Origin of the sequence: Leucobacter sp. Ag1, assembly GCF_000980875.1 — a bacterium.
Classification (GTDB): domain Bacteria; phylum Actinomycetota; class Actinomycetes; order Actinomycetales; family Microbacteriaceae; genus Leucobacter; species Leucobacter iarius.
The window spans coordinates 1-57,229 of record NZ_LAYO01000097.1 but is presented as its reverse complement, the minus strand read 5'-3'; the positions used below and the strand labels follow the sequence as shown (position 1 = coordinate 57,229).

The following is a 57,229-nucleotide window of genomic DNA, read 5'->3' as shown; positions in this document are numbered from 1 at the left end:
TGGGTGCCGGGGTCGGCGTCGGGTTGGAGGTGGTGATGGGGCGGAGCACGCCGAGCACGCCGCGCCGGGTCAGGTGCTCTCGGTGGACAGCGCCGGGGTTCTGCGTGAGGCAGTACACCGAGTACTGTCCGGCGTCGCGGAGCGCGACGGCGACGTGGGGCAGGCCGGACCCGTCGTAGGCAGCCCAGAACACCACGTCCCCGCGACGGATGGTCTTGCCGTCGTGTCGGGTGAACAGGCTGCCGACGTGCTCGGTCACGGGGAACTGCCGCCACACCTGATCGGTGAAGCCGGTGCCGGGCGCGTACCCGTCACCGGGTCGCCCCTCGAGCGCGTAGAGGTAGGACAGCCACACGTCGTGGCACTGGTAGGGCTGCTGCCGTGGCGCGGCGTCGAGGTCGAGTAGCCGCCCGTCGATCGACGCCGCCCACCGGTCAAGGTCAACCATGGGTCAGCCCGCCATGTAGGTGATCGAGCCGGAGCAGCCGGTGCGCGCGGCTCCGGTGTCCTGGACGACGCCGAGCACGCCCGCGGAGCTGAGGTACGCGCCCCCGGTGTAGCCGCCCGACATGTAGGTCACGCCTCGTGCGTTCGGGCCCGCTGACGGACGCCACTCGGCAGGCAGAGCGGTGCCCACGTCGGTCGGCGTCGTGTTCGGGATCGAGGCCGACGCCAGGAGCTGGAACCGGAGCATCGTGGTTCCCGCCCGGCGCTGTCCGAGCAACTGCCCCCGGTAGGCGGTGGGCAGGTAGGTGCTGAGGTCAACCCAGCCGGTTCCCGCGAGTGCGGCGCGGACGCTCTCCATGCCCAGGTTGAGCATGTCGGACGCTTTGCCCGATACGTCGTCCTCGCCGTAGAGCCTGATTCCAGTGATCGGGTCGGTGTAGCCTGCGCTCATTGTGGGTGCCTCCTAGGCGGTAGTGACGGATTCGAGTTCGACGGACATCAGCCCGTCTGGATAGTTCCAAGTGATGGACGAGACGGTGCCGCGCACCGGTTCGGGGCTGGTGACGCGCACGAGGTCATCCGGGCGGAGCCTCGGCCGAGCGGGCGTGGTGAACTTCGCGCCGCGGAGCTTCGCGCCCTGCCGATCCCGGCTCGTCACCAGCCACGAGTAGTAGGTGCCGGGCGCGCCGGTGAGGGTGCGCTGGTACTCGCGGAAGTCGGCGCGGTCGTAGTCGCTCGTGTTCCCCGGCGTGCCGCCCGATCCGTCGATCTGGGTGCGGCCCAGCTTGGTGTCCACCGTCTTGATGATCGTGGCCGTGCGGTAGCCGTCTGCGAGGTTCGCGGCGTCGGTGTACTCGGTGAGCTGATCAGTGCCGATGGTGAGCGCCGGGATCGTGCCACGCCTGCGCCGCACAAGGTGATACTCGCGGCGAGTGTCGGCGTAGAGCAGCATCTCGGCGGCGTCGAGGCCGGGCTCGATCACGTCCCAGGCAGACATGCCCGCCTCGATGATGGTCGGCGTGGTCGGCAGCGCCTTGTCGGTGGGGGTCTCGACCAGGGCCGCGCCGGGGACGGCTCGCGCGAGCACGTCGGCCACGAGCGGGACCACGGTCGTGTAGTTCACCGTGCGAGACGGGAGCACGATGCTCAGTAGGTCTTGCAGCTCCATCTCGCAGGACGTGAGCGAGAGCGTCGCGGTGCCGTCCAGCAGGTCGCGGTCGATGGTGCGCACCATCAGCTCCAGCTCTGTGACCTCGGGCGTGCCCGCGGTCGAGTCGCCGCCGACAGCGGACGTGACCGCTCGGGGCGAGAGCAGGCCGAGCCCGGTCCATGCCGAGAGCGCGGCACCGCCGAGCAGGGCCGTCCACTCCGAGAGCGGGACCGCTGCTCCCTCGTGGCGGGTCCAGCGCAGACCGACGAACCGGGGCGGCGTCGCGCCTCCGAGCACCGGGGTATCGACCACGGTGGCCGTCGCGGACCAGCGCGGCGCCCATCCGGTGTCAGCGGAGAGTTGGAGCTGGAGCACTTCGGTCAGGCGCTTGCCGGTGGTCAGGTCGAGCAGCTCGACAACATGCGTGGTTCCCCGGGCCATTAGGCCACCTCCTGGATTTCGGCGGTCACGTTCCACACGCCGAACTCGGTATCGAGCTGACGGCGAATCGCACCGGTGACGACATAGGTCATGGACACGGTGGGACGGGTGGGCTCGGTGAGGGTCAGCAGGCCGCCCTTGGCGTGCAGCGTCTCGCACGCGGCGGCGTCGGCCTCGTCCGCGCCGTAGAACATGACGAGGGTGAGGGCGCGGAGCCCGGTCGGACGATGTACGACGGCGACGCCGCCGTTCATGAGGTCGTGCGTGAGGGTGCGCCCCGCCCGGCTGGTCTCGTACTCGGTGACCAGCTCCGGCGTTGTCGTGCCGTGCGGCGATGTGATGGTGGTCATCTGACGGGCTTCCCTTCTCGGTCCCGTGCATCGACGGTGACGACGATGGTGCGTTGCCGGTTGATAAAGCTGTTCAGGGCGGCCTCGGCCGCGCCTGTGTAGGCGCGCGCGGTGACGGGTGCGACGCGCGCCCGTGCGACGTTCCCGAGCGCCCGGCTCGCGTCGCCGGTCTTGGCTTGCGCGTTGATGACCGCTGTCCGCTTCGCCGACGCGACCTTGTTCAGATCGGCGTCCGCCTTCCCGGTGTCGCCCTTGGCCCCGATCGTCGCCGTGCGCTCCTGTCCGGTGGTCGATGCAAGCTTGCCTTCGGCAGGGGCGGTGTCGGCGTCGGCCTTCACCGTCGCGGACAATGGCGTGCCGTTCACGATGTCCTGTCCGCCCCCTACGGCGGCCTTGACCTGCGTAGCGAACTTCTCCTGCAGCTCGGGGCCGCCGTTCATGATCGCCTGCAACATCGGCGCGAAGTCCACGCCCTGGTCGAGGACGGCTTGCGCCTCCTCGAAGCTCAGGCCGGTGGCTTCGGCGAGGGCCGCGACGTTGGTCGAGAAATTGCTGGTGGCGTTGATCCGCTCCTGCATTGCCGCGATGTACTTTTCGGGGTTGGTAGCCCCGGTTTCTGCGTTGTAGTAGTCAGACCACGATCCGATCGCCCCGTCGAGCTCGCCCTGGAGCGCGTCGATCTGCTCGGCCCGTGCTTCGAGCGCGGGGCCTCCTGCCTCGTTCCAGGCTCGCTCCGCGTCGGCGGCCTCCTGCACCGCGTCGCGGGTGTCTTTGAGCTTGTCGACGATGCGCTGGTGGGCGTCGGCTTCGTCGTTTGCGGACGCGATGCGGGTGCGTCCGCCGACAGCGCGGTTCAGGTCGCGTTCGCCCTTGACCTGCTTTTCCTGCGCCTCAATGATCTTGTCGATTCCCTCGACGTTTCCGGCCATGGCCTGAGCCAGATCCTTGTAGCTGGTGACCGCACCGCGGGCGTCCTTGCGGAGCGTGGTCAGCGACATGGCCCCCTCTTCGGTTTCGGTCGCCAGCTCGCGGAGGCGACTGGCGATCTGGTCGATGCCGAGCGCACCGCCCTTACCTGCCTCGATCAGGGCATCGGCTAGCTCGCCGACTTGCGCCCGAAACTCGGCTTCCTTCTCCTTGGCTTGCTCGATCGCGCCCATGATGAGACCGATCCCGGCTGCGCCCGCGGTGCCCGCGAGCATGCCCATGGGGCCGAGATTGCCGATGACGCCGCCCAGAGTGTCCTGCGCGATCTGCGCAATATCCTCGGCATCGCCCCGGAAGCTCGATACCGTCTCGGACAGGTTGGCCATCGCTTCGTCTTTGAACTCGGCGGTGGCCTCGCCTGCGCCCGACATACCCTCCTTGAACCCGCTGTCCATGCGGCGTGCTCGATCGCTCGCCTGCTCGGTCTCGCGCGCCAGGTCCTCAATCTGATCTTTGGTGCGCTCGGTCGCGCGCTGCGCATTGCGCATTGCGTCATCCAGCTCGTCGCCTGCTTTGTCGCCTGCGCGACCGAGCTTGGTCAGCTCCTTGTCGGCGTCTTTGAGAGGGTTTATCACGCCGGAGTCGATACCCTTGGCGAACGCTTTGGTTTCGGACGCGATGCCAATTTCGATGGGGGCAGCCACGGGGTCAGCTCACTTTCTCGACGGTCTCGTGGATGGTGCGCACTGCGGTCTGGACCCAGAGCGACGCGATGCGGGGGATGGACTCGGAAGCGGCCGGGTAGGCCACGTATCCGCGCGAGCGTGGGAGCCGGAACCCGCCGCCCATGCGGCGGGTATAGGCGGTGCCCTTGCGGGACCGGGAGGCCACTCGTGTGTCCGGGTGTGCGCCGAACTCGATCGCGGTCGCCAGGCTGCTGAGCGGGGTCGAGCCGATGCGGCCGACGCCGCCCGCGCGGAGGAACACGTTTCGCGTGGTCACTCCGGCGCGGGCGGAGTCGGCGAGCCGGGTTTGCATCCTGGTGGTGACGTTCGCGCGCGTGGTCTCGGCCCAGATCGGCTGAGCGGCTGCCTTGGTGTGGCGGCCGATCTGCGTACGCACGTCCCGATCGAGACCCCGCATGGCGTGCATGAGCGTCGTCAGCGGGGAGTCGATCAGGAGGGAAATGGACCCGGCAGCCATGGTTACGGGGTGATCGGTTCCAGGACGGGAGTGGTCGAACCGAGCGAGACGCTTGCAGTTGCCACGGCATCGACCGCGCCACCGATCGCGCCAGGCTGAATGGAGAGCGTGGCGGTGATCGAGCGTCCACCCTTGACGGGTTCGAAGATCACCTCGATCTGCTCGCCTGCGTGCTGCATCAGGTAGTTGCTTAGGCTCTTGGGGTTGCTCCAGTCCTGGGCGTAGTCGATGTTGGCGGCCCAGGTCGGTGCGCCGGAGAACGTGAACGAGGCGGAGGGATCGAGCCCCTTGAACGTCGCGCTAGTCGAGGTCGGAACGAATTCGACTTTGGCGACGTGCGCCTCGTAGTCGTCAGCGCCGACGGTGAACAGGCAGTTCACCATCATGAACGGATTGACGGCGATCTTGGGCATGGGTTATTCCTTCGGTTCGGGGGTGGATATGACGGACAGGGACAGCTCCCAGCCGGGGTAGAGGCCGTTCGGAGTGACGACCTTTTGCGCCTCGCTCCAGTTGATGGCTTCGTGGCCGTCGAGCGCGGTCAGCAGCTCGGCCATGGCATCGTCCATGGCCGCTTCTGCCTTCGCGAGATCCTGATTCGGAATGAACACCGCGAGGACGACGACGTTGCGCAGGGCACCGATCGGGGCCTCGGGCAGCTTCTCGAACCGGTCGTGCTTCACGATCACGGTGGGACGCTCGATGATCTGCGGGATGCGCTGTTCGTCGACACGCTTCCAGTCGTCCGGGAGCGCGAGATTGTTCAGCAGGTAGTCGCGGACGTTACCGGGCACGAGGCTTCCCTCCCTTCGGGCGGATGAGTTGCTTTACGTGCCAGTCGAGCGGATGCGGGCGGAGCACGAAATCCGCTCCGTCACCGATGCCACCTGTGGGATCGACAGTCGAGGCGGCCCAGATGTTCTGGGCCTGCCTGAGCTGCGCGACGCGGTACGCGGCGGGCACATCGTCGGATTCCTCCGCGATCGTCGGGTCTGCAGCCTTCTGGGGCGCGTAGCGGACGACCTGGCCGCGGGCGACGGCGAGCAGCTCGTCAAGCTGCTCGTCGTCGTCCGGCGCATCGGCCCACGCGTTGCTGGCCGAGTCGGCGTCGTGCCAACGGCTCATCAGGCACCGGCCGCGACGGTCACGAGGGACAGGGCCTTGGCGTTGTGCGTCACGTCCCCGATGTAGCCGTAGAGCGCGGGGTCGATCGCGCCGTTGGACGGCACGAGGCCCTCGACGCGGATCGGGGAGCCGGGCAGCTCGTACATCGTCCTGGCCTCCTTCGCGCCGGTGAGAACCTTGCCGGGGCCCACCGGGCCAGGCAGGATGCGGAATCCGGCCGTCGTGCCCTCCTCCAGGCCGAAGCCAGCGGAGAGGTAGCCGAGCACCTCGTCCTTGCCGGTGAGCACGATGTCGCGCCACAGCTCGGGCGAGACGACCGAGAACGTGGGCGTGTTCTCGGTCGCGATCACGCCGAGCGCGCCGTCCACGATCGCGGCGAGGCCCGCGGCGACGCCTGCGGGGACCGTGCCCGGCGTGACAGCGGTGGCGGCGGCGACCATGGTCGAGAGCGCGTCGAGGTCGGATACTCGGGCGTAGCTCTCGGTCATGGCGTCGAAGTAGGCCTGCCAGAATCCCTGGTCGCTGAAGTCGGTGTAGCGGCGGTCGATCCGGTGGCCGCCCGCGATGCGGCGCGCGTCCTGGCTCACGGGCTCGGTATCGACGGTGTTCGACGGGATCTCGGCGTTGTTGCCCGAGTACGCGGCGACGGTGGGCTCCTTGCCCTCCACGAAGCGCCACCCGTTGATCGTGTAGCTGGTCAGCGGGGCGGTGTTGCAGAGGTCCCAGAACCGGCGCACGTAGGCGCGGCGGGCCCAGAGCTGGCCGATGTACGCGGGCTCCGCGATATCCTTCGCGATTGTCGCGCCGCTCGGGCCGGAGGCCTGGATCGAGGCGAGGGCGAACATCGCGTCCTCGCCGCCCAGGTAGGCGTCGAGCGCGGAGCGGTCGCCGGATCGGCGGGTGTTCGCGATCGCGGCGAACAGGCCGGTGGCGGTCGTGCCGTCGGTCGAGGCGGCGGGGGCCTGGAGGCCGGTGGGAACCTTGGCGGATGCGGTCATAGTCTGGTCCTTCTGATCGGGGGTCGGTGCGGGGTCGGTGGGCTCGGCGGCTTTGAGCGCGTCGAGCACGGCTGCGGTGACGGTGGCCGCGAGGGCGGCGGCGTCGGCGGGGTCGGGCTCCACCTCATCGAGCACCTCCACGGCGTCGTCCACGGAGGAGAACACCGCGGCCGACTGGAACGCTCCGCGGACGGTTGCGGCAGCTCCGGTGAGGGTGGCGCGCACCGCGTTCGCACCGCGGCGGGCCAGCCCCTTCACCTCGGCCGAGAGCTTCGGCTTGGCCTCGTCCTTCGCGTCGAGTGCACGGGTGAGGAAGTCGTCGCCCTCGGGGGTCTGAAAGATCGAGAACTCCGCCTCGATCCCGGCCGCCGTCTCGACTACCTCGGTCGCTCGGCCGAGCGGTGCGAACTGGCTGTGCTCGTTGTTCAGCGTGATCGCGGCGGGATCGGTCGGGAGCGTGACCGTACCGGCGCTGAACATGATGGGATCGGTGTTCGACTTCGACGGGCTCGACAGCTCCCCGAACGGGAGCAGGAGACCGCGCACGGTGCGCTTCTCCTGGTCGGCAAACAGGGCGGTGGTCATGGATCAGTCCTCCACGGGGTCGGTGATTGCGGGTGAGGTGGTGTCGGTGAGGCGGGAGCGGTCGAAGCGGATGCGGCGGCCAGGCGCGCACACGTCGTCCATGGACAGGCGCGCTTCGATTGGGTCGAGCCACATCGGGAGGGTGTAGTCGAGGAACTCGTTCCGATGGCCCTCCTGCGTCGAGTAGGTGAGCGAGGCCGACGACATGGACCCGTCGAGCAGCGCGGCCGGGAGGCCGAGCAGGCGGGCCACGTCCAGCACGATCGCGTTGCGGCCCTGCTCGTACAGGTCCGTCGCAACGCTTCCGTGCACGCGGACCTCGACGCGCTGATCAGTGAAGCCCACCGAGCCGGTCGGGGAAGTGCGAGCGGCGGCCCAGCTGTCCACCATGTCGTCAATCTCGTCGTCGTCCAGCTCGTCGTCGGTGAGCTGGTGCAGCTCAACAAGCGGGATCGGGGATTGCGCACGGCCCACCCAAGCGTTCTGGACGGCGTGAGCGCCGCGGATCGTATCGGCCCCGGCCTCCAGAATCCCCTCGAAGCTGCCGGGGATCAGGATGACTTCGGACGCGGCAGCCTCCCGGCCGTTCACGGTCACGGTGCCGGTGGTCTGATTGACCTCCCAGGCCTGGAACGGGATGCGGGCGGCGTCGGTGATCTGACCGCTGGCGTCGCGTTCGACCGCCCAGCAAGCCCAGCCGTAGTGGATCAGGTCATCGATCGTCCACGCCATGCGGTGCCACGGGGACACGTCCCCGGCGGTGCGGTAGAGCCACGGCTGATCTACGCGGTTCTCGCCCTCCAGCTCGACAAGCTGGAGGCCCGCGCCGACGCCAACGAGCACGTTGCGACCCTTGGCGATCGCGGGAATGCGCATCGCACCGTTGCGGTTCACCTCGCCGGTCGCGCCCTCGAAGTGCTCGGCCCATGCGATCCGCGCCATGATCGCGGACTCGTATGGAGTCACGAGGCCGACAGCGGCCGGTGCGACGTGCGTAGCCAGCTCGTGCGAGCGGCGGAAGAAAGTGAAAAGTCCCACCCCCTCACGATCGGTGAGGGGGTGGGACATTCCGCGAATCAGGGGCGGCCCGTGCGCTGTCGGCGTCGCCAACGGCGGGCGGCCTCCCAGGCTTGCTCTTCGCCAGGGTGCGCGGCCTTCTCGTGACCGACTGCGCAGGTGTGGGCCTCGTCCATGGACAGCCGGATTGCGGACCACCAGGGGCATTCGGTGCAGGTAATCACGACGGAAATCGTGCGGTCGTTGTCGAGCTTGACGGTCATGATGCGACCTTTCCGCGGAGGCGCTGGGCCTTCGGCTTGGCTTCGTCGTAGGCGAGCAGCGCGAGCGCGGCCGCCTCAATGGCTGTGATGTCGTCTTCGGGCTTCTTGGGATCGCGGCCGAGAGCCCAGCCGTTCACACCGGCTTTGCGCTTCACGACCTTCTTGGCGGCGGTGTCCAGCTCGGGCTGGCGGTAGTGCCGGACGTTGGTGGGCTTGTCCTTCGGCTGCACCTCGTCCACGAGCAGACCCGCCGCCTTCTTGACGTCCATGAAGCCGTACGGTCGGAGGCGCGGGCGGGGGCGCAGGCGTTCCCACTCGACGGCGAATCGGGCCATGGTGGGCGAGCCGCTATCGAAGGTGATCGAGCGGCTGAACTTCTTGGCGTAGACAGGGCCAACCTTCTTGACCCAGGCGACACCGCGGCGGTGCTCCAGTAGCAGAATCACCGCGTGGGCGTCCTCGTCGCGCCAGGCCGCGACCAGCGCCCCGCAGGTGAGGTCCGGGTGTACCGCGATCGCCAGCTCGAAGTCCTCTGGCGGCGTCGGGAGGTCAGCACCGGTGCCGCCGTCGGCCCACTTGATCGGGTCGAGCAGTCCCGCTGCCTCGCCGATGGTGCCGAAGATGTTGCCGTACTCGCGGGCGAACTTCTCACGCGGGAACTCGTCAAAGTTCTCCTTGATCGACGCGAGCGTGGTCAGCGTGCCGACGCCGGGGTGGTGCAGCTCGATCAGCTCACGAGCGCGGCCCTCGGGGTTGTCCTCGGTCGGCTCCCAGTCGGACAGCTCGGCTTCGGTCACTTCCTCGGGGAAGTTCCACGCTGCGATCCCACCGACGCCCGAGCGGCAGGTCTCCAGTGCGTCCCAGAGCATGTTCCCGCTGCGGAATCGGCCGGCTGTTCCGATGGACACGACCTGAGCGCCGGGCCTGGTATCGAGGGTGGGGAGCACGGCCGCGCGTACCTCGGCGATGTACTCCGGGTCGTTGGGCTCGCCGGACTCGTCCAGGATGAACAGGTCGAACGCCTCGCCGCGCACGTCATCCAGGGAGCTCAGCCAGTCCACCGAGCCGCCGCCGTCCGGGAAGCTCACACCCTCCATGCCCGCGATGCGTGAGACCTTGACGGGGCGCGTGCGCTTGTCGCGGTAGAGCGCTTCGATCGGTGTCGCCACGTCCTTCAGGAAGCGCTTGCGTCCGGCCTTGCCGGAGGTCAGCGTCAGGATGCCCACACGGTAGTCCTCGCGGTAGGCGGCGCGACCGGTCGCGATCGCGTTGACGGAGGTGGACTTCGAAGAGCGTCGAGGGATGAGCAGCACGTTCCGTTGATGCCCAGCGGTCAGCACGTCCGATATCAGGAGCTGCTGCGGCTGCGGTCGGCGGCCGCCGATCGCTCGCTCGCCGTCGAAGCGTAGGAGCCGCGCGCCCTCCAGGAACTCGCGCCTCGACTGCTCGGTGGTCGCGAGGTTCGACAGCTTCGTGGCGGGGAGCACCTTGTCACGGTGCGTGATCCATTCGGCTTCGCCCATCAGAAATTCCCCGGCGTGATCGGGGGGAAAAGCGCCTTGGTGAGCCTTGGCGGGGGATGCGGTCGCGCGATTCAAAGAACTCGGTTTCTCGACTCGATCGACCTCGATCAGCGGTTCGATCGTGGTCGGCGCGAGCAACGACGCGAGGTGTGCGAGGCGGTCGAGGTCCACACCCGCGGCGAGGATGCGGGCCAGCGCCTCGGTGTTCGGGTCCGGGGTCACTTGATCCATGTCGGCAGCCTCCGTGCCCGGGGCGATGCGCGGTTGGTCTTGGCCGCGCCGAGTCGCCCGCCGTCCTTGCGGTTGCACGAGCGGTGCGCGCCGCCGAGATTGGACAGCTCGACGCCGCCGCCCGCGCTGGCGTCCACGATGTGTCCCACGTCCCACCGCTGGCCGAGCACGACCGGGCGGCCACAGTTCACGCACGGCACCGAGCCGCCCGACGCCAGCGTGGCGGTGATGATGCGGGCCACGGTGCGCCTGGCTCGGTGCCACTCGGGCGTGTGGTGTGCGCCGCTCATCGTCGCCGTCCGTCGAGGTAGATGCCGAGCAGCAGGCCGACGATACCGAGCACGAGCGGGATCGTGGTGGTGAGGCCGGTCATCCGATGCACCCTTCGCTCTTCTCGATCAGGCGCACGCGCCTCAGTCGCCGCTCACGGACTCGGGCCGTGGGTTGCGTGCTACGGGCGAGGACCGCGAGCATGTCGCCGGAGACGGGCGTCTCGTCGCCGAAGCGATCCTGGATCTCGGTGAGCATCGCGGCGTCGGTGCGGCGGCGCGTCGCGGTGTCGAACTCGGTGCGGGCGCTGTAGGTCGTGAACGCGCTCATCGGGTGACCTCCACCGCGGTGCGCCAGCCGGGGCAGTTGGCGAGGACGTGGCCGAGCTGGAAGCACCAGGCGCACATGACGGTGGGCACGGGCTGCTGTTCGGTTTCGAGCTGGGCGGTGCGCTCGGTGCGGCGGGATGCGCGCGAGGCGTGAACCTCGTCCATCAGCCGGTCGTGCAGTTCGGTGCGGAGCACCTGGGCCTGCTGCATCGCTTCGGGCCATGAGGCCCCGTAGGCGATGCGGGTGAGCGAGGTCCGGTCGGGCTCTTCGGGGTCTTCGATCCACGCGAGCGCGTACCAGCGCTGCGAGTGCAGGCGGGCGAGCGCGCGAGGGTTCCCGTTGCGGCGGACGAGGGCGCGGATGGTGGCGGTCATGAGATTCCTCCGATGGTGGCGAGCAGCACGGCTGCGATGGAGAGTCCGAGTGCGACGCCTGCGAGCACGAGCAGGATGCGTTCGGGGGTGACGTTGGGTTGCTGGTCGTTCATGCGCTGGCCTCTCGGACGAGGGCGGCGAGCTGCGGGATCGTGAGTCCGCATCCGGGGTTGCAGCACTCGACCATGACGCCTGGGAGCCAGTGCGTCGGATGGAGCCGGTTGCCGCGTGGGCACGGGAGCTGCGCGGCTTGCGCTGCGATCCGGGCTTCGGCTTCGGTGCGGGCTCGGGGCGGCTGCTCGTTCGGGAGGTCGGCGAGGCGGGGCAGCTTCGGTGCCGGGGCGGGCCAGCTCGATCCGGGGCGCATCGCGGCGGCGGTCCTCGCTACGGCTTTCCGGGGGTTGAATCCCTCGCGTGCGCTCGCGCTTACTGCCGCGACCTGAGATACACCTTGGTTAGGTAGATAGTTATCTTGAGGTTCGCCCGACGCTAGCGAGGGGCCGGGGGCATCGCTAGCGTCGGTCCGACGATTGCGAGGGGCAGACGATTGCGAGGGGCCGGATTTGGCCTGTCGGGTGTCCCGGTGCTGCGAGCTGCGGTCGCACCAGTCGGGGCAGGTGATCGTGACCCGGTACATGTTCGTACGGGTGTGCTCGGGCTTACCGAGCTGGAGCCCGCCGTTCCTGATGGTCTCCAGCTCGCCGAGTTCTTCGAGCTTGCGGATCGCCTTGCGGGCGTTGTCGGGGGCGACGTTGGCGTAGCGCGCCAGGCGCTCGACGGCGGGGAACGCGCCTAGCTCGCCCTCGTGCGAGGCGATCCCGAGCAGCACGATCTTGGCCGTGCCCGTGGCTGCTGAGTGGTTGAGCGCGAGCGCCATAGCCTCGATGCTCACAGGGAACCGACCTCATGTCGGATATTCGGAACTGTCATGCACGCAAGGCAACCTCCACACGTGTCGGATATCCGACATTGAACGCGGCGTGTCGTAAATCCGACACTGAGCCGGTAGTCTGACCCCATGACGATGACTCAGACAGCGCTAGGGCGGCGCCTCCGGGCGGCACGCACTCTCGCAGGGCTCGATCAAGTTGGCATTGCGCGAATGCTCGGCGTCGGGCGCTCGACCGTCTCGAACTGGGAGACCGGACTCAGCGAGCCCCAGGTAACCCAGTTCGTCCGCTGGGCGCATGTCACCGGCCAGACGCTCGAATGGCTGACCGATGGCATCAACGACGAAGCCCCGGCAGCTGAGACTGCCGGGGCCGATGAGAGCCGCCTGTCGGATTTGAACCGACGACCTGTTCTTTACGAGGGAACTGCTCTACCCCTGAGCTAAGGCGGCGTGGGCCGAGACTGGCTCAGCACACAGTCGAAGATCTTATCACGGGGCGGGGCGCCGATACCAACTGCACGGGAGAGGCGAGCCCGACGAATGCGGTGGGGAGAGCCCGCAGGGCACGGCGAGCGAGCGGGGCGCCGTCGCGCCTTTTCGACCCTGCGTGCTCATCGAGAGGTCCCAAATCATCCTTTTCCGGGCTAGGAAAGGGTGATTTGGGACCTCTCGATGGAGCCATCAGGCGGGTTCGCCTCGCCTTCGCGCGGGTTCAGGCGGAGGCGCAGGTTCGGGCCCGGTCGCGGAGTGAGGCAGGGCGGGCAGGCCCGACTTCCCGAGGTCGAGGAGCCTTCGCGGACTCCTCAGGGTCCGGTCCCGCACAGCGCGGACCTCCGAAGCGCGCGTTTGCGCACACGCAGGTCATCGAGTGGCGCCAAAGCGAGCCTATCCGGCATGGATAACCGTGGTTTGGTGCCACTCGAAGGAGGTGCAGGCGCGAACGCAGCACCAGAGAAAGAAGGAAGGAGAAGAAACGAGGGAGGGATCGGGTGCAGCCCAGCGTCGGGCGAAGCCCCCGGCTCCGACGCTCAGCGCCGAACGCACTCAGACTCGCACGCGACCCACGGACAGGAGCGTAGAGCTCAGCACCGAACGGCGGCACCCAACACCCAGCCCCGAGAGCTCAGCACCGAACGGCGGCACCCAACACCCAGCCCCGAGAGCTCAGCGCCGCGCGAACCCGCAGCCCGGAGTCCACCGCCCAGCCCTCAACACCGCACGGCAGCACTCAACGCAGCCCCGCTCAGCGCCACTCAGCGGCGCCCAGCCGCACCCAGCGCCGCAAGGAACCCAGCACTCACCACCGCACGGCAACACTCAGCATCCACCACCCAGCCCTCAGCGCCCTCAGCGCCCAGCATCACCCAGCGCTCTCAGGAGCACTGCGGGTCTGCGGACGGCACCCTGCCGCGCAGCAGGTAGTCGTCGACCGTGCGCGTGACGCACGCGTTGCCCGTGCCGTAGGCCGTGTGCCCCTCGCCCGTGAACGTGACGAGCGTGCCGCTCTCAAGCTGTTTCGCGAGCGACTGCGCCCAGCGATAGGGCGTCGCCGGATCGCCCGTGGTGCCGACGACCATGATGGGCGCGGCCCCCGCGGCGCGCACCGCGCTGCGATCGCCGACGGGTTCGATCGGCCAGCCGCCGCACGAGACCCCGCTGTAGCCCTGGTACTTGCCCATGGTGGGCGCGGCGGCGGCGAGCTCCGCCGCCTCGCGACGCATGGTCGCCGCGTCCTGATCGCGCGGGTAGTCGAGGCAGTTGATCGCCGAGAACGCGTCGGACGAGTTGCTCTGGTACTTGCCGTCGACGCGGTCGTTGTAGAAGTCGGCGAGCTGCAGCGCGACCGTCGCGTCACCCTTCGGCACCTGCGTGAACAGGTCGGTCAGGTAGGGCCAGGAGTCCTGCGAGTACAGCGGCGTGATGATCGCCGTGATGAGCGTGCCGACCGTGACCCAGCGCCCGTCGGCCCCCTTGAGCGGTTTCTGGTCGACCTGCTGCAGCACCCGTCCGATCTGGCGCATGCCCGCGTCGACGCTGCCGGTGAACGGGCAGCCGCTCGTGCCGATGCAGTCGGCGACGTAGGCGCGCAGCGCCGACTCGAAGCCGAGGGTCTGCGCGTACACCACCTCGGAGAGGCTCGCGGTCGGGTCCATGGCGCCGTCGAGCACCAGGCGACCCACCTTCGCGGGGTAGCGGTCGGCGTAGCGGGCGCCGATGTAGGTGCCGTACGAGTAGCCGAGGTAGTTGAGCTTCGGGTCGCCGACGATGGCGCGCAGCATGTCGAGGTCTTGAACGGTGGATCCCGTGTCGACGTGGCCGAGCAGGGCGCCGGTGCGCTTCTGGCAGGCCTCGCCGTACTTGCGCACCTCGGCGTTCGCGGCCGCGATCCACTCGTCGCTGCCCTCGGGCAGGTCGGCCTCGGGATCGAGGCCGTACAGCCGCTCGTCGGTCTCGCGGTCGGTGAGGCAGCGCACGGGCGAGGAGGCGCTGACGCCCCGCGGGTCCCAGCTCACGATGTCGTACTGCGACCGCAGCGCCGCGGAAGTGGATCCCTGCAGGTTGCCCGTGACCTGACCGACACCCGATGCGCCCGGGCCGCCCGGGTTCATGAAAAGGGTGCCGAGGCGGTCGGAGCCCGTGGCCCGGTGTTTGATGAGCCGCAGCGTGATGCGTTCGCCCTCGGGCTGCGCCCAGTCGAGCGGAGCGTACACGTCGGCGCACTCGAGCGCCTTGCCGCAGCTCTGCCACTTCGGCTGCTGCGACCCGAAACCCTCGACGGTGCCGGCCGGCTTCGCGGGCAGCGGCAGGCTGCCCGAACTCTGCTCGGGCTGCGCCTGCGCACCCAGACCGGGCAGCAGCGAGCAGCCCGCGAGCGCGATCGCGCACGCGGCGGCGAGCAGGCCGGTCAGCGCGCGCCGCGCGCCCCCGCCCCTCATCGCAGCCCCTCGATGTCGACGGCGATGCGCGCGAACAGCGCCTCGAGCACGAGGCCGGGCGTGACGCCGCGGGCCAGGCGGTCGCGTGCCTGCTCGATGCCGGCGACGACGCCGAGCGTGCGGGCGACGGACCAGCGCTCGGCGAGCTCGGCGATGGCGGGCGCGTGCTCGGCGTTGATGAGGTCGCTGCCCGACCCCATGCCGGCGAGCAGCACGTCGCGGTAGAGCGAGAGCAGATCGGTGAGGATGCGGTCGATCCCGTCGCGGAGACCGCGCGTGGCCCGGCGCTTCTGGTCTTCTTCGAGGGCGCGCACCTGCGCGCGCAGCTGCGGCGGCACCGCGGCGCCGGGCGCCACACCGAGGTTGCGCAGCGCCTCCTCGCGCTCGCGCTCGTCGAGCGACTCGGTGAGCGCCTTGGCGTCGGCGTCGGCGACCTTGAGCAGCGCGCCGGCCGCGCCCATGCCCTCGCCGAGCGTGGACACGCCGAGCGCGAGTTCGATGGTGCTGGTGCGTCGCGCGAGCGCCTCGGCGTCGGTGGCCAGGCGCCGTGCCATGCCGATGTGGCTCTGCGCGAGCCGCGCCGCGCGCTCCGCCGCCTCGAACGGGATCCCGTCGCGGGCCTGCAGCATGTGCGCCACCTGCTCGGGCTGCGGGGTGACGAGGCGCAGCGAACGCGCCCGGGACCGGATGGTGGGCAGCAGGTCGGCCTCGCTGGGGGCGCAGAGCACCCACACGGTGCGCTCCGGCGGTTCCTCCAGCGCCTTGAGCAGCACGTTGGAGGCGTGCTCGCTCATGCGATCGGCGTCCTCGATGACGATGACCCGGAACCGGCCCTCGCTGGGCGAGTAGTAGGCGGTGGGGATCAGCTTGCGCACGTCTTCGATGGGGATGATGACCCGCTCGGTCGACAGCACCGCCACGTCGGGGTGGGTGCGAGCCGCGACCTGCGCGTAGACGTGATCGCGGTCGGCCGGGTCGCGCGCGATGAGCGCCGCGGCGAAGCGCAGCGCGAGGTTGGATCGGCCCGAACCGGGCGGGCCCGTGATCAGCCAAGCGTGCGCCGGGACGACCTCGGGAGCCGCGGCGCGCTCGAGCACGCCCACGGCGGCCGGCTGACCCACGATCTCGTCCCAGAACTCCATGCCCATCAGGCTATCGCGGGGCACCGACATCGTCGCCGGGAGAACCCCCTGCGACCGGGCCGACGCGCGGCCCAGCGACTCAGACGCCGAGATCCTTCGCGAGGATCACCGCGTGCACCCGGTCGCGCAGTTCGAGCTTCGCGAGGATCCGCCCGACGTGGGTCTTGACCGTCGACTCCGACAGGAACAGCGCCCTGCCGATCTCGGCGTTGTTGCGTCCCTCGGCGATCAGCGCGAACACCTCGCGCTCGCGCTCGGTGAGCACGTCGAGCGCATCGGTGCGCACCGCTGGCGCGCCCGGAGCGCCCGCCGCGGCACCGACGCCCGAGGACCCGCCCCAGGGATCCGCCGCAGCGTCGTTCGACATGCGCTCGAGCAGCCGCTTGGTCACGCCCGGAGCCATCACGGCGTCGCCCGAGTGCACCCGGCGGATCGCGTCGGCGAGCTCGGTCGGGCGCGCGTCCTTGAGGAGGAACCCGCTCGCCCCCGCGCGTATCGCCGCCGCGGCATATTCGTCGAGGTCGAAGGTCGTGAGCACCAGCACGCGCACGCTCGGGAACTCCCGCACGATCGCGGCGGTCGCCTCGATGCCGTCCATGCCCGCCATGCGCACGTCCATGAGCACGACATCGCAGGCGCCGCCCGAGGCTCGCAGCTCGGCGAGCGCCGCCCGCCCGTCGCCGGCCTCGCCGACCACCGTCATCTCGGGCTCGGCGAGCAGCACCAGCCGGAAGCCCGTGCGGATCAGCTCCTGGTCGTCGACCAGCAGGATCCGGATCTCATCGCTCACGGAGCGCTCCCTTCGTTCCCCTCAACCGTATCCCGGTCGAGCGGCTGCGTCGTCCCCGGCTGCTGGATCACGAGCGGAGCGGTGTGCTGGCCGAGTCCCGCGGGCACCACGGCGCACACGACCCAGCCCCCGCCCTCGGCGGGGCCCGCCGAGAACTCCCCGCCGAACACCCGGACGCGCTCGGCGATCCCGCGCAGACCGCGCCCGCTGCCGACGCCGCCGAGGCCCGGATCCGGGGCTGCGTTGCCCGACAGCCGCGGACCGTTGCGCACTTCGGCCGTCGTCGCGACCCGGTCGTGCACGAGGGTCACGTCGACTGACGCGCCCCCGGCGTGCCGCAATGCGTTCGTGAGGCTCTCCTGCACCACGCGGTAGACCGCGACCTCCTGGCCGCGATCCCCCGACGGCGTGCCCTTCTCGGATAGCCGCACGGTGAGCCCGGCATCCCGGAAGCTCTGCACGAGCTCGGGGATCTCGGCGACGCCCGGCTGCGGCGCGCGCGCCGCGGGCCCGTCGTCGCCCTCCTGCAGCGCGCCGAGCAGTCGGCGCATCTCGCCGAGCGCCGTGCGCCCGGTCTCCGCGCTGCGGCGCATGGCGTCGCTCGCCGCCTCCGGAGCGACCTCGGCCGCGCGGGCCGCGCCCTCCGAGAGCGCGATCATCACCGAAACGGAATGCGCCACGATGTCGTGCATGTCCCGGGCGATCCGCGAGCGCTCCTCGGCCACCGCGAGCCGCGCGAGCTGATCACGCTCCCGCGCGAGCTGGTGCGCCCGATCGATGATGGCGCGCAGGTAGCGGCGCCGGTTGCCCAGATTGATGCCGAGCATGAGCACGGCGAGGATCCCGAGCGAGACGATCAGGAACCCGGCGACGGTATCGGACTCGCGGTTGATCGTGCCCGAGATGAGCATCGGCAGCGCGGTCGGCAGCAGCGCGATCCCGTACGCGACCCAGCCGGCGCGCACGCTGCGGTAGACCGGCACCGCGTACAGCAGGAACATGAGCGCGACCACATTCCCCGCGAGCAATACGGTATTGTCGCCGAAGCAGCAGAGGGCGACCGCGATGGTGCCGAGCAGCGGGTAGCGGCGCCGCAGGATCAGCGCCGCGCACACGACCACGGTACGCACGAGCGACAGCAGCACCACGAGTGCGACGAGCGGCGGCTCGTGCGGCAGCACGGGCGTCCCGGCGAGCGACGAGATCCAGCCGAGCAGCGCCAGGCTGCCGTTGCCGAACAGGTAGCTGCCCGCGATGAAGATGTCGACCGCGAGCGGGTGCGCCGCGAGCCAGCGGCGGATCACGCCCGGTTCGCGCGGCAGCTTCAGCTCGGAAGCGGCGGCCCGCGGATCCGCAGCCGGCCGCGCGGGCGGCGGGTCCTGCGGGACGGGCTGGGGTGGGAAGGTCATGCGGCTCCGGGTCGATCGGTGTTCGTACTCAGCCTATGCAGCGTCGCTGTGCGGCGCATCGCACCGCGGTACCGTGCGCATGGTCCCCCGGAGGTGCGGCGAGCCCGGGCACGGCGGCCGGAACAGCGCGCGATCACCGCGGCAGATCGACGACGAGCGGCTCGCCGAGCACCGGCTCGAGCGCGCCCGAACTCAGCTCGGCGACCGCCGCGCGCAGTGCCGGCAGCTGATCCTCCGCGGGCAGCAGGCGCAGCAGCACCCGTTCACCGTAGCCCGCCTCGCCGAGCGCGATCCCCAGGCGCCGTGCCTCCGCCTCGAGCTGCGGCGCGAGATCGTAGCCCGCCTCCACCTCGACCGGGAGGCGCACCGCGCGGGGCAGCCGCTCGGCCGCGGCCACGGCCTCGGCGACCGCCGCCCGGTAGGCGCGGGTCAGGCCTCCCGCGCCGAGCAGCACGCCCCCGAAATAGCGGGTGACCACCGCGACCACGTCGCTCAGCCCGGCCGAGACCAGCGCGTCGAGCATGGGTGCTCCGGCGGTGCCGCTCGGTTCGCCGTCGTCGTTCGAACGCCGCGTGCGGCCGTCGTAGCCGAGCACGAACGCGCTGCAGTGGTGCCGCGCCTTCGGATGGGCGGCGCGCGCCGCAGCGATGACCTCGCGCGCCGAATCCTCGTCGGCGACGCGCTCCAGACGGGTGAGGAAGCGGGACCGGGAGATCTCGATCTCGACGTCGACGGGACGCCGCACCGTATCTCGGACCTCGCTCATCCCCCTATTCTCCCGCGCGGGAGGGGGTTCGGGATCCTGCGACTCGTTCCTCGCGCAGGATGACCGGGCCGATTCGCGCAGGATGACCGGGCCGATTCGCGCAGGATGACCGGGGAATCACTCCGCGTCGTGCGCGTCGCCGCGGCCGCGCAGGCGGTCGATCTCGCGGCGGTCCCGCTTGGTCGGCCGGCCGGCGCCCCGATCCCGGATCACGGCCGCCGGACGCTCGACCCGGGGCGGCGCCGGCGGCGTCAGATCCTCGAACAGCAGAGCGGCCTCCGCGGCGCTGCCACGACGCAGGGCGAGACCGACGACCCGGTAGATCTTCTCGAAACCGTGCAGGCGCACCCGCACCACGTCGCCGACCGAGACCTTCTGCGCGGCCTTCGCCGGTTCGTCGTTGACCCGCACGTGCCCGGCCCGGCACGCCGTCGTCGCCTGGCTGCGCGTCTTCGCGAGGCGCACGGCCCAGATCCAGCTGTCGATGCGCACGGACTCCATGCTGCGAGCGTACCGGTGCCGCAGCCGGGTACCGGCGGAGACACCGGCTGAGACGACGCGGGAAACGACCGAGGGCGCGGCCGACGGATGGGGGTCCGTCGGCCGCGCCCTCGGGCGGCTGCCGCTGGGGGGGGGGGGGTTACTCGGCAGCGGTCTCATTCGCGATCGGCGTGCCGTCGCGACGGCGTCGGATCGCGGTCACGGCCCCGCCCACGAGGAGCAGGAGCGCCGCGATCAGCGCCGCGTAGCCCGTCGCCGCGCCACCGGTCACCGCGAGCGGGTCGATCGGCTTCACCTTCGTCTCGACCGTGCTCGTCAGTTCCGAGTCGGGCGTCAGATCGGTCGGCGTCGAGACCACCGCGGTGTTCTCGACCTTGGGGTAGGCCGCCTGGCCGACCCGCACGACGAGATCGATGGTGACCTGCTCGCCCTTCGCGAGACCCTTCGGCAGGGTCCACTCGACGCGGCTGCCCTGCACCGAGGCCGCCGACACCGGGCGGGATCCGCCGGTCTGGGCCGCGACCGCGCTCGACACGTAGGTCAGCCCGTTCGGCAGGCGATCGGTCACCGTGATGGGGCCGGGATCCTCGGTCGGACCGTCGTTGCGCACCGTGATCCGGTAGTGCGCGTTGTCGCCCACCTGGAACTCGCCCTGCGCGGACTTCGTCACCGTGAGCTTCGCGAGCGCGGGCACCTTCACCGGATCGTCCGAGCGGTTGTTGTCGCGGTTCACGTCCTCCTCGGTCGAGGTGACGGTCGCCGTGTTCGTGACCTCGGCGTAGGCGCTCGCCTGCACCTCGGTGCCGACGGTCAGCTTCGGAGCGCGTTCGCCCGGAGCCAGCTCGCCGCTCAGCATCGCCACCACGAGGGTGCCGCCGTCGGGCAGCGCCGTCACCTCGGTGATGGTCCAGCGATCGCCCGAGAGGTCGCCCACGGCGCTCGTCACCTTCAGCCCGGCCGGAACCCGGTCGGTCACGCTGACGCCGGTCGCGATCGACGGGCCGTGGTTCACGACGTCGATCCCGAACTCGAGCGGCGAACCGATGCGCACCTGACCCGCGTCGTGCGACTTCGTCACCGCGACGTCGACCCGGCGATCCACCGTCACCTCGGCGGTGTCGGTGTTGTTCGACTCGTCGGGATCGGGCGTGCCGGACTTCGCCGTCGCCGTGTTCGTCAGCTTCGCCCCGTCGGCGATGCCGGCGTCGAGCTGCACGGTGAACAGGATCGCGGGCGCGGCCGCGCCGTTCGCGAGGCCCGTGCCGTCGGGGATCCGGGCGAAGGTCACGCGCTGCGTACCGTCGGCCGCGGGATCCTCCGCGGTCGCGGTCCAGTCGGTCGCCGAGGCGCCGTCGAGCGAGACGAAGCGGCTTCCCGCGGGGAGCGTGTCGGTCACCGTGATCGGGGCGATCGCGTCGCTCGGGCCGTGGTTCGTGACGACCATGCGGTAGCGCGCGGTCGATCCGGCCACGGCACGGTCGGTCGCTTTGCCGTCCGCGTCGATCGCGGTCTTCTCGAGGCTCAGATCGGCGCTCGTGGTGACGGTGATCGTCGCGTCGTCCTTCACCTGGTGCGGGGCCGTGCTGCGGCTGTCGGTCCACGAGAGGAAGGCCGTGTTGGTCAGCTCGGTGCCCGTCGGGACGTTCGCCCCGATGTGAGCGACCACCGTGAGGGTGCTCGTGCCGACCGGGTGGGCGGCGCGCTTGCACGACTCCGCCGCGTCGTCGCAGGTCCAGCCCGCGCCCGAGATCGACACCGGGGTGAGCCCCTCGGGCAGCACGTCCTCGACGAACGCGTCGGCGACCGACGGCCCGCGGTTCTCGACCGTCAGCGTGTAGGTCACGTCGGTGCCCGCGACCCAGGGTCCGGCCTCGACGTCCTTGGCGATCGTCATGTCGGCCTCGGTCACGACCTCGACGGTCGCCTCGGCGTGGTTGTTCGTCGGATCGGTGTCGTCCGGGCCGCCCACGTCGGCGCCGTTGACCAGCCGCTGGGCGGGCACGTCGGACGCGATCGCCGCGACGACGTCGAACGTCATCTCGCCGTCCCGCTGCAGGGTCTCGGAACCGCTGAGCATGGTCCACACGACCGAGCGCTTCGACCCGGAGACCTGCGGCGCGCTGTTCACCGTGATCCCGTCCACCTTGCTCGTCGAGGAGACGTAGGTCATGCCCGCGGGCATGTCGTCGGTCACCTTGATCGGCGCACCCGAGACGCTCGGGCCGTTGTTCTTCACCGTGATCCGGTAGCGGAGCTCGGTGCCGGCGGTGACCTTGGTGGTCGGGTTCCCGTCGAGATCGAGCGCCTGCTTGGTGATGGAGAGATCGGCCTGGCGGTCCGAGTTGCCGTTCTGGTCGTCGTCCTTCGGCTCGTTGCCCGAGTTCTCGGCGAACGCCTGCGCCCAGTTCCGCACGGTCGATCCGGGCACGAGGCTCGGGTCGATGTCGTACGTGGCGACGAAGGTGCGCGAGGCGCCCTTCGCGATGGTGCCGGCGAGCGCGAACTGGTCGGTCGACGTGTTCGCCCCGGCCGTCCGGGTCCAGGTGCCCGAGACGTTCGCGTGCTCCCGGTAGCTCAGCACGCTCGGCGCGGTGTCGACCACGCGCACCGCGCGGGCGTCGGCCGGGCCGAGGTTCGCGACCGTGATCCGGTAGCTGACCGTGCCGCCCGCCGTGATGTCGGGCAGGGGTCCGCCGTTCTCGGCCGCGTCCTTCCAGACGCCGCCGACGTTCACGACACGGGTCTTGCTGATCCCGAGGTTCGTTCCGTCACCGGGCGTCGTCGAGACGTCGTCCGTGTTGTTGTCGGTCACGGGATCGGTCGTGGCGCCCGGGTGCACGACGGCCGTGTTCACGATCTTGCCGCCCGTCCAGGACGAGTCGATCATGCCGTCGAGCGTCAGCTCCTGCGCGGGGCCGACCGGCAGCTGAGGTCCGGTGAACGTCCACGTGATCGTGTCGCCCGCCTTCGCCGGCCAGCCGTTCGAGGCCGTGACGGTCCACGAGGTGAGCGCGGCCGAGGGGTCGCGCACGTCGCTGATCCCGGCGGGGATCGTGTCGGTCACGGTGATCCGCTTGTCGGCGGTCGAGGCCGACACCGAGGGGCCGCGGTTGCTCACCTTGATGCCCCAGCTGATCGGACGGCCGGCCGAGGGCTCGGCGGTGTTCAGCACCTTGTCGATCGCGAGATCGGCCTCGGTGGTGATGGGGCGCTGCGCGGTCGACGAGTTGTCCTTGTCGATGTCGCCCTGGCGCTCGAAGCTGCGCCCCGTGACGCTCGCATCGTTCTTCACCGTTCCGGTCGACGCGGCGTCGATCGTGACGTCGGCCAGCAGCACGATCCGGTCGCTCCCGTTCGCCGCGAGGCGAGTGCTGCGGTCGCCCACCACGAAGGGGTCCTTCGCCGTGCCCGCGCCCGAGAGGGTGAGCGGGGTGCCGGTCGTGTCGGCGGCGTTCGCGTAGTAGCGCGCGGTGAACGCGCCCGTGGTCACGCCGCTCGGCAGGGTCGTCGTGTCGACCACCGAGAACTGGCCGGAGGCCGCGTCGGGACCCTGGTTCGTCACGGTGATGCGCCACTGCGGCTGGGTGTAGCCCGATCCTGCGACCGCGCCGGCGGTCCACTGGTTGCGCTTGTCGCCGCCGATGGCCTCCTTGACGAGCTTCAGGTCGACGCGGGCGATGTGCGCGTCGGCCGTCGCGTCGGGGCCGGTGTAGCCGCCGTCGGCGTTCGCCGTCTTGCCGGTCGCGTCGGTGGTCTGACCCGACAGCGTATTGGTGTGGGCGATCGAGAGCCCGGCACCGGCGTCGGTGGTCGCACCGCTCTGCGGCTTCGCCGAGAAGGTGATGCGCACCGTGCGCTGCGGATCCGTCGCGCCCGATCCGACGCCCGGGAGGAGCGCCTGCGCGGGTGCTGCGGAACCGAGGTTCCAGGTCAGCGTCTGCTTGCCGTCCTTCGTGCCGATGGTCGGTGCGTCGAGGTCGGCGAACGCGCCGCCGCCGATGCTGATCTGCGGGCGCACCGAGGCGTCGAACTCCCAGTTCTTGGGCAGGGTGTCGGTCAGTCGCACGGTCTGCGCCGCGCCCTGGCCGGTGTTCTTCGCCTGCAGGGTCCAGCCGAAGCCGTCGCCCACGAACGCCTCGGAGCCGTTCGACGTGCTCTTCTGCAGCGTCACGTTCGGGAACCGCGGCGTGACCGTCGCGTTCGCCTTCACGTTCGTCGGATCGTACGAGCGGCCGCCGTTCGCGAACGACTCGTAGTGCTTGACGGCCGCCTCGTTGACGAGGTTCGCCTGCTTCAGCGCGTCCGAGCTCGTGAGCTTCGCCGTGTAGGTGAACGTCCGCACGTTGTTCGGCGCGACGTTGCTCAGCGGGCCCGCGACAGTCCACTCGATCGTGCCGCCGCCGTTCGCGCCGGCACCGGTGAGGACGCCGCCGCTCGCCGTGAGGCTCGACGGGTCGACCACCACGCCCGACGGCACGGTGTCGGTCACCTTCGCGTTGTACGCGGGGCTCGTGCCCGTGTTGCGCACGTCGACCGTGTAGGTGAAGGTATCGCCCGGATCCACCGATGCGGCGCTCGCGCCGTTCACGCGCTTGGTGATCCCGAGCTGCGGGTTCAGCACGTTCACCGTCGCGTTGTCGGTGAGCTCGATGCGCTGCGACACGTCGTCGTGCGCCGTGGTCCAGCTGAAGCCGGCCGTGTTGGGCAGCGAGTTCACGCCGGCGGCCACGGTGTTCTTCAGGAGCACGCGGTAGGTCACCGTGAGGGTGCGGGGCTCGGACGAGGAGTCGATGTCGCCGTCCGTACCGGTGTAGATGCCGGTCAGACGGTTCGAACCGTTCACCGTCCAGTTCCAGCCGCCGTCGGCACCCGAACCCGCCGGGTCCACCGACACCGTCGGGGTGCCGATCAGCTCGACGCCTGCCGGCAGCTGGTCGCGGATCTGCGCGTTGTAGTAGTTGATGTTCGGGTGCAGGGTGACCTTCACCTGGTACGACGCGGTCTCGCCGATCGGCGCCTGCGCGGTCTTCGCGTAGGCATCCGAATCACCGATGCGCACGCCCTTCGCGATCGCGGCGGTGGTCGCCGTGATCTTCGCCGTGCTGCTGGTCGTCCGGTCGCCGCGGCGGTCCGAGGTGTCGGCGCCGTCGATGGTCTTCGGCAGGGTGTAGCCCGTCGCCGTCGCGGTGTTGGTGTAGCTCTGCCCGCCGCCCGTGCTCGGGTCGATCATCGCCGTGTAGCCGAGCGCCACGGTGGCGGGGACCGTCTGCAGCGCCGGCACGTCGGCGGGCTTCCAGGTGATCTTGCCGCCCGCGCCGGTGGAGACGCCGGCCTCGGCGTCGACGGCGCTGCGCGCCAGCGGGGCACCGTTCAGCGTCAACGAGTCCAGGTCGACGATCAGGCCCGCGGGGACCTGGTCGACCACGGTGTTCTCGTAGCTCTTCGCACGACCGGCCGGGTTCGACACGGTGATCGTGTACTGCACCGGCTTGCCGATCTGCACATCGGTGTTCGGGTTCGCGGTCTTGACGACCTGCAGACCCGGCTCGATGTAGGTCGCGTTCGCGTTCGCGCTGGTGCTCACCCGCTTCGCGGGGTCGGCCGGGTTCGCGTAGCTGAACGCGGCGGTGTTCTGCAGCACCGCACCGTTCGCGAGGTCGGGCGAGTAGCCCGTGTGCGACGCGTCGCGATCCTTCACCCACACGGTGATCCGCGCGGTGAATTCCTGGTCCTGGTCGGTCGAGTTGGTGTAGCTCGCGGGGAACTGCAGCGTGCCCGCGGCATCGCTCCCCGACGCGCTGCGCAGCAGGGTGAACCCGGCGCTCTCGAGGTCTCCCTCGGTCATGCCGTTCGGGCCCGAGAACGCGGCCGATCCGGCGACGAACTCGTAGGGCACTCGGGTGCCGCCCTGCGCGAAGAAGCCGTTGTCGGCGAGCTTCGCATCGCGCACGGTGGTGTGAGCGGGCACCTTGACCCGGTACTCGAAGGTCGCGTGCTCGCCCTGCACGATCTGCGTCTGGCTGTTGGCCGAGTCGATGTCGTTCAGGCCGACGGTGTTCCCGGTGCCCGCGGGGGCGCTCGGTCCGACCTCGGTCGAGACCAGGCGCTTCGCCGGGGCGGTGCCGGGCAGGTGCACCTCGGAGGTGTCGTGCGTCTTGCTGTCGTCGACGCCGAACTCGCCGTCCGCGACCGTGCGGTCCGCGAGCAGCTGACCGCCGGTGGGCTCGCCGTTCGCATCGAGCTTCTGCGGCACCACCGTGGCGGAATCGCCGCTGTTGGTCGAGAAGCTGTAGTTCGAGATCGCAGCCGTGTTCTCGTAGGACTGCGTCAGCTGCGCGGCGGGTCCGCCGCCGGGCACGCCGCTCGGCACCACGAGGGTGTAGCCGAGGGTCAGCCCGCTCTTCGCCGGAGGCGTCGCGCCGGGCACGGTCCCCGCGAACGTGAACACGATGACCGTGCGGCCCGCGTAGGCCGAGGTCAGGTGCAGGTCGGCGTACCCGGGATCGCCCGGATCGAGCGCCTTCGCCGTGACCGAGCCGTTCGCCGCGGCCTCGGTGCTGCCGTTCCACAGCGCGGCCGTGGCCGAGCCGACGGCGCCCGTGCCCGGGTCGATCCCCTTGAGGTCGGCCTTGCGCACGCCGACGGGCAGCGCATCGAGCACGCGGTAGTCGGCGGTGTCGTTCCGCGGCGCGGCGAGGTCGATGCGGTACGTCGCCTCGACGCCCTGCGCCACGACGAGCCCGTCGACGTTCGAGCCGAAGGCCGCACCGGGCTGGGTGGTGCCCGCGGTCGTCTTGAGCGAGCGGACGCCCTTCACGAGCGAGGTTCCGCCGTCGACCGTGATGTCGGCGCCGTCGCGCAGGAAGAAGATCTCGCCGTCGACGTTCTCCTGCTGGTACTTCGCGAGGTTCTGCGGCAGGTCGACGTCACCGAAGTTCGAGAGGCCCGAGACGGTCACCTTGACGTAGACATCGAGCTTCACGCCGCGAGGGAAGAACCGGTCGCTCGAGCGATCGAGGCAGCCGGTCTTGCCGAGGGTCCACGTGAGCGCGCGCCCGTCGGCACCGACGGTCGGCTGGCCCACGAACTGCTGCAGCAGGTCGTCGCGGCTGGTCGCCGTGCAGATGCCGAGCGTCGCCGAATCCGTCGACGGCACCACGACGATGTCGCGGTATGCGTTGCCGTTCTTCGTCTCGTCGAAGGTCACGCCCTCCGGCAGGAAGTCGGTGAGCTTCGCATTGCGCACGTCGGCGCCGGCCGGCGGGGTGACACTGATCTTGTACCAGACCTGGTCGCCGGCCGAGAAGGGCTCCTTCGCCTAGTCGACCCAGCCGGTGGCGCTCGCGACGTTCGCGGCGGTCGTCTGACCCGCGGCGTCGCGCGGCAGCACCCGCTTCTGCATGCCGCTCAGCGCGGCCTCCAGGGTCGCCGAGGAGTCGTCGGCGGCGTGCTCGCGGCCGTCGGCCTTCGCGCCCTCCTTCGACACGATGCCGTCGAGCTCGGGGCGCGCGTCGGTGGTCAGGGTGACCTTCGCGTTGTTGGTCACGCGGTCGCCGGAGCTCGTCGCACCCGACTGGCCGTCGTCCTCGGTGTAGCTCGCGCTCTGCATCACCGTGTAGACCACGTTGTGCTCGCGGTTCGGCGCGGCCAGCGCATCGGCCGGCGCGAGGGCCAGCTCGATCGAGAAGTGCCCGTTGCTCGGGTTGTACGAGAGCGAGGTGAGGGTCGCACCGGCGAGCTTCAGGTCGGACGCAGGGGTGTGCGTCGACGGCCAGGAGCAGTCGGACGAGACGCCGCGATCCGCGAGCATGGCGTTCCAGTCGCTCGCGCTCATGGGCGCACCGGGATTGTCGATGCCGCCCTGGGTGAGCTTCGGCGTGGATCCGCCGCCCGTGATCGCGGTGCCCGCGGGGAACGCCGGGCAGACGCCGTCGGCCATGTCGTCGACGAGGCGGTCGGGGGCGCCGCCCTGCGTCGCTCCGACGTACTCGCTCGTCGCGATGTTCAGCCGGTAGCTCGCGATCTGCCCCTGCGTGAAGGACGCGTTGCGCGACCAGTCGGAGGCGTTCGCGGGATCGGGGTTCGGCTTGGTGCTGACGCTCTTCAGCAGGCGCACGTCGACCGCGTCGACGGAGTGCGCGGCGCTGCTCTCGGTCTTCTTGCCCGCGTAGCTGCCCGAGACCGCGGCGACGTTGCGCTGGGTCTGAGCCGAGTAGGGATCGCCCGAGATGCCGTGGCGCGTCGACGCGCCGCGGTTGTTGTCGAGGTTCGCGGCCTGATCGCCGCTCGTCGCCGACGGGGTGGTGGCGCCGAAGTCGAGGGTGTTCTCGAACAGCGGGATCCCCGCGCGGTAGCGGATCTCGAAGACGCCGGAGGTACCGGGTGCCGACGCGTAGTTCTGCTTGACGCCCGCGGTCGTGTCGCGCGGGTCGCCGAGGCCGAGCAGCGTGCCCAGGTTCCAGGTCACCTTGGTGTAGACCTTGCCGACCTCGAGGCCGTACTGGTCGGCGAGCGCCTGGTCGGCCTTGATGGTCTCGACCGACGAAGCGGCCCCCGCCGCGCCCGTGCCGCCCGCGGGGGCCGGGGTCGCGGTGAGCCGGGCTGCGCCGGGATACTCGACGGCGCCCTGGGCGCCGTTCGCGTTCGTGGTGTGGTCGATGCCGCCCGTGCCGAGGAACTCGAGGCCCGCGGGCAGGAAGTCGGTCACCTGCGTGTTCGACAGGTCGCCCTCGGCGGTGTGCGAGATGCGCAAGGTGTAGGTCGTGGTGTGGTCGTGGATCCCGCGCAGCAGCTCGCCCTCGGGGCTGGGCTCGCTCTTCGCGACGCGGAACGCCTTGACGGGCACGTTCGTCTTCGAGATGCCGGGGGCGGAGGTGGTGCCGGATCCCTTGGCCGTCGAGCCGGGGAACTGCGGCAGGCGGCTCGGGTCGTTGCTCGTGTAGGCGGAGCCGACGATGTCGAGTGCGGTGGTGCCGACGGGGAACGTCTGCGCGTTGGGGCGGAGCGTCACGGTCGCCTGCTGCTTCGCACCGACGGGGAGGTCGGTGATGTTCTCGAACACCAGGTACTGCTTGCCCGCGGGCACGCGGCACTTGCCGGCGCTGCCCGCTTCGAGTCCGATCGCCGCGCAGTCCTGCGCGGTGGTGAACTCCTTGCCAGCGGCGTAGATCTTCGGCGCGGTCATGCCCGCCGAGGCGCCGACGTACGTGACGCCCGCCGGGATCACGAGCCCGGCGCTGACGTTGTACTGGTCACCGGCAGCGGCGCCGGCGCTCGTGAACGTCAGTTCGAGGCTCAGGTCCTCGCCCGCGACCAGATCCTTCTGCGGAGCGACGGTGAAACCGGGTGCCGGCGACGCGGCCTCGGCGTTCTGCGCGCCGACGCCGGCGGCGACCAGCACACCGGCGATCAGTGCGGCCGAGACTCCCCCGGCGATCCATGCGCGCATGCGGGTCCACCCGCGCGCGGCTTCGTGCGTCCCTGCAGTCCGCTTCGCGCCGTGTTTCCGGGCGCGACGAGGCGTGCTCGTCCAATTCGACACAGTGTCCCCCACCGTCGATGCACTGCGAGCGGCGAGCGCACGGCAAAGCTGCGGTGCTGTGCACAACTCACCGCAGCGACCGACGTTCCCCCCTGGATCGTCGGCCCGATCGTGGCCCGGTGACGCGAGTCCCCTCACTCAGCTCGAAGGTGCAGATTCCTTGGGAATCGCGCCGCCGATACGTCATCCGCTTGAACCTTCACAGACATAGTGAAGGATTCAACTATCGACCCTAGCCGGGATCCGCGCCCCGTGCCAACCGTTTGATGATCCTTCATTTGCAGCCGAGCATTCGCCCTGAACTTCCCGTGAGCCGCCCCGACATGCCCTGGATGCTCCCTGAACGCGCGCGAACTCCTCAGAGGATCAGATGATCCCGCCCCTCGCGCCCGGCGATCCGAGCAGCTCGGCGCCCGGCAGATCCGCCCAGGAATCGGCCAGGATCCCGACCGCGGCGCGCAACTCGTCGGGATCGCCGCAGAGCGGCAGACGCAGCCGTCCCTCGTATGCGCCGTCGATCCCGAACCGGGGTCCGGCCGGGACCACGAGCCCGCGCGACCGCGCGGCGAGAGCCAGCCGCGAGCTCAGCGGAGCGCCGAGATCCACCCAGGTGGCGATCCCTCCGGGCGTCGGCGGAACCCGCCACCCCGGCAGCCGCTCGGCCAGCAGGCTCGTCAGCAGCTCGCGCCCCGCACGCAGCTGTTCGCGACGCAGCTCCAGCGCGTCCGCGGTGCGCGGCAGCAACCGCGCGAGCAGCAGCTGCTCCAGGATCGGCGTCCCCAGATCGCCCACCACGCGCGCCTGCGCCAGCCGCGCGATGAGCTCTCGGTCGGCGCGGATCCACCCGATGCGCAGGCCGCCCCAGAGCGTCTTGCCCGCGCTGCCGATCAGCACCGCGTCGCCCTGAGCGGCGAGCGGCGGGGCGGCGAAGCCCCGGTCGATGTCGAGCTCCGCCGTGGTCTCGTCGGCGACCACGACGGTCCCCTCGCGGCGCGCGGCGGCGAGGATCCGATCGCGGGCCTCCGGCGAGAGCGACCGGCCCGTGGGATTCTGGAAGTCGGGCATGAGGAACGCGGCCGCGGGGCTCGCGCGGCGGAACGCCTGCTCGAAGGCCTCGACCTCGGCGATCTCGGCGGCGGCTCCGGCTGTGGCTCCGGCAGTCTCGGAAACGGGCACGGGCACCAGTCGGGCTCCGGCGAGCCGCAGCGCCTCGAACGCGTGCGGGTAGCTCGGCGACTCGATCACCGCGCGGTCGCCACGCCCCAGCAGCGTGCGCGCCACGAGCGCGATCGCGTGCTGCGCACCGAGCGTCACGAGGATCTGCTCCGGCTCGGTCGGCAGCCCGCGCTCCTCGTAGCGGTGGGCGAGCGCCGCGCGCACCTCCGGCAGCCCGATCGGGTCGTAGCCGTCGGTGTGCAGCCAGGACGGAAGATCCTCCGCGGCCTCCCGAGCTGCCTCGGCCAGCCATGGCAGCGCCGGCAGCGTGGCCCGGGAGAGATCGATCTCGTGCCCGCTCGGAGCCGACTCGGGCAACCGCGGCACCGGCAGCCGGACCTGCGTGCCCGATCCGCGCAGGCTCCGTGCGAAGCCGAGGTCGCGGAGCCGCGCGTACGCCGCGGCCACCGTCGTACGGCTCAGGTCGAGGCGGTCGCAGAGCTCCCGCTCCGAGGGCAGACGGGTGCCCGCCGGGATCCGCCCGTCGAGCGCGAGCAGCCGGATCCGCTCGGCGAGCGAGCGCGCGAGGCCGCCCGGATCCGCACCCCGCCAGTCGCCCAGCAACGCGACGAGCGCGGTCGCCCCGATCGACCCCTGGCCAGATTCGTTCCGCAGCACCATCGGTCCAGACTATGCGAATTGGCCTCTGGCAAACAGGCCAATCCGCTGTTTGGATATCTGCATGCTCACTCGACGCCTGCTCCAGCTCTTCATCGGCCTCTTCCTCTACGGATTCGCCGACGCGCTGATGATCCGCGCAGCCGTCGGCGTCGACCCGTGGACCGTGTTCGCGCAGGGGCTCTCGCACCTCACCGGCATCGAGATCGGCTGGCTCACCAACCTCATCGGCCTCGCCGTGCTGCTGCTCTGGATCCCGCTCCGGCAGAAGCCCGGCATGGGCACCGTGTTCAACATCCTCCTCGTCGGCACCAGCATCCAGGCCGGCCTCGCGCTCGTCGGCACCCCGCCCGAGCTCTGGCAGCGGATCCTCATGTTCACCGCGGGCCTGCTGCTGCTCGCCGTCGCGAGCGGCCTCTACATCGGCAGCCGTTTCGGCGCGGGCCCCCGCGACGGCCTCATGACGGGGATCAACGCCCGCACCGGGCTGCCGATCTGGATCGCGCGCACCATCGTCGAAGTGACCGTGCTGGCGGTGGGCTGGCTGCTCGGCGGCGACGTCGGATTCGGGACGCTCGCGTTCGCGATCCTGATCGGGCCGTTGTGCGGCATCACCATCCCGCGGCTCCGCGTGCCCGAGGCCGGCGAGCGGGGTCGGGGTGGGACTCAGGCTGGGGCCGGGGCTGGCGCTGGGGCCGAGGCCGGGGCCGGGGGTGGCGCTGGCGGGCGAGTGGACGAGCCCGCACCCGCGCAGGCGTGACCCCCGCCCTGAATCTCGTCGAGCGGCGGCAAACCGTTCCTACGGCCACCCATTTGAGTGTTTTGCCGCCACTCGACGGAATCTCCGGGCGCCGAGAGGTGGAGAGGTGGGGAAGTGGGGCGAAGGTGGGGCTTGAGCACGACCCGAGTGCCCGACCCGGTGGGCGCGCCTAAGCTGGGCGGGTGATTCCCGCCTCCGCCGACCTCGCGCCGACCGATCCCTCGCTCGCGCCCGCACCCGCGAACGAGCACGCCCCGGCGACCGAGCACGAGCTCGAACCCCGCGAGTGGGCGCCCCGCGAGGCCGCGCACCGGGAGCGCGCGGACGCACTGACCGCAGGACGTCGGGATCGCACGCTGCGCCACGAGAAGCACCCGATCGAGGATTTCCTCTTCACCTACTACTCGGTGACGCCCGGCCAGTTGCGCCGTTGGCATCCGGGCGCGGGCGTCGTGCTCGTCGGAGCCGGCATCCCTGAATCCGACGGCGCGCTGCCGGAGCGCGCCGGCTGGCGCGAGTACCGCGCCGTCGCCTCCCATCGTCCCGACGATCTGGTGTTCGATGCGGCGGCGTTCCTCGAGCGGCGCGGATCCACCGTCGACTTCGTCGACCGGCTGCTCCGCTCGACGCTCGAACGGCCGGCCACGCTCGGCTGCTTCGGGCTGCACGAGTGGGCGATGGTTTACCGGCAGACGCCCGACGAGCTGCGCCACTCCTCGCTGCCGCTGCGGCTCGGCCACGCGGGTACCGACGCGGTCGTCGAGGCGAATCCGATCCGGTGCAGCCACTTCGACGCGTTCCGGTTCTTCACCCCAGAGGCTGTGCCGCGCAACGAGCTGCGGCCGACGCGGGCGACGCAGCCCGACATGGAGCAGCCGGGCTGCCTGCACGCCGGCATGGACGTCTACAAGTGGGCCTCGAAGCTCGGGCCGGCCGTGCCCGGCGAGCTGCTGCTCGACTGCTTCGTGCTGGCGCGCGACATCCGCGAGCTCGACATGCGGGCCTCGCCCTACGACGTGACCGGCTGGGCGGGCGCCGACGGGCGGCCGCTCGAACCCGTCGCCATCGAGACGCCGGACGGCAAGCGCGAGTACGCGCGCCTGCAGGCCAGCTTCGCCGAGCGCGGCAACGCGCTGCGCGAGCGGGTGCTCGACGCGATCGGCGACCTGCGCCGCGCAGGTGCGGGCGGCGCGGGCTCCTGAGGACCCCTCAGTCTCCGGCGAGGCGGCGCACCTCGGCGAGCAGCGTGCCCGCCGTGCGCTCCCACGAGTACTCGCCCGAGTGGGCGACGCCCGCGGCGATGATCCGCTCGCGCACCGCGTCGTCGTCGAGCTCGCGCACCGCGGCCGCGAACGCCTCGGGATCCTTCGCCGGGACGAACAGCGCGCCGTCGCCCGCGACCTCTCGGAAGATCTCGAGATCGCTCACCACGGCGGGCACGCCGAAGGCGAGCGCCTCGGCGATGGGCAGGCCGTAGCCCTCGTCGAGGCTGAGCGTCGCGAGGATCGCGCGGTCGTCGAGCAGCGCGGCGTACTCGGTGTCGGAGACGCCTCCGTGGAACACGATGTCGGCGCCGTTCGGCGCGATCGCTTCGAGCTCGGCCCGGCGCTGCGGGCTGATCCGGCTGAGCAGGTGCAGCGTGCGACCGGGGAGCCCGGCCATGCCGCGCACCAGCGTCTCGACGTTCTTGTAGGGCATGAACGAGCCCATGTAGACGATCCGCTTGGGCACCTCGGCGCCGCGTTCGAGGCCCGGGTTCGCGCCGGCGGGCAGCTCGGGCAGGAGCTCTTCGAGCCGCTGCGGCGCGTTGCCGAGCACGATCACGGGGCGCCGGGTCAGGCGCACGTCGGCGAACTGCCGCTTGCTCGTCTCGCTCACCGTCGCCACGACGTCGGCGCGGTTCAGCACGAAGCGCTGCGGCACGTAGCTCAGGTGGAACAGTCGCCAGCCGAATCGCACGGGCGCCGGCAGGTCGCGCGGGGGTGTGCGGTGGCGGTAATAGATGGTGTCGTGGAGCGTGAGGATCAGCTTGAACCGGCGCCCGAGCGAGCCGATGGTCTGCATCGGCGAGAACACCGCGTCGGGGCGGTGCCGGTTGAGGATCAGCGCCGTGAACGGTTCCTTCGCCGACGTCGGCGCGTGGATCTTCAGCGTGCGGGCGCCCTCGGGCAGCAGCGGGATCTGCGCGTCGTCGTGGATCAGGAAGATGACCTGGACGTCGCGCTCGCCCGTCGATCCACCGGTCGCGGCGAGCTCGGCGACGGCGCGCGCGAGCTCCGCCGAGAACCGGCTGATCCCGTCGTGGAAGTCGGTGCGGATGTACCGGGCGTCGAAGAAGAGGCGGACGGGTCTCACTCGGGGATCGGCTCTCCGCGGTACAGCGCCTCGAAGGTGTCGAGCGTGCGCGTGATGTCGTGCACGAGCACCCCGTCGAGCGAGGCCCGCTGCATGCGCAGCCACTCCTCTGGTTCCGCGGTGAGCACCTCGGTGAGGCGGGCCGCGAGCTCGGCGTGGTTGTCGGGCTCGAACAGGTAGCCGTTCTCGCCGTGATGCACGAGGTGCGGCAGCGCGACCGCGTCCGCCGCGATGACGGGCAGGCCGGAGGCCATGGCCTCCATGGTCGCGATCGACTGCAGCTCGGCGATCGACGAGATGACGAACACGGACGCCCGGCTGTACGCGTCGACGAGCTGATCCTCATCGATCTTGCCGAGGAAGTGCACGCGATCCTGCAGGCCGAGCTTCTGCACGAGTTGTTCGAGATGCTTGCGCTGGTCGCCGCCGCCGACGATGTCGAAGCGGACCCGGATCGACGGGTCGAGCGCGGCGATGGCGCGCAGCGTCACATCAATCCGCTTCTCGCTGGTGAGGCGCCCCACCGACAGGATGCGGTGCTCGGTGCGGGGGGTCGCATCGGGCCGGTAGTTGCGGCGGTCGATGCCGCAGCTTACGGGGATCACGCCCGAGAGGTCGATGGTGCGCTCGAGGAACTCGGCCGCGCGACGCGTGGGCGTCGTGACCGCGCGCGCCATCTTGAAGGTACGCTCGGCGTCGTCCCAGGCGAGCTTGAGCACGAGCTTGTCGACGAACGGCGGCATGACGGTGAAGTCGAGGATGTTCTCGGCCATGACGTGGTTGGTCGCCACGATCGGGATGCGGCGCTGGCGGGCGATGCGGGCGAGCCCGCGGCCGATGACGATGTGCGACTGGATGTGCACGACATCGGGGCGCACCCGCGACAGCACCTGGCGCGCGTAGTGCTTCGAGCGCCACGGCCAGACGAAGCGCAGCCAGTCGTGCGGCAGCCAGCGCAGCGACGGCAAGCGGTGCACGGTCATCGGCTGGCCCTCGATGATCTCGACCTTGGGCCGGGTGCGGCGGTAGCGGGTGCCGGGGGCCACGATGTGGACCTCGTGCCCGCGCTCGACGAGGCCGGCGGCCAGGCGCTCGGCGAAACGGGCGGCACCGTTCACGTCGGGGGCGAACGTGTCGCATCCGATCAGGATGCGCAGACGGTCGGGTCGATCGGTGGGGCTCACGGGTGCGCTCGCGCCTTTCGAGTCGTCGGGTGGGCCGCGGAACACGGGATTCGGCTCGCGGGAACGTGTATCAGTGTATTCGGACGTCTCTGGAGATCGCCCGGGGCGCGTCGGGATTCGGGGATCCGCAGATCCCCGGATCCGGACGCGTGCCGGAACGAGCCGTGCCTCCGAGCCTTCGGCCCCGGGCCCGCAGCCCGCTCAGCGTCCGGCGCGCGGCTTCCGCGCCGACAGCACCGTGAAGGTGCGGTCGCGGGCGAGCTGCTCGGCGGGGCCGACGGCGCGCTCCAGGGTCGGGCGGTAGCCGAGGGGAGAGTTGAAGACGATCCGCAGTTCGCCGCCGGGCGCGAGCGCGCGAGCGCACGAGCGGATGAGGCGGTGCGCGACCGCGGTGTGCACGGTCGATCCGGAGTGGAACGGCGGGTTGAGCAGGATCAGGTCGGCCCAGCCGTCGGGCACGGCCTCGCAGCCATCGGCGCGCACGGTCTCGACGCGATCCGCGACCCCGGCCGCTTCGGCGGTGAGCCCGGTCGACGCGACCGCCGCGGCCGACTGATCGGTCGCGATGATCTCGGCGTCGGGCCAGGCGAGCGCCGCGCTGACCGCGAGCGTGCCGGTGCCGCAGCCGAGGTCGACCACGCGCGCCGGATCCTGGCCGGAGCGTCCGGCTGCGCCGGATCCCGCCCCGCGCGGGGGCGCGGTGCGCAGCGTGTCGAGCAGCAGCCGCGTGCCTCGGTCGAGCTTGGTTCCGCCGAAGGCCGCGCCGAACGCGGCGAGACGGAAGCCGAGCGCGGGATCCCCGCCCCAGACGGGGAAGCGCGGGTGGCCGAGCTCCTCGGCCGGGTGCGCCGCGGAGGCGGTGAGGATCCGGGACTTCTGCCGCGCGAGTCCCGCCGAGACCTCGGCGAAGCTGCGCTGCAGCACCTCGTTCATGGCGAGGGTCATGTGCTTCACACGACCGCCTGCCAGCACCACGACCGCGGGGTCCGCCCAGCGCGCGATCGCCTGCGCGATCTCGTCGAGCGCGTCGAGCCCGCGCGGCAGCTGGAGCAGCACGAGCGTCGCTCCGCGCAGCAGCTCGGGGCCGAGCGGGAGCGAGGTCGGCGCGTCCGCGACGCCCAGCCGATCCGCGTTGGTGTGCAGCGCGCGTTCGCCGAGCAGCGGATCCTGGTGGACCCGCACGCCGGTCGCGCCGAGCAGTTGCACGGCGCCGAGCGCGAGCGCGCCGTGCCGGTCGCCGATCACGACGGTGCCGCCGGGCATCGCGCCGGCGAAGCGGGGATCCCTCGCGGCTTCGAGCAGCAGGCGGTCCGTCGCGTCGAACGGCAGCAGCTCGGCCGCGTCGAGGTCGGGCTCCCGCGAGAGCCCTTCGAGGAACGCGGCGAGCGAGGCTTCGAAGGCGGTGTCGGGCTCAGTCACCGGGGTGCCAGACGACCATCTCGGTGCTGCGGCGCACCCGCGTACCGCGGCTCAGGGTGAAGACCTCGCCCTCGGAGCCGGCCGCGAACACGCGCCGGCCCGGTCGGTTGAGCAGTTCGTCGGAGAGCGCCCGTTCGAGCTCGCGCACGCGGGTCTCGAGGTGCTGCACGCGGTCCTCGAGCTCCAGCACGCGCCGGATCCCCTCGAGGCTCAGTCCCTCGGCCGAGAGCCGGCCGACCTCGCGCAGCTGCTCGACGTCGCGCAGCGAGTAGCGCCGGGTGTTGCCGCGGGTGCGCTGCGGCGAGACGAGACCGATCCGGTCGTACTGCCGCAGGGTCTGCGGGTGCATCTCGGCGAGCTCCGCCGCGACGGCGATCGCGAACACGGGCGTGGTGCGATCCATCTGCGGCCCGGTCATGGCGCTCATCCCCTTCGTCTGATTCGGCGAGTCCCGCGAACCCGGTGCCCGGATCCTCTCGAGGTTCCGGGCACCGGGTCCGCACGGCCCGCCGGTGTTGAGTTATCCCTTGGCGCGCGCGAGCAGATCCGCTCGCGGGTTCTCGTCGGGCTCGACGGCGCGGAAGGCCTCGAGAGCCTCCTTCGCCGCGTCCGAGAGGTGCGCCGGCACGACCACCTGGACCTCGGCGAGCAGGTCGCCGGTGCCCTTCGCGGACTGCACGCCGCGGCCCTTGACCCGCAGCACGCGCCCGCTCGGGGTGCCCGGCTGCACCTTCAGCTTGACGGTCGGACCGCCGAGCGTCGGGACCTCCACCGTCGCGCCGAGCGCGGCCTCGGTGAAGGTGACGGGCAGCGAGAGCCGCAGGTTCTGGCCGTCGCGCTCGAACACGGGGTGCGAGCGCACGTGCACGGTCAGGATGATGTCGCCGGCGGTTCCGCCGTCGGGACTGGGCTCGCCCTTGCCGCGGACCTTGATCTTCTGCCCGTCGGAGACGCCGGCCGGGATCTTGACCTTGACCTGCCCGCTCGGAGCCTGCAGCGTCACGGTGTTGCCGCGCACCGCCGTCTCGAAGTCGAGCGTGGTCGAGGCGGTGATGTCGCGGCCCCGCTGGGGACCGCGCGGTGCACCGCCGCCGAACATGCTGAAGATGTCGTCGAAGCCCTGGCCGCCGCCCTGTTGGTAGCTGAAGTTGCGGCCGCCGGTCGCACTGTGCCCGCCCTGCTGGCCGAACATGCCTCCGAAGATGTCCTCGAAGCCCTGCCCGCCCGAGGTGAACCGGGCCGACCCCGTGCCCATGGCGCGGATCTGGTCGTACTCGGCGCGCTGCTCCGAATCGGAGAGCACCGAGTACGCCTCGCTGATCTCCTTGAATCGGGCCTCGGCCGCGGCATCGCCCGGGTTCGAATCCGGGTGGTACTTGCGGGCGAGCTTGCGATACGCCTTCTTCAGATCCGCTTCGCTGACGTCCTTCGCGACGCCGAGGATCTGGTAGAAGTCCTTCTCGAGCCAGTCTTGACTTGCCATCAGCCCCCCACAGCCACAGCCACCTTGGCGGGCCGCAGCTCGACATCGCCGATCCGGTAGCCGCGCTCGATCACGTCGAGCACCGTCTCCGACTCGGTGCCGGGAACCGGCACCTGGGCGATGGCCTCGTGCAGCTGCGGATCGAAGGGGTCGCCCTTCTCGCCGAAGCTCTCGAGGCCGAGGCGCTCGAAGGTGGATCGGATCTTGGTCGCGATCGTGGCGAACGCGGATCCCTCTTCGAGATCCCCGTGCTGCTCGGCGCGGTCGAGGTCGTCGAGCACCGAGAGCATGGGCAGCACGGCCGAGGCCGTGGCGCGCTGCTTCTCGATGACCGCGTTGGCCTCGGTCCGCTTGCGGTAGTTCGCGTACTCCGCGGTGATCCGACGCAGGTCCTCCAGGTACGGGCTCTCGGCCTCGGCCGCCGCATCGGGATCCCCGGCCGCCGACGCGTCCTGCTCGGTCGACAGGATGTCGTCGACCGTCAGCTCCTCGCCCTGCGGCGCGGGGCCGGAGGCGTTCGCCTCCGGCCCCGCAACGGGAACCTCGTCGCCGGGCTGTTCACCCTGGGGCGTGCGCTGCTCCTCGTTCGTCATCGTTACTTCTTCTCCTCGTCGTCCTCGACGACCTCGGCGTCCACCACGTCCTCGTCGTTCGACTCGGGAGCGGCGGTGCCGGCCTCGGGGGCGGCGTCCTGCGCCGACTGGTAGATCGCCTGGCCGAGCTTCTGCTGGCTCTCGCCGAGCTTGTCGGCGGCGGTCTTGACCGCGGCCTCGTCGTCACCGGCGAGCGCCTGCTTCAGCGCGTCGAGATCGCCCTGCACCTCGGTCTTGACGTCCTCGGGCAGCTTGTCCTCGTTCTCCGAGATGAGCTTCTCGACCGAGTAGGCGAGCTGCTCGGCGTTGTTGCGGACCTCGGCGGCCTCGCGGCGCTTCTTGTCCTCGGCGGCGTGCTCCTCGGCCTCGCGCACCATGCGATCGATGTCGTCCTTCGAGAGGCTCGAGCCGCCCGAGATCGTGATCGTCTGCTCCTTGCCGGTGCCCTTGTCCTTCGCGGACACCTGGACGATGCCGTTGGCGTCGATGTCGAAGGTGACCTCGACCTGCGGCACGCCGCGCGGAGCCGGCGCGATGCCGGTCAGCTCGAAGGTGCCCAGGTTCTTGTTGTCGCGGGTGAACTCGCGCTCGCCCTGGAACACCTGGATGGCGACCGACGGCTGGTTGTCGTCGGCGGTGGTGAAGGTCTCGCTGCGCTTGGTCGGGATCGCCGTGTTGCGCTCGATGAGCTTCGTCATGATGCCGCCCTTGGTCTCGATGCCGAGGCTCAGGGGGGTCACGTCGATGAGCAGGACGTCCTTGCGCTCGCCCTTCAGCACGCCGGCTTGCAGGGCTGCGCCCACGGCCACGACCTCGTCGGGGTTGACGCCCTTGTTGGGCTCGCGGCCGCCGGTGAGCTGCTTGACCAGCTCGGAGACGGCGGGCATGCGGGTCGAGCCGCCGACGAGCACCACGTGCGCGATGTCGGAGACCTTGACGCCTGCCTCGGCGATCACATCGGTGAAGGGCTTGCGGGTGCGCTCGAGCAGATCCTTGGTGAGCTCCTCGAACTTGGCGCGCGAGAGCGTCTCGTCGAGGTTCGCCGGGCCGTTCTCGGTGAGCGAGAGGTACGGCAGCTGGATCTGGGTGCTCATCGAGTTCGAGAGCTCCTTCTTGGCCTGCTCCGCGGCCTCCTTGAGGCGCTGCAGGGCGATCTTGTCGTTCGAGACGTCGACGCCGGTCGACGACTTGAACTGCTGGATCAGCCACTCGACGACGCGCTGGTCCCAGTCGTCGCCGCCGAGGCGGTTGTCGCCGGCGGTCGCGCGGACCTGGATGGTCGAGAAGTCGTCGTCCTTGCCCACCTCGAGGAGGGAGACGTCGAAGGTGCCGCCGCCGAGGTCGAAGACGAGGATCAGCTCGTCCTCCTTGCCCTTGTCGAGGCCGTAGGCGAGGGCCGCGGCGGTGGGCTCGTTGATGATGCGGAGCACGTTGAGGCCCGCGATCTCACCGGCCTCCTTGGTGGCCTGGCGCTCGGCGTCGTTGAAGTACGCGGGGACGGTGATGACCGCGTCGGTCACCTTGTCGCCCAGGTAGGTCTCGGCGTCGCGCTTCAGCTTCATGAGCGTGCGCGCGCTGATCTCCTGCGGCGTGTACTTCTTGCCGTCGATGTCGGTGGTCCAGTCGGTGCCCATGTGACGCTTGACGGACGCGATGGTGCGGTCGACGTTGGTGACGGCCTGGCGCTTCGCGGTCTCGCCGACGAGCACCTCGCCGTCCTTCGTGAACGCGACGATGGAGGGGGTGGTGCGGAAGCCCTCGGCGTTGGCGATGACCGTGGGCTCGCCGCCCTCGAGGACCGCGACGACGGAGTTGGTGGTGCCGAGGTCGATACCGACTGCACGTGACATGTGCTCTCCTTGCTGTTGTGCGGCGGCCGTGGGCCGCCCGGTTCTGGTGATTCTGCTCCGGGACCGCTCGGGATCCCGAATCCGGTGCGAGCTCAGAAGGTTGAGTCGCTTGTGCTCAAGTTTATCAAAACGGTTCCCGCCGTCAACCTCGGGCAAGTGAACTTGAGTCGAACACACTCAACTCTCAGCTTCGATCCGGCCGGCGACGCGGCACTACGCTGACCTCATGCCGGCACTCGACCTCGGTCCGCTCACGGATCCCGACGACCGGGACGCCGCACGCGCACTCTCGGCGGAGATCGACCGCCGCCACGGCCGCACGAAGGCCGGCACCGCGATCGGGACCGGCTGCGCGCTCCTGCTCGTCATCGTGCTCGGTCTCGGCCTCGCCGCCGCGTTCGCCATGGGCACGCTCAGCGGCGGCTCGGCCTGGTGGCTCCTCCCGGCGGGCGCCGTCGCGATCCTCACGGTCTGGCTGTGCGTCTTCGTGCTGCGCGGCGCGGTCCGGCAGAACCGCGCACTGCCCGACCAGCGCTGGCGCATCACCGGCTTCGCCGCCGCCAACGGCCTCGAGCTCGTCGAACGCGAGGCCGATCCTCCCGCCGTCGGATCGGTGATCGGCCGGGGCAGCAAGGATCGGCGCCTCGAGGGCGTGCTGCGCTGGCCGGATCGTTCCCTCGAGGTCGGCGAGTACCACTCCACCGACGTCGGCTACCGCGGGATCGAGTCGCCCGTGAGCTTCGGCTACGTCAGGATCGCGCTCGGCGGCTCGGCCCCGCCGTTCCTGCTCGACGCGAAGGCGAACAACTCGATGGTCGACGGCGGCAGCATCGCCGGCTTCGTCGACATGCGCGATCCGACCCGGCTCCGCGCCGCAGGCGGAGCCCGCTTCACCCTGTGGGCGTGGAAGCGCGACGGCGAGCGCGCAGCCGCGTTCGTCGATCCGGAGCTGCTCGATCTGCTCGCGGCGCGCCCGGTCGATCTCGAGGTCCTCGGCGAGGAGGCGTTCCTCTATTCGCCGCGGCTGATCCCGGTCACCGATCCGGAGCTGTGGCCCTGGCTGCTCTCCGTGGTGGACGCGCTCCGGGCGAGGACCCCCGGCGTTTCCCCGCAGGCGCTACCCTGAGCGCATGATCGCCCCGAATACGGCCACCGGCACCGACGCAGCCGCCGACGCCCCGGCCGTGCGCAAGCGCACCGTCTTCGCCTGGTCGCTGTGGGACTGGGGATCCGCGTCGTTCAACGCGGTCGTCACCACGTTCGTCTTCAGCGTGTACCTCACGAGCGACTCCTTCGGCCCCGAGCAGGTCGTCTCGGCGAAGCTCGGCACCGCGCTCCTCATCGCCGGCGTCGTCGTCGCGCTGTTCGCGCCCGTGATCGGGCGCCTCTCGGACGCGGCGGGGCGGCGCAAGACCTGGCTCGGCATCAACACCGCGATCGTCGTCGCCTGCACCGCCCTGATGGTGCTCGTCGCCCCGGCCGAGCAGTACCTCGTCCTCGGACTCGTGCTGCTCGCGGTCGGCAACGTCGCATTCGAATTCGCGAGCGTCAGCTACAACGCGATGCTCGGGCAGATCTCCAACAACCGCAACGTCGGCAAGATCTCCGGCTTCGGCTGGGGCATGGGCTACCTCGGCGGCATCGTGCTGCTCGCGATCCTGCTGGTCGGCTTCATCTTCCCCGACGTCGGCTGGTTCGGCGTCACGAGCGAGGGCGCCTGGAACATCCGCGTCGCCATGGTGCTCGCCGCCGCCTGGTTCGGGATCTTCGCCGTACCCGTCTTCTTCGCGGTGCCCGAGATCCCCGTCGCCGCCGAGTACCACGGCGCCGGGCGCGGGATCCTGACCGCCTACGCCGACCTGTTCCGCAGCGTGCGGAACCTGTGGCGCACCGCCCGCCAGACCCTCTTCTTCCTCATCGCGAGCGCCGTGTTCCGCGACGGGCTCGCAGGCGTCTTCACGTTCGGCGGCGTGATCGCGGCGCGCAGCTTCGGCTTCGACTCCACCACGGTCATCATCTTCGCCATCGCCGCGAACGTCGTCGCCGGGCTCGCCACGATCCTGATCGGCATGTTCGAGGACCGGATCGGCGCGAAGCCGGTCATGGTGGCCTCGCTCACGCTGATGCTGTTCTGCGGCCTGCTCGTCTTCCTGCTGAACCCGCTCGGATCCTGGGTGTTCTGGGTGTTCGGGCTCCTGCTGTGCATCTTCGTCGGACCCGTGCAGTCCGCGAGCCGTTCCTTCCTCGCCCGCCTCATCCCGCCCGGCAAGGAGGGCGAGATCTTCGGCCTCTACGCCACGACCGGCCGCGCGGTGTCGTTCCTCGCGCCCGCCGGCTTCACGCTCGCGGTCGCGCTCGGCGGATCCACCATCTTCGGCATCCTCGGGATCGTGCTCGTGCTGATCATCGGCCTGCTCCTGCTGCTGCCCGTGCGCGCCGCTCGGGTACCCTAACGGGGTGCCCCGCCCCGAACTCAGCCCCGAGCAGCTCGCCGTCTACGAACGGATCGAGCACACCCGCGAGCACATCTTCGTCACGGGGCGCGCCGGCACGGGCAAGTCGACGATCCTGAACCACCTGGCGTGGAACACGAGCAAGATCATCGCCGTGTGCGCGCCGACGGGCGTCGCCGCGCTCAACGTGGGCGGCCAGACGATCCACTCGCTGCTGCGCCTCCCCACCGGCGTGATCGCCGACCACGACCTCGACCAGCCCGCCGAGCTGAAGAAGATGCTCTCCTCGATCGACACCCTCGTGCTCGACGAGATCTCGATGGTCTCCGCCGACCTCATGGACGCGATCGACCGCGCGCTCCGGCAGGCGCGCGGCAAGAAGCACGACCCCTTCGGCGGCGCGCAGATCATCATGTTCGGCGACCCCTTCCAGCTGCCGCCCGTGCCGCCGCGCGACCCGCACGAGCGCGCCTACTTCAACGACACCTACCGCTCGCTCTGGTTCTTCGACGCGAAGGTGTGGCGCGACTCCCCCATGAGCATCATCGAGCTCACCGAGGTGCACCGGCAGCGCGACAGCCGCTTCAAGCAGATCCTCGGAGCCGTCCGGCACGGCGTCGTCGACGCCGACATGGCCGGCGAGCTCAACGCGGCCGGCGACCGCCCCGCCCCCGCGGACGCGCTCACCCTCGCGACCACCAACGCCACCGTCAACAAGATCAACCAGGAACGGCTCGCGGGGATCAAGGGCGGGGCGATGCGCGCCGTCGCCGAGGTGAACGGCGAATTCCGCGAGAACACGTTCCCCGCCGACGAAGTGCTCGAGCTCAAGCAGGGCGCGCAGGTCATGTTCCTGCGCAACGACCCCGACGGACGCTGGGTCAACGGCACCATCGGCACCGTCTCGCGCGTCTCCGGTACCGTCTGGGTCGAAGTCGACGACGAGGAGTACGAGGTCGAGCCCGCCGTCTGGGAACGGTTCCGGTACCGCTACGACGCCGAGACCAAGAAGCTCGAGAAGGAGGTCGTGGCCGAGTTCGAGCAGTTCCCGCTGCGCCTCGCCTGGGCGGTCACCATCCACAAGTCGCAGGGGCACACCTACGACCAGGCCGTCATCGACCTGGGCCCCCGCGCGTTCAGCGCCGGGCAGAGCTACGTCGCGCTGAGCCGCGTGCGCTCCCTCGAAGGGCTCTACCTGCGTCGGCCGCTGCAGCCCCGCGACGTGATCGTCGACCCCAACGTCGTCAGGTTCATGCAGGGGAGGTAGGGCGCGGGCTTGTGCTCGTGTGCTCGTGTGCTCGTGCTCGGGCTCGTGTGCTCACTCGCTCGCGAGTGCGCACACGCGTTTTCTCCGTCGAGTGGCGGCAAAACGTTCGAATAGCAGGCCGATTGCATCGTTTTGCCGCCGTTCGATGGATCCCCTCGCGCCGCACTTCGAACCGTCTACCCCTCCACAGCACGCATCCATGCAGGATCGCGCACCGACGCGCTCTGGCCTGTGGATAACCGCCATCATCCTTGGCGTGCCGGGCAAGCTGCTTGCATGCCCCGACGCCCAGCTCCCCTCCCCGAGCCGCTCCGCGAGCCCGCCTTCACTCTCGCCGAGGCGCGGGCGCTCGGCGTGACCTCGGCTACTCTCGCCCACTCGAGGTTCGAGCGTCCGCATCATGGGGTCCGACGTCTCGGCGCACCCCGGCCTGCACCACCGAGGCGGCCGAGCTATGTCGAGGACCGGGTCCGCGCGCGGGCACGGGACTACGCTCCGCTGCTGCGCCGAGAAGAGTGCTTCAGCCATACGAGCGCGCTTCTCCTGCACGGGGTGCCGCTCCGGGTTCCCGACGAGTTGCACGTGACCGCCCCCTCGCCGCTCAACCGATCGACGGGTCGCGGAGTCATCGGCCACCGCACCTCCGAGCGATTCGCCCCAGTGCGGAGTCCGAGCGGCCTCCCGTGCGTGCCCACTTCCCTCGCACTCCTGCAATCCGCCGCGACGCTCCCGTTTCTCGAACTCGTGGTCGCCCTCGACCACCTGCGCCGCCCTCGCCGGGTTTCCCACGGGGCTTCACTCCCCGAGTCGGAAGTCAACGCTCTTCTGCTGCGCAGTCGCACACGCGGCATCACGCGACTGCGCGACGCGTGGTCGGTGTCCCGGCATGGCGCGGAGTCCCGAATGGAGTCCCACCTGCACTACGTGCTCGCCTCGATGGGCCTTGACGACCTCGAGCTGCAAGCAGATCTCTACGATCGCTCAGGAACCTGGATCGGACGATTCGACCAGGTTGATCGAACGCGGATGCGAATCCTCGAGTACGACGGCGAGCAGCACCGCACAGACCGCCAGCAGTACCTCCGCGATCTGACTCGTCTCGACCGCGCTCGGGACCTCGGATACAGGATCCTCCGAGCGCACGCCGAGGACTTCCATCCGCTGCGTCTCCAAAAGACGGAGCAGCGGCTCAGCGCATTCCTCGGCCGCGCACCCCGACCGTTGCGCATCGGTCTTGCTCGAAGGTTCGCCGAACGATGAGGATCACCGCGCCTACGGCATCTCCGACGCGACCCCTCTTTTCAGAGAGAGCCCGCCGAGCCGTGTTAGTTCGCGGCCTTCGCCCGAGCCAGATCACCGAACACGTCGGTGTTGAAGCGGTAGGCGGTTCGCACCTCGGCCAGCACGCGATCGCGCTCCGCCTGATCGAGCGTCTCGCCCAGCGCATCGAGCTCAGCCCGGTACCGGTCCTTGAACTCAGCGAGATCACCGAGCGACGAGAAGTCGTAGAACGAGATGCCCGCGTGCTCGAAACCGAACTGCTTCCCCACGCGACGCGCGATCATCTGCCCGCCCGACAGATCGCCGAGGTAGCGCGTGTAATGGTGCGCGACGAGACCCGGAAGCCAGCCCTCGTCCGCGATCTCACGGATCCGGGCCGCGTACGCCGCCGTCGCGGGAGTCGGTTCGATCCGCTCCCGCCAATCATCGCCGACCAGGAACTCCAGATCCTCCTCGAGCGCGGCCATGCGCTCGAGGTCGTCCGAGTGGAATCCGGCGAAGCGGGCGTCCTGCTCGAACTTCGCCGCGCTCTCCTCGAGCGCTTCGTACATGAAGTAGTGCTGCACGGCGAGCGCGACATAGTCCTCGCGAGTCCCCCGGCCGCGCATGATGCCCTCCATGAACCCGGCGCCCTCGCTGTCGGAGTGATCCGACCAGGAACCGCTGCGGATCTCGACCGAGAACGCGACGGGACCCTCCTGCGCCGGGGCCGCGTGCGGGTTCGAACCGGCGTGAGCCGCCTCGCCGTGTCCGTGTCCGTGTCCGCCATGAGGATGAGCACCGCCATGGGCCGCGTGCTCCGAGCCGTGCGGGTGCGCCGCATTGCCCTGGCCGGGCAAGTGCTGGGGCGCCTCGTGCTCGGCGCGCGGTTCGACGCCCAGGCGCTTGCACGCCTCGCGGTAGAGCAGCACGACCTCGCGGCGGATCTGAGGCCGCTCGGTGATCCGACCAGCGGGCCAGGGAACGCAGAGCTCGTGCTCGCCCGCGGGATCCACCACGGTCCAGCAGCCGTGCTCCCCGGTCAGACCCGTCATCGTGCTCGCCGTCGCGTCGGGGTACCCGAAAGCACGCGCGATCAGCAGGTTGTCGTCGGTGTGGTCGCCGTTCATGTGGCCGATCACACCGGAAATGACGGTCTCGTCGAAATCACTCACTCCGACATCCTAACTAAGGCTTGCCTAACCCCGCACCTCGGCCCTGTTCCGTGCGCCCACCACCGGCCGGGCTCAGCGGCCTCCCGAGAACCAGGCAGTAGAATCGCGAATGTTCTATGCCTGCAAACAGATTGGCGGTCCGGTGATTTCGAAACTCGCTCGACGCTCCCGCATCGCTGTGATCGGTGCCGTCGCCGTCGCAGCTCTCGGCCTCACCGCGTGCACCGGCCAGGGCTCCTCGGGTGGCGCGGACCCGGTGAACACCATCGACAAGGGGCTCTCGGGCAACATCGAACAGGCTGTCCAGCAGGCGATGAAGCAGAGCGGCTCCACCGACGCCATCGTGGGCGTCTGGGGCGGCGACAAGAAGGGCGAGTACCTGCAGACCTTCGGCGCGGGCAAGCTCGCCGCCGACGCCGCGATCCGCGGCGGCCAGGCCACCCAGCCGGCGCTCTGCGCCCTCCTGCTCAGCCTCAACGCGGACGGCACCATCAAGCTCGACCGCGAGGTCTCGAAGGATCTGCCCCGCCAGAAGGGCCTGGAAGGCATCACCTACGAGCAGCTCTGCAACGGGACCTCGGGCCTCGCCGACTTCAAGACGGGCATCAGCGACATCTTCGCGAACAACCCGCTGCGTCCGTGGAGCGACCGGGAACTCCTGGCAAACGGCCTCGTGCGTTCACCGCTCCCCTGGCCCGGTCAGAACGTCTACATCTCCGACACCGACAGCCTCGTGCTGGCCCGCGCGTTCGAAGAGGTCACCGGCCAGTCCCTCGCAGACCTCCTCAAGAGTCGGGTCTACAGCAAGGCCTCGATGAGTTCGACCTTCTTCCCCGACTCGGGCAACCTGACGCTGCCCAGCGGCGGCATGACCGGGCTCACCTACCCCGCGGCGGGCGGCAAGCCCGTCTGCGAGGCGAAGCCCGCGGAGCTCAACAAGATCTCCACCAGCATGCTCAGCGCGGCCGGCGCCTCGGTCACGACCGTCTCGGACCTGAAGAACTTCTACACCGCCTACTTCTCCGGCACGTTCGGCACGAAGAAGGACCAGGAGCTCATCACCAAGACCCAGTCGACCCAGAACCCCGAGCGCGACAAGGACGGCAAGCCGACCAAGGAGGTCGCCGCGGACCCGAACGCGCAGCAGTACGGCTTCGGCGTCGAAAAGATGGGGCCCCTGCTCGGCCGCAGCGGTTCGATCACCGGTGCCATCACCGCCGCGTACCAGGATCCGTCCACGGGCTACACAGTGGTCGTCACGCTCAACAACTCGAGCGCGGGTGCCGGCTTCGCTCGCGCGCTGGCGTTCCAGATCGCGGCACTCTCGAAGGACGCGGGTGCAGGCCCGGACGTCCCCTGGAGCGCGGACGATCAGGCCAAGACCCTCGCAGGCGCCGCGATCTGCCAGTAGGACCGCCGCTGCCGGCAAGCCGCCACTCGGAGGCGGACCCGCTGGCCGGAGGCTCGACCGTCTGCCAGCGGGGTTCTGCTAGGCTGAAAAGAGTCGGGTCCGCCCGGCACTGGGGATGTAGTTCAATGGTAGAACTTCTGCTTCCCAAGCAGACAGCGCGAGTTCGATTCTCGTCATCCCCTCCGATACGAGAGCCCCGCCCCGGCGGGGCTCTCGTCGTTTCGAAGACCGCATCCGACTGCGGTTCTCCCCGCCGCACCCGGCCGCCGCACCCGGGGCTGTCGCTTCAGCTGCAGCATCCGAGGGACCACCGACGCTGAACCGGCGACGACCGCCGCAGCACGATCCCTCACTCCCCCGTCGCGACCGGCAGACCGGGCGTGTTCGACCACGCGCTCCACGACCCCGGGAACACGACGACCTCGCGCCCGATGAGCGCACCCGCGAGCGCCAACTGCGCCGCCGTCACACCCGAGCCGCAGTAGGCCGCGATCCGCGCCTCGCCCAGCGCTCCGTCCGCACCCGGCATGGCATCCGCACCAGCACCGGATCCCACCCCCGCCGCCGCGAACTCCGCCGCGATGCGCTCCGGCGAACGGAACCGTCCATCCTCCGTCAGCACCTCCGAGATCGGCAGATTGCGCGCCCCCGGAATGTGCCCCGCGATCGGATCGATCGGCTCGATCTCGCCCCGGAACCGCTCCGGCGCGCGAGCATCGAGCAGGATCCCGCCCCAATCCGCGACCTGCCCCGTCGTGAGCACCCCGACCGCGCCGGGCCGCGCGAGCACCACATCGCCCGGCTCGGGCACCACCTCGCCCGGATCCACCGCCCCACCGGCCGCGATCCACGCCGCGAGCCCTCCGTCGAGCAACCGCACGTCGCCGATCCCGGCCCGCCGCAGCGCCCACCAGGCGCGCGACGCCGGCAGCGACCGCGCATCGTCGTACACGACGACCGTCTGCCCGGCGTGGATCCCCCAGCCGCGCGCCGACGCCTCCAGCGCCGCGTCGTCGGGCAGCGGATGCCGCCCCTCCGACGGGGCGCCGTGCCCGGCGAGCTCGCCCTCGAGATCCGCGAATACGGCCCCCGGGATATGTCCGGCCAGGTACTGCTCGTGCCCGTCGGTGAAGCCCAGCCGGTAGCGGACGTCGAGCACGCGCGGCCGATCATCGGCTTCGAGCCAGGAGCGCAGTTCTTCGGCCGAGATGAGGATCGGTGCGGTCATGCGTCCATTCTGCTCCCGGACCGGCGGAACGGACGGGTCTTCCGGAGGAGATCCGGGTTCCGGAGGAGGAATCGGCGCCGATCGTCCTCCGGAACCCGAATCTCCTTCCGCAGAGCGCACCGGCGGCCAAACCGAGCCGGATACGCTGGATCCATGCGCATCGCCACCTGGAACGTCAATTCGATCCGCACCCGAGTCGGCCGGGTGGTGGACTGGCTCGTCCGCGAGGACATCGACGTGCTCGCGATGCAGGAGATCAAGTGCCGTCCCGACCAGTTCCCGGTCGAGGCGTTCGAGCAGGCCGGGTACCGGCTCGAGATCCACGGCCTGAACCAGTGGAACGGTGTCGCGTTCGCGAGCCGGCACGAGATGACCGACGTCGCGCGCGGTTTCGCCGATATGCCGGGCTTCGGCAAGCCGATCAAGGGTCAGGAGGACGTGCAGGGCGAAGGCCCGAACGGCCTCCCCCTCGAGGCGCGCGCCCTCGGCGTGACCGTCGGCGATCTGCGCCTGTGGAGCCTCTACGTGCCCAACGGCCGGGCGCTCGACGACCCGCACTACGCGTACAAGCTCGCCTGGCTGGAGGCGCTGCGCACCGACGCCGAGCAGTGGCTGGCCGAGAATCCCGAGCTGCCGCTCGCGCTCATGGGCGACTGGAACATCGCCCCGCTCGACGGCGATATGGGCGATCCCTCGTTCGCCGTCGGCCGCTCGACGCACGTCTCGCCCGACGAGCGATCGATGTTCGAGAGCTTCTCGCCGACCGTCACCGACGTGGTCCGCCCCACCGTGCCCGAGGGCTACACCTTCTGGGACTACAAGGCGGGCCGCTTCCCCAAGGACGAGGGCATGCGGATCGACTTCATCATGGCGTCCGAGGCGTTCGCCGGCGCGGTGACGGGCGCCTCGATCCACCGCCAGGAGCGCACGGGCGATGCACCGAGCGATCACGTCCCCGTCGTCGTCGACGTGGATCCGGGCCGCCTCGGCGAGTCCTACGAGGACGAGGACGACCTCGACCGACCCATGTGGTTCTGACCCGGGCGGATCCCCGATCGACGATCCGACGGGATCGCACCGCGCGGAAGCGGCGAACGACGCGAACGCAGCGAGGGCCGCGGACCTGATGGTCCGCGGCCCTCGCTGCGTTCGACGAGCGTTCAGCCCTTGAGCGCCTCGGCGAGCTTCACCCGGCTGCCGGTGCGCAGGACCGAGTTCTCGTAGATGCGGGCCGCCAGGCCGATGACCAGCGCGATGGTGACGATCTGGATCCCGATCGCGAGCAGCGGCTCCCACCACTCGGCGATGCCGAGGTAGAGGCGCATCGGCATGCCGACGGGCGCCGAGAACGGCACGTAGCTCATGATCCCGAGCACCTGGGGGTTGTCGTGGAACATGATGACGAGCACGTACGGGAGCATGACCAGGAACATCAGCGGGCTGGTGACCGAGCCGATGTCCTCCTGCCGCGACACGAGCGCGGCCGACGCCGCGTAGAGCGTCGCGAGCAGCACGAAGCCGAAAGCGAAGAGCGCGCCGAACCAGATGAGCGCCGTGCCGAGATCCCCGAAGAGCAGGTCCTGGCCGGTGGCGAGCATGCCGAGCGAGGCGAGCGCGATGATCGCGACGACCTGGGCGAGCGCCAGGATGCTGTTGCCGATGATCTTGCCCGCGAGCAGCACGCGGGCGGACACGGTGGCCAGCAGGATCTCGACGATCCTCGTCTGCTTCTCCTCCACCACGCTCTGCGCGATGGTCGTGCCGAAGGTCACGGCGCTCATCATGAAGACGATGCCGAAGCCGATCGCGATGAACATCGCGAGGATCGAGTTCTTCTCGAGCGGTTCGAGCAGTTTCACCTCGGGCTGCACCGAGAGCAGCTGCACGACGGACGCGGGCGCCGAGTCCTTCGCGAGCACGGTCACACCGCCCGCACCGGATCCGCCGGGGACGATCGCCGCGTCGACGTCGCCCGAGCGCACGAGCTTCTCGGCGGCGGGCTGATCCGCGACCTTCTGCACGTCGAAGCCGGGCGCCTGCTCGAGCACGGCCCCGGCGGTGCCGACGACCGCGACCTTGGTATCGCCGCCGAGCTTCGAGGCGAAGCCGCCGAACAGCACCGAGGCGAGCACCAGGAGCAGCAGGATCCCCGTCGAGATGAGGAACGCCTTGCTGCGCACCCGCGTGGTGATCTCGCGCTCGGCGACGAGCCAGGCGAGGCCGGCCGCGCTGGTCGGCGTCGCGGCGGAAGCCGGGCCGGCGAGGGGAGCGTTGGCAGTCATCGGATGACCTCCCGGAAGATCTGGGCGAGGGACGGGGTGACGGGTGCGAACCGGGCCACGGATCCGCGCGAGACGGCGGTGGCCAGCACCGCCTGAGCGGCGTCTTCGGGGGCGTCGAACCGGGCGAAGCGGCCATCGAGGTGGGTGACCTCGACCCCGGGCTGCTCGCGCACCCAGCCGGCGTCCGCGGTGTCGCCCGAGAGCTCCAGCTCGAACGTCGAACCCGAGTGCTCGGCGCGGAGCGCCTCGCGGGAACCCGCGGCGCGGATCGAGCCGTCGGCGATCACGACGACGTCGTCGCAGAGCCGCTCGACGATGTCGAGCTGGTGCGAGGAGAACAGCACGGGCGCGCCCTGGGCCGCGAAGTCGCGGAGCACGCCGAGCACGACCTCGACCGCGATCGGGTCGAGGCCCGAGAACGGCTCGTCGAGCACGAGGGCGATGGGATCGTGCACGAGGGCCGCGGCGATCTGGGCCCGCTGCTGGTTGCCGAGCGAGAGGCTCTCGAGCGTGTCGTTCGCGCGCTCCTCGATGCCGAGCCGCTCGATGAGCCCCTCGGCGGAGCGCTTCGCCGCGGCCGAGCCCATGCCGTGCAGGCGCGCCAGGTAGACGAGCTGCTCGAGCACCTTCATCTTGGGGTACAGGCCGCGCTCCTCGGGCATGTAGCCGAAGCGGGAGCGATCCCGCTGCGTGATCTCGGCGCCGTCGAATTCGACGCGCCCCGAATCCGCGGCGAGCACGCCCAGGATGATGCGCATGGTCGTGGTCTTGCCGGCGCCGTTGCCGCCGACGAAGCCGGTCATCCGGCCCGCCGCGACGTCGAACGCGACGTCGCGCAGCACCCGGCGGTCGCCGAAGCTGCGCGAGATCGAGTGGAGGCTGATCATGGGTTCTCCCTTCCGACTCCTACGCTAGGGATCCCCCGGGGGCCCGCGCCTCCCCCGCCGGGCTGATCCGGATCCGCCGCCCGGTGGATCCTCGATGTCGGTGCGGCCCGGTAGCTTGGGATCCATGCCGATCTCGCTGCCCCGCACCTACTCGAGCTGGGTCCGCCCCGCTCCGAGCCGATCCGGGCTGCGCGCCGATGTCGCGTTCGCGGCGCTGATCGCGGTGGGCGCGGTGCTGAGCGCGCTGCTCTACGAGCGCATCGGCATCTACAAGGAGGTCGCCGACCCGTGGGTCTGGGTGCTCGGCCTCGGGCTCTGCACCCTGCCGCTCGCCGTGCGACGACGCTACCCCGAAGCGGTGCTGCTGCTCGTCGCCGTCGGCTTCTTCGTCTGCGGCCAGTTCGGTGTCCCCGAGATCCTCTTCGTCAACATCGGGCTCTTCTGCGCCTACTACACGGTCGGCGCGTGGAGCCGCAATCGCACGCTCGCCTTCTGGCTCCGGCTGGGCGTCTCGCTCGCGATGTTCGCGTGGCTCATCATCTCGCTCGTCGTCACCACGGGCGATCCCGACGCCTTCCCCGCATATTCGCGCATCGGCGTCTTCTCGCAGCTCGCAGCGTTCGTCGCCGTGCAGATCCTCACCAACATGCTCTATTTCGCGGGCGCCGCCTACTTCGGCCAGCACGCCTGGCGCGCGGCCCGACTCGCCGCTCAGCTCGACGCGCAGGGGCGGGAGCTCGATCAGGAGCGGCGCACCAGTGCGGCGCAGGCCGTCGCGCTCGACCGGCTCGGCGTCGCACGAGAGCTCCACGACGTGGTCGCGCACCACGTCTCGGTCATGGGGATCCAGGCCGCGGCGGCCCGGCGCAGCCTCGACCGGGATCCGGCGCTCGCCTCGGAGGCGCTCGCGGTCGTGGAAGAGAGCGCGCACACCGCCGTCACCGAGCTGCGCGGCCTCGTGCGCACGCTGCGTTCACCGGACGAGGACGACGCCGCATCGACCGTCGGCGTCGCCCAGTTCGCCGAGCTCGTCGAAGAGTCGCGCAGGTCGAGCACTCCGACCGAGCTGATCGTGGTCGGCGAACCCCGCCCGCTGCCCATGCTCGTCGACGTCGCGCTCTACCGGGTCGTGCAGGAGGCCCTGACCAACGTGCGCAAGCACGCGGGAGCGGGCGCCGGCTGCACGGTGCGGCTGCGATTCGCCGGCGACTCCGTCGAGGTCGAGGTGACCGACGACGGGATCCGGCAGACCCTGCCCGGTTCCCGAGCCACCGGTTCCCAGCTCGGCCTCCGGGGCATGCGCGAGCGGATCGGCGCCGTGGGCGGCACCCTGCAGTCCGGGCGGCGCGAACAGGGCGGCTTCCTGGTGCGCGCCCGGGTGCCGCTGGCGACCGCGACGGAGGTCGACGCATGATCCGAGTGCTGCTCGTGGACGACCAGGCCCTGGTGCGCTCGGGCTTCCGCATCATCCTGTCCGTCGAATCCGACATCGAGGTGGTCGGCGAAGCCGCCGACGGTCTCGAAGCCGTCGCGCTGGCCGCCGAGCTGCGCCCCGACGTGATCTGCATGGACGTCGAGATGCCGAACCTCGACGGTATCGCCGCGACGCGGCGGATCCTGGCACCGGGCACGGCCGGGTCCGAGCCGCCCGCGGTCCTCGTGCTCACGACCTTCGGCCACGAGGAATACCTGTTCGACGCCCTCGCCGCGGGCGTCAGCGGATTCCTGCTCAAGACCGCGCGCGCCGAGCAGTTCGTCGACGCCGTGCGCACCCTCGCCGCCGGGCACGCACTGCTCGGCCCCGACGTGACCCGCGCGGTCATGAGCCGCGCCGCGGGAGGCTCGGGCGGTTCCGGCGGGCCGGGCAGCTCCGGCGGCTCGGGCAGCACCGACCGCACCCTGCCGATCACGATCCCGCGCTCGGCCGCGAACGGCGGCTCCGGAGCAGGTGCTGGGGCTGGGGCTGGTGCTGGTGCTGGTGCTGGTGCTGGTGCGAGCGGATCGGGACACGACGATCGCACCATCGATCCCGCCGCGCTCGACCGCGTCGGGCTCACCGAACGGGAGCGCGAAGTGCTCGCCCTCATCGCTCTCGGCCGGTCGAATGCCGAGATCGCGGGCGAGCTGTTCCTCGGGGAGGCGACGATCAAGACGCACGTGTCGAAGATCCTGCAGAAGCTCGGGGCCCGGGATCGGATCCAGGCCGTCGTCTGGGCGCACACCCACGGCGGACGCTGAGACCGGTCGGTGCTCCGCCCTGCGGTCGGCGCTCGGCCCTGCGGTCGGCGCTCGAACCCGGCCCGCGTAACCGCGGGTCACCTTCGCCGGGGCACCTCCCGCGCGTGATTGGCTGGATCGGGAACGCACACCCGGGAGGTTTCCGTGACCGCAGCACCATCTCCAGCACCCGCGGCTTCCACCGCATTCTCCGACGCCCACGCCGCCTGGCACGCCGGAGTCGAAGCCGCGCGCACCGCGCCGTACGGGCCACTGAGCCCGACCGCGATGCACTGGCTCGCCGAGACGCCGGCCGAACTGCCCGGCCTCCCCGGCCGCTGGAGCGCCGACCGGCACGGCCTCGTCACCGTCGTGCTCGACCCGGCCGACACGGTCACCCGCGACGGCGAACCGGTGTCGGGCACGATCGAGCTCGGCCCGCTGACGGGGATCGCGGGAACCTCGCTGACGTGGGGCGAGATCCTGCTCGACATCGCGGCGCGCAGCGGCCGGATCGTGGTGCGCCCGCGCGATCCCGAGTCGCCCGACCGCCGCGACTACGCCGGCACCGGAGTGTTCCCGCCCGACGAACGCTGGCGCATCACTGCCCGCTTCGTGCCGGCCGTGCGCGACGGGGTCGCGGTCGCATCGGCCGCAGGGCCGGACGCTCTGCAGCACTACGATTCCCCCGGCACCGCGGAGTTCGAGATCGACGGCCGGCCGTTCGCGCTGACCCTGTTCGGTTCGGCGGAACGCGGCGACCTCCGCGCGATCTACGCCGACGAGAGCGGCACCGACCTCAGCTTCCCCTCCGCCCGCTTCGTCGGTGTCGAAGCACTCGACCCCGAGACCGTCGTCATCGACTTCACCCGCTCCACCAACCCGCCCTGCGCGTACTCGGAGAGCGCGACCTGCCCGTTCCCGCCGCCCGAGAACCGCTTGCCCGTGCGGATCGAAGCCGGCGAGCTGCGACCCGGGGTGCGGTTGTAGTTGGAGCTGTCGTTGGAGCTGGAGCTGCCTCTGCCTTGACCGGGCGCTTTCCCACCCTTTCTGGCCGTTCTCCCTGCTTCCCATGTCCTGCTTCCCATGCCCCGCTTCCTGCATGCGAAGGTGATTCGGGTTCAGAAGGACGGAACCGCTCGGATTCGTCCTTCTGAACCCGGCTCTCCTTCTGGCCCCGTCTTCGCGAGCTCCCGTCCGTTTGCCGCCTCAGCTCCGACAGGCATCGCGGCGCGGGCGGCAATGGCCACCGCCTCGCCCGGCGCGGCCCGAGGTTCCAGCCTCGTCAACGGGCCCGCGCCAAGTGCCGACCGCGTGCGATCGCACCGATGATGAGCGCATGCACCTCCTCCCATCGGTAGACGACCTGCTCGTAGCTGACCCGGATGACCTCGTAGCCGTGATGCAGCAGCACCGCGTCGTGGGCGTTGTCCCGGTCCCGCTGCGCACCGACGTGGGTGCGACCATCGATCTGCACGACGAGCCGCTCGCCGAACAGGAGGTCGACGCGACGCCCGAAGAGCGGGACCTGGACTCGCACCGGGATCCCCAACCAGGAGTACCGGTCTCTGACGATCGTCTCCAGACCGGAGTCCGCGAACGGGGTGCAGTCCGCGAGGAGCGCACGAGCACGAGTACCGAGCGGGAGCTGTTCGAGCGACAGCGCGTCGACGAGCTTCCGGTTGAGCGCCGATTCCCACATGACCAGGGCGTCCTCGCGCGGCTGGCACACGGCGACCAGCGCCAGCACGTTCTCGATCGGGTCTTCGAGCCGCCCCGGCTCGCGAGGCACGAGTGGTTTCGCCCAGTGCACCGTGCACCGGGGCAGCACGACCCTCGTGTGCGGGTGGCGAGCGGCCACATGATGCTCCGAAGCTCGTTTCGGGACCCACAGGCCGATCCGATCGGCCTGCGTGACGCAACTGAGCAGCACCCCGTGAGTCGCCGCACCGACCAGGTCGGAATCTGCGCCCGGCAGCGCCAGCCACCCTCGTTGTGGGCGGAGAACACGACCGTCGGAGACGGCCCGCGCGATCCGATACGCCGAGTGCCCGTGTTCGATGACCTCGCTCGAACGGATCACTCCGCCGCGCCGGGCGATGAGGGTGACGATGTCCATGCTCGAGTGTCCCGGCTCCAGGCCCCGAGGACCACTGGAGCACCGGCTCTGTGGACAGGAATCGTCGGGCTCGGGCTCATACGCCCCGTGTGGGCGGCGATCGAGGGTGGCCGCGGAGTCGAGCTCAGACTGAGTTTCGTGCTCAGACTGAGAAACCAATCCGGATCCTCAGTCTGAGCACGAAGCTCGGTCTGGGCACAAGAACCTCGGGGCAGGGGCAGAGGGCAGGGCAGGGCAGGGCA

The 57,229-nt window shown here is 70.5% G+C and carries 49 protein-coding genes, 2 tRNA genes and 1 pseudogene (1 of these 52 cut by a window edge); 13 read left to right on the top strand and 39 right to left on the bottom strand.

Annotated features, from left to right (window positions below):
• From XM48_RS09400 to XM48_RS17895, 17 genes are all read right to left on the bottom strand, one after another.
• Positions 1-448, bottom strand: the 5' portion of a protein-coding gene (locus XM48_RS09400) for a hypothetical protein (protein WP_046455550.1). Its footprint begins 326 nt before the window's first position; the window shows 448 of its 774 coding nt (coding positions 1-448); its start codon is at positions 446-448; its stop codon lies off the left edge, out of view.
• Positions 449-451: 3 nt separating this feature from the next.
• Entirely contained in the window at positions 452-898 is a 447-nt protein-coding gene (locus XM48_RS09395; protein WP_046455549.1) for a hypothetical protein, read from the bottom strand.
• Between the two features lie 12 nt (positions 899-910).
• Positions 911-2,038 carry a hypothetical protein gene (locus XM48_RS09390; RefSeq protein WP_046455548.1) on the bottom strand — a complete coding sequence of 376 codons (1,128 nt, stop codon included), beginning with the start codon at positions 2,036-2,038 and terminating at the stop codon, positions 911-913.
• Positions 2,038-2,388 (bottom strand): hypothetical protein, encoded by a 351-nt coding sequence (locus XM48_RS09385; RefSeq protein ID WP_046455547.1) that lies wholly within the window; start codon positions 2,386-2,388, stop codon positions 2,038-2,040. The genes XM48_RS09390 and XM48_RS09385 overlap by 1 nt, the downstream gene beginning before the upstream one ends.
• Positions 2,385-4,019 (bottom strand): hypothetical protein, encoded by a 1,635-nt coding sequence (locus XM48_RS09380; RefSeq protein ID WP_156174998.1) that lies wholly within the window; start codon positions 4,017-4,019, stop codon positions 2,385-2,387. Before XM48_RS09380 ends, XM48_RS09385 begins: the two co-directional genes overlap by 4 nt.
• Positions 4,020-4,023: 4 nt before the next feature.
• Positions 4,024-4,518 (bottom strand): hypothetical protein, encoded by a 495-nt coding sequence (locus XM48_RS09375; protein WP_046455545.1) that lies wholly within the window; start codon positions 4,516-4,518, stop codon positions 4,024-4,026.
• 2 nt (positions 4,519-4,520) lie between these two features.
• The gene (locus XM48_RS09370) at positions 4,521-4,931 is read right to left on the bottom strand and encodes a hypothetical protein (RefSeq protein WP_046455544.1); all 411 of its coding nucleotides are present in this window, start codon (positions 4,929-4,931) and stop codon (positions 4,521-4,523) included.
• 3 nt (positions 4,932-4,934) lie between these two features.
• Entirely contained in the window at positions 4,935-5,312 is a 378-nt protein-coding gene (locus XM48_RS09365) for a hypothetical protein (protein ID WP_046455543.1), read from the bottom strand.
• On the bottom strand, positions 5,302-5,643 hold the full coding sequence (locus XM48_RS09360; protein WP_046455542.1) for a hypothetical protein: 342 nt from the start codon (positions 5,641-5,643) through the stop codon (positions 5,302-5,304). Before XM48_RS09360 ends, XM48_RS09365 begins: the two co-directional genes overlap by 11 nt.
• Complete coding sequence (locus tag XM48_RS09355) at positions 5,643-7,226, bottom strand: hypothetical protein (protein ID WP_046455541.1); 1,584 nt, start codon at positions 7,224-7,226, stop codon at positions 5,643-5,645. The genes XM48_RS09360 and XM48_RS09355 overlap by 1 nt, the downstream gene beginning before the upstream one ends.
• Before the next feature lie 3 nt (positions 7,227-7,229).
• A complete protein-coding gene (locus XM48_RS09350; RefSeq protein ID WP_046455540.1) occupies positions 7,230-8,294 on the bottom strand; it encodes a phage portal protein in 1,065 nt (354 codons plus the stop codon).
• A gap of 8 nt (positions 8,295-8,302) precedes the next feature.
• Positions 8,303-8,506: a hypothetical protein gene (locus XM48_RS18275; protein ID WP_197074182.1), complete on the bottom strand. Its 204-nt coding sequence runs from the start codon at positions 8,504-8,506 to the stop codon at positions 8,303-8,305.
• Positions 8,503-10,260, bottom strand: coding sequence for a hypothetical protein (locus XM48_RS09345; protein WP_156174997.1), 1,758 nt, complete (start codon positions 10,258-10,260; stop codon positions 8,503-8,505). The genes XM48_RS18275 and XM48_RS09345 overlap by 4 nt, the downstream gene beginning before the upstream one ends.
• Positions 10,248-10,502, bottom strand: a complete 255-nt coding sequence (locus XM48_RS09340; protein WP_046455538.1) for an HNH endonuclease — start codon at positions 10,500-10,502, stop codon at positions 10,248-10,250. The genes XM48_RS09345 and XM48_RS09340 overlap by 13 nt, the downstream gene beginning before the upstream one ends.
• Before the next feature lie 127 nt (positions 10,503-10,629).
• On the bottom strand, positions 10,630-10,860 hold the full coding sequence (locus XM48_RS09335) for a hypothetical protein (protein ID WP_046455537.1): 231 nt from the start codon (positions 10,858-10,860) through the stop codon (positions 10,630-10,632).
• Positions 10,857-11,234 carry a hypothetical protein gene (locus tag XM48_RS09330; RefSeq protein ID WP_046455536.1) on the bottom strand — a complete coding sequence of 126 codons (378 nt, stop codon included), beginning with the start codon at positions 11,232-11,234 and terminating at the stop codon, positions 10,857-10,859. Before XM48_RS09330 ends, XM48_RS09335 begins: the two co-directional genes overlap by 4 nt.
• 109 nt (positions 11,235-11,343) lie before the next feature.
• A complete protein-coding gene (locus XM48_RS17895; RefSeq protein ID WP_156174996.1) occupies positions 11,344-12,126 on the bottom strand; it encodes a helix-turn-helix domain-containing protein in 783 nt (260 codons plus the stop codon).
• A gap of 126 nt (positions 12,127-12,252) precedes the next feature.
• Here XM48_RS17895 and XM48_RS18675 point away from each other — a divergent pair.
• A pseudogene (locus tag XM48_RS18675) lies at positions 12,253-12,450 on the top strand (helix-turn-helix domain-containing protein); the annotation flags it as partial.
• 54 nt (positions 12,451-12,504) lie between these two features.
• Here XM48_RS18675 and XM48_RS09315 read toward each other — a convergent pair.
• From XM48_RS09315 to XM48_RS09270, 10 genes are all read right to left on the bottom strand, one after another.
• Positions 12,505-12,576 (bottom strand) — tRNA-Thr (locus tag XM48_RS09315).
• A gap of 923 nt (positions 12,577-13,499) precedes the next feature.
• A complete protein-coding gene (locus tag XM48_RS09310; RefSeq protein ID WP_046455533.1) occupies positions 13,500-15,062 on the bottom strand; it encodes an alpha/beta hydrolase in 1,563 nt (520 codons plus the stop codon).
• Positions 15,059-16,204: a DNA polymerase III subunit delta' gene (locus tag XM48_RS09305; protein ID WP_046455564.1), complete on the bottom strand. Its 1,146-nt coding sequence runs from the start codon at positions 16,202-16,204 to the stop codon at positions 15,059-15,061. Before XM48_RS09305 ends, XM48_RS09310 begins: the two co-directional genes overlap by 4 nt.
• Positions 16,205-16,283: 79 nt before the next feature.
• Complete coding sequence (locus tag XM48_RS09300; RefSeq protein WP_046455532.1) at positions 16,284-16,994, bottom strand: response regulator transcription factor; 711 nt, start codon at positions 16,992-16,994, stop codon at positions 16,284-16,286.
• A complete protein-coding gene (locus XM48_RS09295; RefSeq protein ID WP_052961415.1) occupies positions 16,991-18,403 on the bottom strand; it encodes a sensor histidine kinase in 1,413 nt (470 codons plus the stop codon). The genes XM48_RS09300 and XM48_RS09295 overlap by 4 nt, the downstream gene beginning before the upstream one ends.
• Before the next feature lie 133 nt (positions 18,404-18,536).
• Positions 18,537-19,169, bottom strand: a complete 633-nt coding sequence (locus tag XM48_RS09290) for a YigZ family protein (protein ID WP_046455531.1) — start codon at positions 19,167-19,169, stop codon at positions 18,537-18,539.
• A 117-nt stretch (positions 19,170-19,286) separates the two neighbouring features.
• On the bottom strand, positions 19,287-19,670 hold the full coding sequence (locus XM48_RS09285; protein WP_046455530.1) for an RNA-binding S4 domain-containing protein: 384 nt from the start codon (positions 19,668-19,670) through the stop codon (positions 19,287-19,289).
• Positions 19,671-19,809: 139 nt separating this feature from the next.
• Entirely contained in the window at positions 19,810-26,916 is a 7,107-nt protein-coding gene (locus tag XM48_RS09280; protein ID WP_046455529.1) for an isopeptide-forming domain-containing fimbrial protein, read from the bottom strand.
• Between the two features lie 72 nt (positions 26,917-26,988).
• A complete protein-coding gene (locus tag XM48_RS09275) occupies positions 26,989-29,118 on the bottom strand; it encodes a hypothetical protein (protein ID WP_046455528.1) in 2,130 nt (709 codons plus the stop codon).
• 459 nt (positions 29,119-29,577) lie between these two features.
• Complete coding sequence (locus tag XM48_RS09270) at positions 29,578-31,047, bottom strand: PLP-dependent aminotransferase family protein (protein ID WP_046455527.1); 1,470 nt, start codon at positions 31,045-31,047, stop codon at positions 29,578-29,580.
• A 61-nt stretch (positions 31,048-31,108) separates the two neighbouring features.
• Here XM48_RS09270 and XM48_RS09265 point away from each other — a divergent pair, with 61 nt between their 5' ends.
• Together XM48_RS09265 and XM48_RS09260 are read left to right on the top strand one after the other, a co-directional pair.
• The gene (locus tag XM48_RS09265; RefSeq protein ID WP_084821088.1) at positions 31,109-31,804 is read left to right on the top strand and encodes a YitT family protein; all 696 of its coding nucleotides are present in this window, start codon (positions 31,109-31,111) and stop codon (positions 31,802-31,804) included.
• 185 nt (positions 31,805-31,989) lie between these two features.
• A complete protein-coding gene (locus XM48_RS09260; RefSeq protein ID WP_046455561.1) occupies positions 31,990-33,006 on the top strand; it encodes a hypothetical protein in 1,017 nt (338 codons plus the stop codon).
• Positions 33,007-33,013: 7 nt separating this feature from the next.
• Here the strand turns inward: XM48_RS09260 and XM48_RS09255 are convergent, their stop codons facing one another.
• The 7 genes from XM48_RS09255 to dnaK all read right to left on the bottom strand — a co-directional run bounded on the left by XM48_RS09255 (position 33,014) and on the right by dnaK (position 40,688).
• Positions 33,014-34,159 (bottom strand): glycosyltransferase family 1 protein, encoded by a 1,146-nt coding sequence (locus XM48_RS09255; protein ID WP_046455526.1) that lies wholly within the window; start codon positions 34,157-34,159, stop codon positions 33,014-33,016.
• Positions 34,156-35,343: a glycosyltransferase gene (locus XM48_RS09250; protein WP_046455560.1), complete on the bottom strand. Its 1,188-nt coding sequence runs from the start codon at positions 35,341-35,343 to the stop codon at positions 34,156-34,158. Before XM48_RS09250 ends, XM48_RS09255 begins: the two co-directional genes overlap by 4 nt.
• Positions 35,344-35,544: 201 nt before the next feature.
• Entirely contained in the window at positions 35,545-36,762 is a 1,218-nt protein-coding gene (locus XM48_RS09245; RefSeq protein WP_046455525.1) for a methyltransferase, read from the bottom strand.
• Positions 36,755-37,165, bottom strand: coding sequence for a heat shock protein transcriptional repressor HspR (locus XM48_RS09240; RefSeq protein WP_046455559.1), 411 nt, complete (start codon positions 37,163-37,165; stop codon positions 36,755-36,757). Before XM48_RS09240 ends, XM48_RS09245 begins: the two co-directional genes overlap by 8 nt.
• A gap of 117 nt (positions 37,166-37,282) precedes the next feature.
• Positions 37,283-38,245, bottom strand: coding sequence for a DnaJ C-terminal domain-containing protein (locus XM48_RS09235; RefSeq protein ID WP_046455524.1), 963 nt, complete (start codon positions 38,243-38,245; stop codon positions 37,283-37,285).
• Positions 38,245-38,838 carry a nucleotide exchange factor GrpE gene (locus tag XM48_RS09230; protein WP_046455523.1) on the bottom strand — a complete coding sequence of 198 codons (594 nt, stop codon included), beginning with the start codon at positions 38,836-38,838 and terminating at the stop codon, positions 38,245-38,247. The genes XM48_RS09235 and XM48_RS09230 overlap by 1 nt, the downstream gene beginning before the upstream one ends.
• Before the next feature lie 2 nt (positions 38,839-38,840).
• Positions 38,841-40,688 (bottom strand): molecular chaperone DnaK, encoded by a 1,848-nt coding sequence (dnaK, locus tag XM48_RS09225; protein ID WP_046455522.1) that lies wholly within the window; start codon positions 40,686-40,688, stop codon positions 38,841-38,843.
• Positions 40,689-40,914: 226 nt separating this feature from the next.
• Between dnaK and XM48_RS09220 the strand changes: the two genes are divergently transcribed.
• The 4 genes from XM48_RS09220 to XM48_RS17890 all read left to right on the top strand — a co-directional run bounded on the left by XM48_RS09220 (position 40,915) and on the right by XM48_RS17890 (position 45,668).
• The gene (locus XM48_RS09220; RefSeq protein WP_046455521.1) at positions 40,915-41,814 is read left to right on the top strand and encodes a hypothetical protein; all 900 of its coding nucleotides are present in this window, start codon (positions 40,915-40,917) and stop codon (positions 41,812-41,814) included.
• A gap of 4 nt (positions 41,815-41,818) precedes the next feature.
• A complete protein-coding gene (locus XM48_RS09215) occupies positions 41,819-43,141 on the top strand; it encodes an MFS transporter (RefSeq protein ID WP_046455520.1) in 1,323 nt (440 codons plus the stop codon).
• A 4-nt stretch (positions 43,142-43,145) separates the two neighbouring features.
• Complete coding sequence (locus tag XM48_RS09210) at positions 43,146-44,408, top strand: ATP-dependent RecD-like DNA helicase (RefSeq protein WP_046455519.1); 1,263 nt, start codon at positions 43,146-43,148, stop codon at positions 44,406-44,408.
• A 687-nt stretch (positions 44,409-45,095) separates the two neighbouring features.
• Positions 45,096-45,668: a hypothetical protein gene (locus XM48_RS17890; protein WP_156174994.1), complete on the top strand. Its 573-nt coding sequence runs from the start codon at positions 45,096-45,098 to the stop codon at positions 45,666-45,668.
• A 65-nt stretch (positions 45,669-45,733) separates the two neighbouring features.
• Here the strand turns inward: XM48_RS17890 and XM48_RS18600 are convergent, their stop codons facing one another.
• On the bottom strand, positions 45,734-46,843 hold the full coding sequence (locus XM48_RS18600; protein ID WP_255350853.1) for a biliverdin-producing heme oxygenase: 1,110 nt from the start codon (positions 46,841-46,843) through the stop codon (positions 45,734-45,736).
• A gap of 142 nt (positions 46,844-46,985) precedes the next feature.
• On the opposite strand from XM48_RS18600, the gene XM48_RS09200 reads away from it, so the two are divergent.
• Positions 46,986-48,254: a serine hydrolase gene (locus XM48_RS09200; protein ID WP_046455557.1), complete on the top strand. Its 1,269-nt coding sequence runs from the start codon at positions 46,986-46,988 to the stop codon at positions 48,252-48,254.
• Between the two features lie 111 nt (positions 48,255-48,365).
• A tRNA-Gly gene (locus XM48_RS09195) sits at positions 48,366-48,436 on the top strand.
• Between the two features lie 167 nt (positions 48,437-48,603).
• Here the strand turns inward: XM48_RS09195 and XM48_RS09190 are convergent.
• Complete coding sequence (locus XM48_RS09190; RefSeq protein ID WP_046455518.1) at positions 48,604-49,482, bottom strand: sulfurtransferase; 879 nt, start codon at positions 49,480-49,482, stop codon at positions 48,604-48,606.
• A gap of 153 nt (positions 49,483-49,635) precedes the next feature.
• Between XM48_RS09190 and XM48_RS09185 the strand changes: the two genes are divergently transcribed.
• Positions 49,636-50,520, top strand: a complete 885-nt coding sequence (locus XM48_RS09185) for an exodeoxyribonuclease III (protein WP_046455517.1) — start codon at positions 49,636-49,638, stop codon at positions 50,518-50,520.
• 122 nt (positions 50,521-50,642) lie between these two features.
• On the opposite strand, the gene XM48_RS09180 is transcribed toward XM48_RS09185, so the two are convergent.
• Both XM48_RS09180 and XM48_RS09175 read right to left on the bottom strand, forming a co-directional pair.
• Complete coding sequence (locus XM48_RS09180; protein WP_046455516.1) at positions 50,643-51,764, bottom strand: ABC transporter permease; 1,122 nt, start codon at positions 51,762-51,764, stop codon at positions 50,643-50,645.
• Complete coding sequence (locus XM48_RS09175; protein WP_046455515.1) at positions 51,761-52,651, bottom strand: ABC transporter ATP-binding protein; 891 nt, start codon at positions 52,649-52,651, stop codon at positions 51,761-51,763. Before XM48_RS09175 ends, XM48_RS09180 begins: the two co-directional genes overlap by 4 nt.
• A 124-nt stretch (positions 52,652-52,775) precedes the next feature.
• Here XM48_RS09175 and XM48_RS09170 point away from each other — a divergent pair, with 124 nt between their 5' ends.
• The 3 genes from XM48_RS09170 to XM48_RS09160 all read left to right on the top strand — a co-directional run bounded on the left by XM48_RS09170 (position 52,776) and on the right by XM48_RS09160 (position 55,858).
• Entirely contained in the window at positions 52,776-54,065 is a 1,290-nt protein-coding gene (locus tag XM48_RS09170; protein WP_046455514.1) for a sensor histidine kinase, read from the top strand.
• On the top strand, positions 54,062-54,889 hold the full coding sequence (locus XM48_RS09165; protein ID WP_046455513.1) for a response regulator transcription factor: 828 nt from the start codon (positions 54,062-54,064) through the stop codon (positions 54,887-54,889). The genes XM48_RS09170 and XM48_RS09165 overlap by 4 nt, the downstream gene beginning before the upstream one ends.
• Before the next feature lie 144 nt (positions 54,890-55,033).
• Positions 55,034-55,858, top strand: coding sequence for a DUF1684 domain-containing protein (locus XM48_RS09160; protein ID WP_046455512.1), 825 nt, complete (start codon positions 55,034-55,036; stop codon positions 55,856-55,858).
• Positions 55,859-56,153: 295 nt separating this feature from the next.
• Here the strand turns inward: XM48_RS09160 and XM48_RS09155 are convergent, their stop codons facing one another.
• The gene (locus XM48_RS09155; RefSeq protein WP_046455511.1) at positions 56,154-56,987 is read right to left on the bottom strand and encodes a DUF559 domain-containing protein; all 834 of its coding nucleotides are present in this window, start codon (positions 56,985-56,987) and stop codon (positions 56,154-56,156) included.
• Between the last annotated feature and the right edge of the window lie 242 nt (positions 56,988-57,229).

What these genes read in the sequence shown, in the direction of transcription:
- XM48_RS09395 (WP_046455549.1), bottom strand. Translation starts at nt 898, where the DNA reads ATGAGCGCAGGCTACACCGACCCGATCACTGGAATCAGGCTCTACGGC.
- XM48_RS09360 (WP_046455542.1), bottom strand. Translation starts at nt 5,643, where the DNA reads ATGAGCCGTTGGCACGACGCCGACTCGGCCAGCAACGCGTGGGCCGAT.
- XM48_RS09285 (WP_046455530.1), bottom strand. Translation starts at nt 19,670, where the DNA reads ATGGAGTCCGTGCGCATCGACAGCTGGATCTGGGCCGTGCGCCTCGCG.
- XM48_RS09305 (WP_046455564.1), bottom strand. Translation starts at nt 16,204, where the DNA reads ATGGAGTTCTGGGACGAGATCGTGGGTCAGCCGGCCGCCGTGGGCGTG.
- XM48_RS09165 (WP_046455513.1), top strand. Translation starts at nt 54,062, where the DNA reads ATGATCCGAGTGCTGCTCGTGGACGACCAGGCCCTGGTGCGCTCGGGC.
- XM48_RS09220 (WP_046455521.1), top strand. Translation starts at nt 40,915, where the DNA reads ATGCCGGCACTCGACCTCGGTCCGCTCACGGATCCCGACGACCGGGAC.
- XM48_RS09370 (WP_046455544.1), bottom strand. Translation starts at nt 4,931, where the DNA reads ATGCCCAAGATCGCCGTCAATCCGTTCATGATGGTGAACTGCCTGTTC.
- XM48_RS09350 (WP_046455540.1), bottom strand. Translation starts at nt 8,294, where the DNA reads ATGTCCCACCCCCTCACCGATCGTGAGGGGGTGGGACTTTTCACTTTC.
- XM48_RS09175 (WP_046455515.1), bottom strand. Translation starts at nt 52,651, where the DNA reads ATGATCAGCCTCCACTCGATCTCGCGCAGCTTCGGCGACCGCCGGGTG.
- XM48_RS09390 (WP_046455548.1), bottom strand. Translation starts at nt 2,038, where the DNA reads ATGGCCCGGGGAACCACGCATGTTGTCGAGCTGCTCGACCTGACCACC.
- XM48_RS09385 (WP_046455547.1), bottom strand. Translation starts at nt 2,388, where the DNA reads ATGACCACCATCACATCGCCGCACGGCACGACAACGCCGGAGCTGGTC.
- XM48_RS09270 (WP_046455527.1), bottom strand. Translation starts at nt 31,047, where the DNA reads ATGGTGCTGCGGAACGAATCTGGCCAGGGGTCGATCGGGGCGACCGCG.
- XM48_RS09155 (WP_046455511.1), bottom strand. Translation starts at nt 56,987, where the DNA reads ATGGACATCGTCACCCTCATCGCCCGGCGCGGCGGAGTGATCCGTTCG.
- dnaK (WP_046455522.1), bottom strand. Translation starts at nt 40,688, where the DNA reads ATGTCACGTGCAGTCGGTATCGACCTCGGCACCACCAACTCCGTCGTC.
- XM48_RS18275 (WP_197074182.1), bottom strand. Translation starts at nt 8,506, where the DNA reads ATGACCGTCAAGCTCGACAACGACCGCACGATTTCCGTCGTGATTACC.
- XM48_RS09375 (WP_046455545.1), bottom strand. Translation starts at nt 4,518, where the DNA reads ATGGCTGCCGGGTCCATTTCCCTCCTGATCGACTCCCCGCTGACGACG.
- XM48_RS09265 (WP_084821088.1), top strand. Translation starts at nt 31,109, where the DNA reads ATGCTCACTCGACGCCTGCTCCAGCTCTTCATCGGCCTCTTCCTCTAC.
- XM48_RS09275 (WP_046455528.1), bottom strand. Translation starts at nt 29,118, where the DNA reads ATGCGCGCATGGATCGCCGGGGGAGTCTCGGCCGCACTGATCGCCGGT.
- XM48_RS09190 (WP_046455518.1), bottom strand. Translation starts at nt 49,482, where the DNA reads ATGACCGCACCGATCCTCATCTCGGCCGAAGAACTGCGCTCCTGGCTC.
- XM48_RS09345 (WP_156174997.1), bottom strand. Translation starts at nt 10,260, where the DNA reads ATGGATCAAGTGACCCCGGACCCGAACACCGAGGCGCTGGCCCGCATC.
- XM48_RS09290 (WP_046455531.1), bottom strand. Translation starts at nt 19,169, where the DNA reads ATGAGCGAGGTCCGAGATACGGTGCGGCGTCCCGTCGACGTCGAGATC.
- XM48_RS09335 (WP_046455537.1), bottom strand. Translation starts at nt 10,860, where the DNA reads ATGAGCGCGTTCACGACCTACAGCGCCCGCACCGAGTTCGACACCGCG.
- XM48_RS09215 (WP_046455520.1), top strand. Translation starts at nt 41,819, where the DNA reads ATGATCGCCCCGAATACGGCCACCGGCACCGACGCAGCCGCCGACGCC.
- XM48_RS09330 (WP_046455536.1), bottom strand. Translation starts at nt 11,234, where the DNA reads ATGACCGCCACCATCCGCGCCCTCGTCCGCCGCAACGGGAACCCTCGC.
- XM48_RS09230 (WP_046455523.1), bottom strand. Translation starts at nt 38,838, where the DNA reads ATGACGAACGAGGAGCAGCGCACGCCCCAGGGTGAACAGCCCGGCGAC.
- XM48_RS09295 (WP_052961415.1), bottom strand. Translation starts at nt 18,403, where the DNA reads ATGACCTTCCCACCCCAGCCCGTCCCGCAGGACCCGCCGCCCGCGCGG.
- XM48_RS09185 (WP_046455517.1), top strand. Translation starts at nt 49,636, where the DNA reads ATGCGCATCGCCACCTGGAACGTCAATTCGATCCGCACCCGAGTCGGC.
- XM48_RS09310 (WP_046455533.1), bottom strand. Translation starts at nt 15,062, where the DNA reads ATGAGGGGCGGGGGCGCGCGGCGCGCGCTGACCGGCCTGCTCGCCGCC.
- XM48_RS09355 (WP_046455541.1), bottom strand. Translation starts at nt 7,226, where the DNA reads ATGACCACCGCCCTGTTTGCCGACCAGGAGAAGCGCACCGTGCGCGGT.
- XM48_RS09240 (WP_046455559.1), bottom strand. Translation starts at nt 37,165, where the DNA reads ATGGATCGCACCACGCCCGTGTTCGCGATCGCCGTCGCGGCGGAGCTC.
- XM48_RS09170 (WP_046455514.1), top strand. Translation starts at nt 52,776, where the DNA reads ATGCCGATCTCGCTGCCCCGCACCTACTCGAGCTGGGTCCGCCCCGCT.
- XM48_RS09180 (WP_046455516.1), bottom strand. Translation starts at nt 51,764, where the DNA reads ATGACTGCCAACGCTCCCCTCGCCGGCCCGGCTTCCGCCGCGACGCCG.
- XM48_RS09235 (WP_046455524.1), bottom strand. Translation starts at nt 38,245, where the DNA reads ATGGCAAGTCAAGACTGGCTCGAGAAGGACTTCTACCAGATCCTCGGC.